Annotated in this window: 55 protein-coding genes and 4 tRNA genes (1 of these 59 cut by a window edge); 29 read left to right on the plus strand and 30 right to left on the minus strand. The window is 59.2% G+C overall.

Annotated features, from left to right (window positions below; translation table 11 throughout):
- Nucleotides 1–611, minus strand: a 611-nt coding sequence (locus PHS32_RS11920; RefSeq protein ID WP_301079195.1) for a PEP/pyruvate-binding domain-containing protein, incomplete at its 3' end; no start/stop codon positions are given.
- Between the two features lie 224 nt (nt 612–835).
- On the opposite strand from PHS32_RS11920, the gene PHS32_RS11925 reads away from it, so the two are divergent.
- Nucleotides 836–1,657 (plus strand): pyruvate, water dikinase regulatory protein, encoded by an 822-nt coding sequence (locus tag PHS32_RS11925; RefSeq protein ID WP_301079196.1) that lies wholly within the window; start codon nt 836–838, stop codon nt 1,655–1,657.
- Between the two features lie 10 nt (nt 1,658–1,667).
- Here the strand turns inward: PHS32_RS11925 and PHS32_RS11930 are convergent, their stop codons facing one another.
- Entirely contained in the window at nt 1,668–2,075 is a 408-nt protein-coding gene (locus PHS32_RS11930; protein ID WP_301079197.1) for a heme-binding protein, read from the minus strand.
- A gap of 183 nt (nt 2,076–2,258) precedes the next feature.
- Here PHS32_RS11930 and PHS32_RS11935 point away from each other — a divergent pair, with 183 nt between their 5' ends.
- A complete protein-coding gene (locus PHS32_RS11935) occupies nt 2,259–2,954 on the plus strand; it encodes a Bax inhibitor-1/YccA family protein (protein WP_301079198.1) in 696 nt (231 codons plus the stop codon).
- Between the two features lie 50 nt (nt 2,955–3,004).
- Here the strand turns inward: PHS32_RS11935 and rlmD are convergent, their stop codons facing one another.
- On the minus strand, nt 3,005–4,435 hold the full coding sequence (gene rlmD / locus PHS32_RS11940) for a 23S rRNA (uracil(1939)-C(5))-methyltransferase RlmD (RefSeq protein ID WP_301079199.1): 1,431 nt from the start codon (nt 4,433–4,435) through the stop codon (nt 3,005–3,007).
- A gap of 420 nt (nt 4,436–4,855) precedes the next feature.
- Between rlmD and PHS32_RS11945 the strand changes: the two genes are divergently transcribed.
- Entirely contained in the window at nt 4,856–7,456 is a 2,601-nt protein-coding gene (locus tag PHS32_RS11945) for an EAL domain-containing protein (protein ID WP_301079200.1), read from the plus strand.
- A 57-nt stretch (nt 7,457–7,513) separates the two neighbouring features.
- On the opposite strand, the gene PHS32_RS11950 is transcribed toward PHS32_RS11945, so the two are convergent.
- The 3 genes from PHS32_RS11950 to surE are packed head-to-tail and all read right to left on the minus strand — an operon-like array spanning nt 7,514 to nt 9,964.
- Nucleotides 7,514–8,401, minus strand: coding sequence for a peptidoglycan DD-metalloendopeptidase family protein (locus PHS32_RS11950; RefSeq protein WP_301079201.1), 888 nt, complete (start codon nt 8,399–8,401; stop codon nt 7,514–7,516).
- On the minus strand, nt 8,398–9,192 hold the full coding sequence (locus PHS32_RS11955) for a protein-L-isoaspartate(D-aspartate) O-methyltransferase (RefSeq protein WP_301079202.1): 795 nt from the start codon (nt 9,190–9,192) through the stop codon (nt 8,398–8,400). The genes PHS32_RS11950 and PHS32_RS11955 overlap by 4 nt, the downstream gene beginning before the upstream one ends.
- Nucleotides 9,193–9,199: 7 nt before the next feature.
- A complete protein-coding gene (surE, locus tag PHS32_RS11960; RefSeq protein ID WP_301079203.1) occupies nt 9,200–9,964 on the minus strand; it encodes a 5'/3'-nucleotidase SurE in 765 nt (254 codons plus the stop codon).
- Between the two features lie 121 nt (nt 9,965–10,085).
- On the opposite strand from surE, the gene PHS32_RS11965 reads away from it, so the two are divergent.
- Nucleotides 10,086–11,060, plus strand: coding sequence for an NADPH:quinone oxidoreductase family protein (locus PHS32_RS11965; protein WP_301079204.1), 975 nt, complete (start codon nt 10,086–10,088; stop codon nt 11,058–11,060).
- Between the two features lie 133 nt (nt 11,061–11,193).
- On the opposite strand, the gene PHS32_RS11970 is transcribed toward PHS32_RS11965, so the two are convergent.
- The 8 genes from PHS32_RS11970 to uvrC all read right to left on the minus strand — a co-directional run bounded on the left by PHS32_RS11970 (nt 11,194) and on the right by uvrC (nt 18,490).
- Nucleotides 11,194–11,269 (minus strand) — tRNA-His (locus PHS32_RS11970).
- A gap of 30 nt (nt 11,270–11,299) precedes the next feature.
- Complete coding sequence (locus tag PHS32_RS11975) at nt 11,300–13,237, minus strand: SurA N-terminal domain-containing protein (RefSeq protein WP_301079205.1); 1,938 nt, start codon at nt 13,235–13,237, stop codon at nt 11,300–11,302.
- Nucleotides 13,238–13,296: 59 nt separating this feature from the next.
- Nucleotides 13,297–13,372 (minus strand) — tRNA-Val (locus PHS32_RS11980).
- A gap of 15 nt (nt 13,373–13,387) precedes the next feature.
- On the minus strand, nt 13,388–13,660 hold the full coding sequence (locus PHS32_RS11985; RefSeq protein ID WP_301079206.1) for an HU family DNA-binding protein: 273 nt from the start codon (nt 13,658–13,660) through the stop codon (nt 13,388–13,390).
- A gap of 196 nt (nt 13,661–13,856) precedes the next feature.
- Nucleotides 13,857–14,942, minus strand: coding sequence for a tartrate dehydrogenase (locus PHS32_RS11990; RefSeq protein WP_301079207.1), 1,086 nt, complete (start codon nt 14,940–14,942; stop codon nt 13,857–13,859).
- A gap of 29 nt (nt 14,943–14,971) precedes the next feature.
- Complete coding sequence (locus PHS32_RS11995) at nt 14,972–15,847, minus strand: DMT family transporter (protein WP_301079268.1); 876 nt, start codon at nt 15,845–15,847, stop codon at nt 14,972–14,974.
- A 32-nt stretch (nt 15,848–15,879) separates the two neighbouring features.
- On the minus strand, nt 15,880–16,446 hold the full coding sequence (gene pgsA, locus PHS32_RS12000) for a CDP-diacylglycerol--glycerol-3-phosphate 3-phosphatidyltransferase (protein ID WP_301079208.1): 567 nt from the start codon (nt 16,444–16,446) through the stop codon (nt 15,880–15,882).
- Nucleotides 16,447–16,489: 43 nt separating this feature from the next.
- The gene (gene uvrC, locus PHS32_RS12005; protein WP_301079209.1) at nt 16,490–18,490 is read right to left on the minus strand and encodes an excinuclease ABC subunit UvrC; all 2,001 of its coding nucleotides are present in this window, start codon (nt 18,488–18,490) and stop codon (nt 16,490–16,492) included.
- Between the two features lie 27 nt (nt 18,491–18,517).
- On the opposite strand from uvrC, the gene earP reads away from it, so the two are divergent.
- The 7 genes from earP to PHS32_RS12040 all read left to right on the plus strand — a co-directional run bounded on the left by earP (nt 18,518) and on the right by PHS32_RS12040 (nt 23,998).
- Complete coding sequence (gene earP / locus PHS32_RS12010) at nt 18,518–19,612, plus strand: elongation factor P maturation arginine rhamnosyltransferase EarP (protein ID WP_301079210.1); 1,095 nt, start codon at nt 18,518–18,520, stop codon at nt 19,610–19,612.
- A gap of 88 nt (nt 19,613–19,700) precedes the next feature.
- On the plus strand, nt 19,701–20,255 hold the full coding sequence (efp, locus tag PHS32_RS12015) for an elongation factor P (protein ID WP_301079211.1): 555 nt from the start codon (nt 19,701–19,703) through the stop codon (nt 20,253–20,255).
- Between the two features lie 185 nt (nt 20,256–20,440).
- Nucleotides 20,441–21,970: a thymidine phosphorylase family protein gene (locus PHS32_RS12020; protein WP_301079269.1), complete on the plus strand. Its 1,530-nt coding sequence runs from the start codon at nt 20,441–20,443 to the stop codon at nt 21,968–21,970.
- Nucleotides 21,970–22,896 (plus strand): ribose-phosphate pyrophosphokinase, encoded by a 927-nt coding sequence (locus PHS32_RS12025; RefSeq protein ID WP_301079212.1) that lies wholly within the window; start codon nt 21,970–21,972, stop codon nt 22,894–22,896. Before PHS32_RS12020 ends, PHS32_RS12025 begins: the two co-directional genes overlap by 1 nt.
- Nucleotides 22,897–22,988: 92 nt before the next feature.
- Nucleotides 22,989–23,300, plus strand: coding sequence for a DUF883 family protein (locus tag PHS32_RS12030; RefSeq protein ID WP_301079214.1), 312 nt, complete (start codon nt 22,989–22,991; stop codon nt 23,298–23,300).
- Nucleotides 23,301–23,313: 13 nt separating this feature from the next.
- Nucleotides 23,314–23,715 carry a phage holin family protein gene (locus PHS32_RS12035; RefSeq protein ID WP_301079216.1) on the plus strand — a complete coding sequence of 134 codons (402 nt, stop codon included), beginning with the start codon at nt 23,314–23,316 and terminating at the stop codon, nt 23,713–23,715.
- The gene (locus PHS32_RS12040) at nt 23,702–23,998 is read left to right on the plus strand and encodes a YqjK-like family protein (RefSeq protein WP_301079217.1); all 297 of its coding nucleotides are present in this window, start codon (nt 23,702–23,704) and stop codon (nt 23,996–23,998) included. The genes PHS32_RS12035 and PHS32_RS12040 overlap by 14 nt, the downstream gene beginning before the upstream one ends.
- Before the next feature lies 1 nt (nt 23,999).
- Here the strand turns inward: PHS32_RS12040 and plsY are convergent, their stop codons facing one another.
- From plsY to PHS32_RS12060, 4 genes are all read right to left on the minus strand, one after another.
- Nucleotides 24,000–24,632, minus strand: coding sequence for a glycerol-3-phosphate 1-O-acyltransferase PlsY (plsY, locus tag PHS32_RS12045; RefSeq protein ID WP_301079218.1), 633 nt, complete (start codon nt 24,630–24,632; stop codon nt 24,000–24,002).
- Between the two features lie 88 nt (nt 24,633–24,720).
- Nucleotides 24,721–25,206 (minus strand): aminoacyl-tRNA deacylase, encoded by a 486-nt coding sequence (locus PHS32_RS12050; protein WP_301079219.1) that lies wholly within the window; start codon nt 25,204–25,206, stop codon nt 24,721–24,723.
- An 18-nt stretch (nt 25,207–25,224) separates the two neighbouring features.
- Nucleotides 25,225–26,289, minus strand: coding sequence for an aldo/keto reductase (locus tag PHS32_RS12055; RefSeq protein ID WP_301079220.1), 1,065 nt, complete (start codon nt 26,287–26,289; stop codon nt 25,225–25,227).
- Between the two features lie 64 nt (nt 26,290–26,353).
- Nucleotides 26,354–28,126: an AMP-binding protein gene (locus PHS32_RS12060; RefSeq protein WP_301079221.1), complete on the minus strand. Its 1,773-nt coding sequence runs from the start codon at nt 28,124–28,126 to the stop codon at nt 26,354–26,356.
- Nucleotides 28,127–28,151: 25 nt separating this feature from the next.
- Between PHS32_RS12060 and PHS32_RS12065 the strand changes: the two genes are divergently transcribed.
- The 6 genes from PHS32_RS12065 (at nt 28,152) to PHS32_RS12090 (ending at nt 37,190) form a co-directional block, all read left to right on the plus strand.
- Entirely contained in the window at nt 28,152–29,054 is a 903-nt protein-coding gene (locus tag PHS32_RS12065; protein WP_301079222.1) for an alpha/beta hydrolase, read from the plus strand.
- A 50-nt stretch (nt 29,055–29,104) separates the two neighbouring features.
- Nucleotides 29,105–30,209 (plus strand): peptide chain release factor 2 gene (gene prfB / locus PHS32_RS12070; protein WP_301079223.1). Its coding sequence is split into 2 segments (ribosomal slippage): nt 29,105–29,185 and nt 29,187–30,209, totalling 1,104 coding nucleotides; the frame shifts between segments, so codons are not numbered across the junction.
- 77 nt (nt 30,210–30,286) lie between these two features.
- The gene (gene pepN, locus PHS32_RS12075) at nt 30,287–33,001 is read left to right on the plus strand and encodes an aminopeptidase N (protein WP_301079224.1); all 2,715 of its coding nucleotides are present in this window, start codon (nt 30,287–30,289) and stop codon (nt 32,999–33,001) included.
- Between the two features lie 28 nt (nt 33,002–33,029).
- Nucleotides 33,030–33,105: transfer RNA gene (locus tag PHS32_RS12080), tRNA-Thr, on the plus strand.
- 554 nt (nt 33,106–33,659) lie between these two features.
- Nucleotides 33,660–34,709 (plus strand): Fic family protein, encoded by a 1,050-nt coding sequence (locus PHS32_RS12085; RefSeq protein ID WP_301079225.1) that lies wholly within the window; start codon nt 33,660–33,662, stop codon nt 34,707–34,709.
- Between the two features lie 54 nt (nt 34,710–34,763).
- Complete coding sequence (locus tag PHS32_RS12090) at nt 34,764–37,190, plus strand: DEAD/DEAH box helicase family protein (protein ID WP_301079226.1); 2,427 nt, start codon at nt 34,764–34,766, stop codon at nt 37,188–37,190.
- A 242-nt stretch (nt 37,191–37,432) separates the two neighbouring features.
- On the opposite strand, the gene PHS32_RS12095 is transcribed toward PHS32_RS12090, so the two are convergent.
- From PHS32_RS12095 to PHS32_RS12110, 4 genes are read right to left on the minus strand one after another with little or no spacing between them, the layout of a single operon-like run.
- Entirely contained in the window at nt 37,433–38,086 is a 654-nt protein-coding gene (locus PHS32_RS12095) for a DUF4145 domain-containing protein (RefSeq protein WP_301079227.1), read from the minus strand.
- A 25-nt stretch (nt 38,087–38,111) separates the two neighbouring features.
- Entirely contained in the window at nt 38,112–38,414 is a 303-nt protein-coding gene (locus tag PHS32_RS12100) for an addiction module antidote protein (protein WP_301079228.1), read from the minus strand.
- Nucleotides 38,411–38,734 (minus strand): type II toxin-antitoxin system RelE/ParE family toxin, encoded by a 324-nt coding sequence (locus PHS32_RS12105; protein WP_301079229.1) that lies wholly within the window; start codon nt 38,732–38,734, stop codon nt 38,411–38,413. The genes PHS32_RS12100 and PHS32_RS12105 overlap by 4 nt, the downstream gene beginning before the upstream one ends.
- 30 nt (nt 38,735–38,764) lie before the next feature.
- Nucleotides 38,765–39,016: a hypothetical protein gene (locus PHS32_RS12110; RefSeq protein WP_301079230.1), complete on the minus strand. Its 252-nt coding sequence runs from the start codon at nt 39,014–39,016 to the stop codon at nt 38,765–38,767.
- Nucleotides 39,017–39,244: 228 nt separating this feature from the next.
- Between PHS32_RS12110 and PHS32_RS12115 the strand changes: the two genes are divergently transcribed.
- The 7 genes from PHS32_RS12115 to PHS32_RS12140 all read left to right on the plus strand — a co-directional run bounded on the left by PHS32_RS12115 (nt 39,245) and on the right by PHS32_RS12140 (nt 43,865).
- Nucleotides 39,245–39,499, plus strand: coding sequence for a hypothetical protein (locus PHS32_RS12115; RefSeq protein WP_301079231.1), 255 nt, complete (start codon nt 39,245–39,247; stop codon nt 39,497–39,499).
- 264 nt (nt 39,500–39,763) lie between these two features.
- Complete coding sequence (locus PHS32_RS12120) at nt 39,764–41,002, plus strand: site-specific integrase (protein WP_301079232.1); 1,239 nt, start codon at nt 39,764–39,766, stop codon at nt 41,000–41,002.
- A 188-nt stretch (nt 41,003–41,190) separates the two neighbouring features.
- Nucleotides 41,191–41,421 (plus strand): AlpA family phage regulatory protein, encoded by a 231-nt coding sequence (locus tag PHS32_RS24240; RefSeq protein ID WP_366143477.1) that lies wholly within the window; start codon nt 41,191–41,193, stop codon nt 41,419–41,421.
- 40 nt (nt 41,422–41,461) lie between these two features.
- A complete protein-coding gene (locus PHS32_RS12125) occupies nt 41,462–41,638 on the plus strand; it encodes a hypothetical protein (protein ID WP_301079233.1) in 177 nt (58 codons plus the stop codon).
- Between the two features lie 13 nt (nt 41,639–41,651).
- The gene (locus tag PHS32_RS12130) at nt 41,652–41,924 is read left to right on the plus strand and encodes a hypothetical protein (RefSeq protein WP_301079234.1); all 273 of its coding nucleotides are present in this window, start codon (nt 41,652–41,654) and stop codon (nt 41,922–41,924) included.
- A complete protein-coding gene (locus tag PHS32_RS12135; protein ID WP_301079235.1) occupies nt 41,905–42,831 on the plus strand; it encodes a hypothetical protein in 927 nt (308 codons plus the stop codon). Before PHS32_RS12130 ends, PHS32_RS12135 begins: the two co-directional genes overlap by 20 nt.
- Nucleotides 42,832–43,589: 758 nt before the next feature.
- Nucleotides 43,590–43,865, plus strand: a complete 276-nt coding sequence (locus PHS32_RS12140; RefSeq protein WP_301079236.1) for a hypothetical protein — start codon at nt 43,590–43,592, stop codon at nt 43,863–43,865.
- 185 nt (nt 43,866–44,050) lie between these two features.
- Here the strand turns inward: PHS32_RS12140 and PHS32_RS12145 are convergent.
- The 6 genes from PHS32_RS12145 to cysS form a co-directional block, all read right to left on the minus strand.
- A tRNA-Ser gene (locus PHS32_RS12145) sits at nt 44,051–44,143 on the minus strand.
- 42 nt (nt 44,144–44,185) lie between these two features.
- A complete protein-coding gene (locus PHS32_RS12150; RefSeq protein ID WP_301079238.1) occupies nt 44,186–45,454 on the minus strand; it encodes an aspartate kinase in 1,269 nt (422 codons plus the stop codon).
- A gap of 25 nt (nt 45,455–45,479) precedes the next feature.
- Nucleotides 45,480–46,430, minus strand: coding sequence for a tRNA lysidine(34) synthetase TilS (gene tilS, locus PHS32_RS12155; protein ID WP_301079239.1), 951 nt, complete (start codon nt 46,428–46,430; stop codon nt 45,480–45,482).
- A 33-nt stretch (nt 46,431–46,463) separates the two neighbouring features.
- Nucleotides 46,464–47,441 (minus strand): acetyl-CoA carboxylase carboxyltransferase subunit alpha, encoded by a 978-nt coding sequence (locus tag PHS32_RS12160; RefSeq protein ID WP_301079240.1) that lies wholly within the window; start codon nt 47,439–47,441, stop codon nt 46,464–46,466.
- 143 nt (nt 47,442–47,584) lie between these two features.
- Nucleotides 47,585–48,235: a DNA-3-methyladenine glycosylase 2 family protein gene (locus PHS32_RS12165; RefSeq protein WP_301079241.1), complete on the minus strand. Its 651-nt coding sequence runs from the start codon at nt 48,233–48,235 to the stop codon at nt 47,585–47,587.
- Between the two features lie 46 nt (nt 48,236–48,281).
- Nucleotides 48,282–49,673: a cysteine--tRNA ligase gene (gene cysS, locus PHS32_RS12170; protein ID WP_301079242.1), complete on the minus strand. Its 1,392-nt coding sequence runs from the start codon at nt 49,671–49,673 to the stop codon at nt 48,282–48,284.
- Between the two features lie 182 nt (nt 49,674–49,855).
- On the opposite strand from cysS, the gene PHS32_RS12175 reads away from it, so the two are divergent.
- The 5 genes from PHS32_RS12175 to PHS32_RS12195 all read left to right on the plus strand — a co-directional run bounded on the left by PHS32_RS12175 (nt 49,856) and on the right by PHS32_RS12195 (nt 54,231).
- On the plus strand, nt 49,856–50,920 hold the full coding sequence (locus tag PHS32_RS12175; protein WP_301079243.1) for a tetratricopeptide repeat protein: 1,065 nt from the start codon (nt 49,856–49,858) through the stop codon (nt 50,918–50,920).
- A 93-nt stretch (nt 50,921–51,013) separates the two neighbouring features.
- Entirely contained in the window at nt 51,014–52,258 is a 1,245-nt protein-coding gene (locus tag PHS32_RS12180) for a L,D-transpeptidase family protein (RefSeq protein ID WP_301079244.1), read from the plus strand.
- A gap of 50 nt (nt 52,259–52,308) precedes the next feature.
- A complete protein-coding gene (locus PHS32_RS12185; protein WP_301079271.1) occupies nt 52,309–52,848 on the plus strand; it encodes a peptidylprolyl isomerase in 540 nt (179 codons plus the stop codon).
- Complete coding sequence (locus PHS32_RS12190) at nt 52,845–53,351, plus strand: peptidylprolyl isomerase (RefSeq protein ID WP_301079245.1); 507 nt, start codon at nt 52,845–52,847, stop codon at nt 53,349–53,351. The genes PHS32_RS12185 and PHS32_RS12190 overlap by 4 nt, the downstream gene beginning before the upstream one ends.
- A gap of 1 nt (nt 53,352) precedes the next feature.
- Nucleotides 53,353–54,231, plus strand: a complete 879-nt coding sequence (locus PHS32_RS12195) for a UDP-2,3-diacylglucosamine diphosphatase (RefSeq protein ID WP_301079246.1) — start codon at nt 53,353–53,355, stop codon at nt 54,229–54,231.
- Here PHS32_RS12195 and PHS32_RS12200 read toward each other — a convergent pair.
- Together PHS32_RS12200 and PHS32_RS12205 are read right to left on the minus strand one after the other, a co-directional pair.
- Nucleotides 54,228–55,835 (minus strand): HD family phosphohydrolase, encoded by a 1,608-nt coding sequence (locus PHS32_RS12200; protein ID WP_301079247.1) that lies wholly within the window; start codon nt 55,833–55,835, stop codon nt 54,228–54,230. The genes PHS32_RS12195 and PHS32_RS12200 overlap by 4 nt on opposite strands.
- Before the next feature lie 64 nt (nt 55,836–55,899).
- Nucleotides 55,900–56,110 carry the final stretch of a DUF349 domain-containing protein gene (locus PHS32_RS12205; RefSeq protein WP_301079249.1) on the minus strand. The gene runs 2,549 nt beyond the window's last position, so 211 of the gene's 2,760 nt are visible here — the last part of the coding sequence; its start codon lies off the right edge, out of view — the gene reads right to left on this strand; it ends in the stop codon at nt 55,900–55,902.

Genomic DNA, 56,110 nt, shown 5'->3' on the forward strand with positions numbered 1-56,110 from the left:
CCCGCCGCCCCGATGTCGGAGCGCACCATGCGCTGAACCCCGGCACTCAGCGCCTCATGCTCGTGGGCAAAACCCTTGTGCACGCGGTAACTGATGGCGCGGTCGTTGTACAGAGAGGCAAAAACCTCGCGGATCTTGTGCAACACCTCGTCGATGCCGATCACATTCAAAAACGTTTCCTGTTGCCCAGCAAACGAGACATCGGGCAAGTCTTCCGCGGTGGCCGAGGAACGCACCGCAAACGAGGCCTGCGGGCTACCGGCGCTCAGGGCGGCGAAGGACTGGCGAATGCCCTGCTCCAAATCCGGCGGGAAGGGCTGCGCCTCGACCAGGGCGCGGATTTCCGCGCCGGCCTGCGCCAGCGCCCTGACATCCTCCGTGTCCAGTGCATTCAAGCGGGCGTTGATCCTGTCAACCAGGTCACCAAACGCCAGAAATTCGCGGAAGGCATGCGCCGTCGTGGCAAATCCGGTGGGTACTTTGACGCCCGATGGCAAATTTGAAATCATTTCGCCGAGACTGGCGTTTTTACCGCCTACCGACTCGACGTCGGTCATTCTCAGGTTCTCAAACGGTACGACCAGGGCGGTCGGGTTGAAAAGTGCAGACATGGGGAAGCTCCAGAAGTTAAAAGCGGATCGACGTGCCAAGCCGGGCGTTCTGGTACGCCGGCAACGTCCATGCAGGCAAGCTGAATTTGTCGTTGTTGTATTCGGTCAGTGCAGTGCATGGGAAAATTCGGTAGTTGCCGTCATTGTAGGCGGCGAACTGACACCAGGCACGGTTCGCCGTGCCGGCCCACGCCAAAGCCAAAAAACCTTACGATTTACCCACCATGTCCAACCGCACTGTATTTTTTGTCTCCGACGGCACCGGCATCACCGCGGAAACCTTTGGTAGTGCCATCCTGGCCCAGTTTGAACTCAAGTCCCGGCACGTTCGCCTGCCTTTTGTCGACACCGTCGACAAGGCGCACCAGGCGGTCCGCCAAATCAACCACGCCGGCATCGTGGATGGCAGCAAGCCCATCGTTTTCACGACCCTGGTCAATGAAGAAGTGCTCAAAGTGATCACCGATGACTGTCGGGGCATGCTCTTGGACATGTTCGACACCTTCGTACGACCCCTGGAAACAGAACTCCAGCTCAAGTCCAGCCACCGCGTCGGCCGCTTCAGCGATGCCAGCAAAAGCAAGGAGTACCAGTCGCGCATTGAGGCCATCAACTTCTCGCTGGCACACGACGACGGGCAATCACACCGCGATTTGGCCGCCTCCGATGTCATTTTGGTCGGTGTCAGCCGCAGCGGCAAGACGCCAACCTCACTCTATCTGGCGATGCAGTACGGGCTCAAGGCCTCCAACTATCCGTTGATTCCGGAAGACTTTGAACGCCGCCATTTGCCTTCCGCACTAAAGCAACACCAGAACAAACTGTTTGGCCTGACGATCCAACCGGAACGTCTGAGCGAGATCCGCAACGAGCGCCGGCCCAACTCCAGGTACGCTTCACTGGAAAACTGCCGCATGGAGGTGAACGAAGCCGAAGCCATGATGCGCCGCTCGGGCATCCGCTGGCTGTCCACCACGACCAAGTCGATCGAGGAGATCGCAACCACCATCCTGCAGGAAATCAGGCCCGAGCGGCTGAACTATTGACCGGACCGGTTCACAGGCCAAGGGCGGCAATGGCGGCCCGGGCAATCTGCGCATCTTCGCTCGATTTGACGCCACTGACACCGACCGCGCCCAGGCACTGGCCATCTTTCATGATGGGAACACCGCCCTCCAGCAGGCCCTTGATTTCAGGCACGCTCAAGAACGAGGTACGCCCAGCGTTGATGATCTCTTCGTAGCCCTTGCTTTCGCGCCGACCCAGCGCCGCCGTGTGCGCCTTGGCCGGTGCAATGTGGGCCGAAATCGCGGCCGCACCATCGAGCCGCCGCAAGCAAAGCAGATGTCCGCCATCGTCGACGATGGCGACGCTCACGGCCCAGTTGTTTTTCAGGGCTTCAGCTTCGGCAGCGGCGGCCATTGCCTTGACATCGGAGAGTTCAAGGGTGAATTTTTGTTTCATGACTAACCTTTGTTGGGAGAAAAAACAAGCATACCCCTGGTCCGACGCCGCTTTGCCCGCATGGCGGGTGAAAGACCTCTTAAGAAAACAGGAAAGCGGCATCCATCATTTTTGTAAAGACACTTGATTCCCCTAGAATCCACCCTAACTGCAGCGGGCAGACATTTAAGGAGTTACTTGACTATGACTGACAACATTCAATCCATCGACCGTGGCTATGGCTACGTGGCGTCAGCCGAACAGCGCAACAAAGTGCTGCGCAACACCTACTGGCTGCTGGCCCTGAGCCTGGTGCCGACCGTGCTGGGGGCCTGGTTGGGCGTAGCCAGCGGCATCACCCGCTCATTGGGTGGCGGCCTCGGGCTGATTGTGTTTTTGGGCGGTGCTTTCGGCTTCATGTACGCCATCGAGAAAACCAAGAATTCGGCCGCCGGTGTGCCGGTACTGTTGGGCTTCACCTTCTTCATTGGCCTGATGCTGTCGCGCATGATTGCCATGGTACTGGGCTTCAAGAACGGCCCCGATCTGATCATGACCGCCTTCGGCGGCACCGCTGGCGTGTTTTTTGTCATGGCCAGCCTGTCGAGCGTGATCAAGCGCGACCTCTCCGGCATGGGCAAGTGGCTGTTTGTGGGGGCCGTTGCCGTCATGGTCGGCGGCATCATCAACGTGTTCGTCGGTTCCACCGCCGGCATGATGGCGATCTCGGTGGCGGTGATCGGTATTTTCAGCGCCTACATGCTGTATGACCTGAAGCAGATCGTGGACGGCGGTGAAACCAATTACATCAGCGCCACGCTGGCCTTGTACCTGGACATCATCAATGTGTTCCAGAGCCTGCTGGCGCTGCTGGGCATCTTTGGCGGCGAGCGCGACTGAAGCCAGTTTGCGGTTGCAAAAAAAAGACCCTGCGGGGTCTTTTTTTGTTTTCAAAGGTCCCGCTCAAACACCGCCATGCTCTCCACGTGGGCCGTATGCGGGAACATGTTCACCACGCCAGCGGCGCAGCAGCGATAACCCGCCCGCTGCACCAGCAAACCGGCATCGCGCGCCAGCGTGGAAGGGTTGCAACTGACATAGACAATCCGTTTCGGCGCTCTCCAGCCCTGCGCACCGGCGGTCGGCGGATGATTCACCGGATCCAGGGTTTGTTGATGCAAATCGGCCAGCGCCAGGACCAGGGCGAAAGCCCCTTCGCGTGGCGGATCGACCAGCCATTTGTCGGCCACACCTTCTTCAATCAACGCGGCCGGCGTCATCTCGAACAGGTTGCTGGCCACAAAACGAGTCGCGCCCAGCGCTGGTCTGGCAGGGGTCGAATTGGCGTTTTTCAGGTAATTCTGGCGCGCTCTGGCAACCAGCACCTGGCTGCCCTCAACGCCCAGCACCTCCCGTGCCTGCGTCGCAATGGGCAAGGTGAAGTTACCCAGGCCACAGAACCAGTCGATCACACGTTCGTCTTTTCCAGCCTCCAGCAAGCGCAACGCCCGTGACACCAGAACCCGGTTGATATGCGGGTTGACTTGGGTGAAGTCGGTCGGCTTGAATGGCATGTGAAGGTCGAACTCAGGCAGCGCGTAACTCAACTCCGGCCCCCCTTCGTCCAGCAAATGCACCGTCTCCGGCCCCTTCGGCTGCAGCCACCACTGGACCCCGACATGACGTTGGGCAAAGGCACGCAGCCGGGCTAGATCGGCGGCACTCAGGGGCTCCAGATGACGCAGCACCAGCGCGATCACCGAGTCACCACACGCCAGCTCGATCTGCGGACAGGTTTCAATCGCCTCCAGGGTCGAAATCAGGACCCGCAAAGGCATCAGCAAAGCACTCACCTGGGGCGGCAGCACGGCGCATTCCGGCATGTCTGCCACATAGCCGCTTTTGCGCTCATGGAATCCCACCAGCACGGCGCCCTTCTTGCGCACATGACGTACCGACAACCGTGCCCGATAGCGGTAACCCCAGGCCGGACCTTCGATCGGCCGCAAAATGGTATCGGCCTTGACCTTGCCCAAATGCCACAGGTTGTCCTCCAATACGCGCTGCTTGATCGCCACCTGCGCCGCCCCATGCAAGTGCTGCATCTTGCAACCGCCACAGGCGCCTTCATGCAAGCCAAAATGGGGGCAAGCGGGTTGGACCCGCTGCGAGGACTGGCGATGAACCGCCGTCACCACGCCCCGCTCCCAATTGTTTTTCTTGCGCTGCACCGTGGCGCTCACCCATTCGAACGGCAAGGCGCCCTCGATGAACACCACCTTGCCGTCGGCTCGGTGGGCAACGCCTTGCGCTTCCAGGTCCAGCGATTCAACCCATAGCCAGTCGGGCGGCATCGTCGTCGTATTAATTTCGTCACTCATGGCGTGATTGTCGGCGAGGTCGGGCTGGGCTCGCTTAGACTATGACGGCAGCCATAGCAAATTCCCCATGCCTCTGGTCGGTACTGAGCCCACCAGGTCCGGTGCAAGGGGATGAAATGTTTGCCGCGTCAGCGGCAGCACTCAGGGGGTCCCGTTGATCGCCAAGGCGATCAACGAAGGCCTGGACCAGGAAATCGGGAGCTCTCCTAAAGTTTTTCGGCAACTTACCGATAAACAGACGTGGGCATCTCAATTGCCTCTCAGTCCCGCAGTGTGCTGGTACTTGGCTGGACGTAACAGCACTATCGTTTAAAGGGGAGCCAATGGACGCCACAACAAGCAAGCTTATGCCCGCCATCAAGGTCGACCGGCGCGGCAGCGGCGTGCCCGACCGGGGCACACTCAATTCAGGCATCGCCGATGCTGGCGGGCATCGAGCGGCCGTTATCGGGCACCAAGCTGGAACTGGAAGCCGGCACCCCTCTTCGCCGCGACATCAATAGCGTACCCGGACACATGCAGCAGCAACAGACGCACCCCTATCAACGCGCCGCCGGCTGGACCTTGCTGGCACTGGCCCCGGCTCTGCTGTGGTGGGTTTCGCACCCGGTCTGGCGGATCGTGCTGGAACCGGCGACCTTTGCGTTTTGGCACAGCGTGGTGGAGTTGTTCGCCGTGCTGGTGGCGATGCTGGTCTTTGTCACCGGCTACCGGGCCCTGTTTTCGGTACGCAAGGGAGCCGTGGTGCTGCTGGGCGTGGCGTTTTTCGGCGTCGGCCTGCTCGACTTTCTGCACACACTGAGCTATGTCGGCATGCCCGACGCCCTGACCCCCAACAGCCCCTCCAAATCGATTTATTTCTGGCTTGCGGCGCGCCTGCTGGCAGCCAGCGCCTTGCTGGTGTACGTCTTGCTGCCCGCTGTGACCAGCCTCAACCCGTTGAGAAAACGACTCGCCCTGGCGCTGATGCTGGCGGGCGTCGCCGTTCTTGGCCTGATCGGACTGCGCTGGCCGGAGCGCATACCGGTGCTGTTTGTCCAGGGGCAGGGCCTGACGCCCTTGAAGATAGGGCTGGAGTGGCTGGTCGTCGCCGGCAATGTGGCGACCCTTGGGATATTGTGGCGTCGCCGCGCGGAGTTGGTGCACGAATGCGTCATGGCCCTGGGCTTTGCGGTGACCCTGTCGGCCGTCTCGGAACTGTTTTTCACGCTGCTGGGGGCGACCGACCAGGATGAGGCCAATGTCATTGGGCATCTGTACAAGGTGGCCGCCTATCTGTATTTGTTCCATGCCACCTTCAACGAAGCCATGCATCGCCCGCTGGAGCGCCTTGAAGCGCAACATCTGCGCGAAAAGCTGGTACTCAATGCGGCGCCCGATGGCGTTTTGTGGATTGACCACGGCGGGCGCATTTTGATGGCCAACCCGGCCATGGAAACGCTCACCGGCTATGCGGTGAACGAGTTGGAGGGGCAAAACGTAGACATCTTTTTGCCCGAGCACTTGCGCGCGCGCCACGCACAGTCGATGCGCAGTTACTTCGTGACGCCACGTCCCCGTGCCATGGGCTTGATGGATTTGAAATTGATGCGCAGCGACGGGCAGATGCTGCCGGTGGACATTTCTTTGGGACACTGGGAGGACGAGGGTTGCGGCCATGCCATTGCCTACATCCGCGATTTGACCGAGCGCAAAAAATTTGAAGAATCGCTGAAACACCAGGCCACCCACGATGAACTCACCGGCCTGCCCAATCGCTGGTTGTTTCGCCTGCAACTGAACCAGGCCCTGGCGCGTGCCGGGCGCACCAAATTACACGTCGCAGTCCTGTTTATTGATCTGGACCATTTCAAAACCGTCAACGACAGTTTTGGGCATGCCACGGGTGACGCCTTGCTGGTGCAGGTGGGCAACCGTATCCGCAGCATCCTGCGCGAAAACGACACGCTGGCCCGCTTGGGCGGAGACGAATTTGCCATTCTGCTGACCGATCTCAATGAGTCGGATGAAGTGGTCAGTGTGACCACCAAACTGTTGCTGTCGCTGCAGGCCTCGTACCGCCTGAAAGATCAGGATGTCTATTCGGGTGGCAGCATCGGTCTGGCTTTTTACCCGGACGATGCACAGGACAGCGAGACTCTGCTGCGCTATGCCGACATGGCGATGTACCAGGCCAAGCAGGCCGGACGCGGCGCCTATGCCTTCTACTCCGGAGAAATGGACCGGCGCGTGCACGAGGACATGCAACTGCATACCCGCCTGAAGGAAGCCATTGCCGATGGCAGTTTACAGTTGCACTACCAGCCCCAGGTGGACGTCGAAACAGGCGCCATTGTCAGCGCCGAAGCCTTGCTGCGCTGGCACGATCCGGTATTGGGCGATGTATCGCCGGCACGTTTTATTCCGGTCGCCGAGGCCACCGGCCTGATCCTGCCTTTGTCGGATTGGGTGCTGGAGACGGCGTGCCGGCAAATTGCCGCCTGGACCCAAGCCGGTACGCCTTTGCGTGTCGCCATCAATGTGTCGGTGCAACAATTTCGCCAGCGCGATCTGCCGGAGAAAGTACGCGCGGCACTCAAGCGCACCGGCGCGCAAGCGCACTGGCTGGACATTGAAATCACCGAGTCGGTGGCCATGACGCAGCCCGAGCAGGCGCGCGAACAACTCAATGCCTTGTTGTGGGGGCTGGGCTGCCGCGTCGCCCTGGACGACTTTGGCACCGGCTATTCCTCACTCGCCTATCTCAAGGCCTTGCCGGTGAGCAAGCTCAAAATTGACAAGCGCTTCATGGACGGAATTCCCCACGATGCCGGTGATGTCGCCATTTCCCGGGCCATCATCGCCTTGGCCCACAGCCTGGAGATGACGCTGGTGGCTGAGGGTGTGGAAACGGATGCCCAACTGGCTTTCTTGCGCCAATACGGTTGCGAGGTTTACCAGGGTTGGCTGTATGCCAAAGCGATGCCGGCGCAAGATCTGACCGAACTGCTGCGAACCTCGGCCGCCGATCTTTCCTGCTAGCCCGACAGATTGCCCGCCATCAGCCTTCTGAAAGCGGCATTTCAGAACCGGTTCGGATCACCTAGCCGGCAGGTATTTGGCCGGATCGACTGGTTTGCCCTGGCGGCGCACTTCAAAATGCAACTTCACACGGTCGGCGTCACTGCTACCCATTTCGGCAATCTTCTGGCCCTTGCGCACCGACTGATCTTCCTTGATCAGCAGGGTCTGATTGTGAGCATAGGCTGTCAGGTAGGTGTTGTTGTGTTTCAGGATGATCAGGTTACCGTAGCCGCGCAAACCGGCGCCGACATAAACAACCCGACCATCGGCCGCCGCCAGTACCGGGTCACCCGCAGCCCCACCGATATCAAGCCCTTTGTTTTTCACCTCGTCGAAGCCGGCCAGCACGGCACCCGAGGTAGGCCAGATCCAGGCGATTTCGTCTTCACCGGCGACCGCCGCCGGTGGCGCGGCAGCAGCGCCGGGAACCACGGCCGCCACGGCCGGCTTGCTGGCCGCGCTGGCTGGCGCCGCAGCGCTCGGGACTGGCGTGACGTTGGACTGGGCAACCGGCTTGGCAACCACGCCATTACCGATGGGGGGCTCGACCCGCAACACCTGGCCCACTTCGATACGGTTGGGATTCTCAACCCCACTCCAGCGGGCGATGTCCTTGGCCCCTTGCCCGTGATCCAAAGCAATCCGAATCAATGTGTCGCCCGGTTTGACGGTGTAATACCCGGGCTTGCCCAGGTTCTCCGATCCAGGCAAAGGCTTGACGACCGCCGCCGGCGCCGGCTCGATCGCCACTGGCGCCGGCTTACCCGGCACGGCAGCGCGATCTTCAACCGGTGCCCGATTGAGCACCTTGGTGCCGCATCCCGCCAGCAATGCGCCAACCAGCAGCAGCACCGAAACCGAGCCCAAACGGGCACTCAAACCAAACATAGGAGATCCCTTCATGCGAGCCCCGATTTTAAAGGGACAAAGTGGACGGCCTCAAGCACGGTTCGCTGCAAACCCTGCACCGTTTTGTCGATGACCAGCAGGGCCTGTTGTCCGGCCGCCGCGCGACCATGGGCGACCGGCGCCACCAGCCGCCCGCCGACCGCCAGTTGATCGGTCCAGGCCGGCGGCACGGACTCACTGGCCGCCGCCACGATGATGGCGGCGTAAGGGGCACCCTTGGCGTAGCCCAGCGTGCCATCGCCAAACAGGAGATGCAGGTTGGCCAGCCGCAACTGTCGCAAATTGTCGCGCGCTTTTTCATGCAAACCACGCAGGCGTTCGATGCTGTAGACCTCGTCCGCCAGCAGGCTCAACACCGCGGCCTGATAACCGCAGCCGGTGCCGATCTCCAGCACCCGCCCCAAGCGGCCGGCAGCACCGTGGCGCAACAGCTCGGCCATGCGCGCCACGACACCCGGTTTGGAGATGGTCTGACCCAGGCCGATCGGCAGACTGGTGTCCTCATAGGCCTGATTGACCAAGGCACTGTCGACAAACCGGTGCCGCTCGATCGAGCCCATGGCAGACAGCACCAGCGGGTCGGTGATGCCCTGGCCGGCAAGTTTGCGCACCATGTTCATGCGCACCGCACCGGAGTCCAGTCCGACCCCTTGCGGTGGCGCGCCAGCGGCCGGCTTGCCATCCTTGCTCAAAGCCGCGCCGCTGTGCCCCGACCCGGGCCGCCTGGCCTGGGCCTGGCCACTTGAAAAATCCAGACGGACCGGAAAAGACGGGCGCTTGTTCATGCAACAGTCAAACCGGGCCGGCCAGTCTGGCAGCGCTCTGGGCCCAATAGCTCAAGCTGTCATGGTCGGTCAGGTCCACCTTCAAAGGCGTCATCGAAATGTGGCCCTGGGTGGTTGCATGAAAATCGGTGCCGTCAGCATCATCCTTGCTGGCCCCCGCCGCACCAATCCAGTACATGGTGTCGCCCCGTGGATTGGTCTGGGTGATCACCGCTTCGGCGGCATGGCGGCGACCCAGCCGACACAGCTTCACATGGCCCAGTTGATTGAAAGGCAAGTTGGGAATATTCACATTGAGCAGCCACGGACTGCTGCCAATCAGGTTCAGCTGGGACATCTGCAACACCAGATCACGCGCCTTGCGGGCGGCCGACTCCAGATGCGACCAGTTTTTCTCCACTTGCGAGAATGCGATCGCCGGTATGCCAAACAGATAGCCTTCCATGGCGGCTCCCACGGTGCCCGAGTAGATCGTGTCGTCCCCCATATTGGCACCGTTGTTGATGCCGGAAAGCACCAGGTCGGGGCGGTACCCCAGCAATCCGGTCAGCGCAACATGCACGCAATCAGCCGGCGTGCCGTTGATGAAACGAAACCCATTGCTGGCGCGGTTGACGTAGAGCGGGGTATGCAATGTCAGGGCGTTCGATTTGGCGCTGTTGTTCTGCTCCGGTGCAATCACCTCGACATCGGCCACGCTTTTCAGGGCTTCGTAGAGGGCCACCAGGCCCGCGGCCTGATAGCCGTCGTCATTGGAAATAAGAATCTTCATGGGCAAAAAAAGTTGACGTTCATTGTAGGCGGCTGTCCACTGGTACGCTGGCGTCACGCGTGGGACATTTTTGACAACCAGTTAGCCCTATCATTCGCGCAATTTGATTGGAGATTTCCCCATGCATGCTTGGCTTTGTGAAAACCCGGTGGGCGTTGACGCCCTGACCTGGAAAGAAATCCCGACACCGCAACCCGGGGCGGGCCAGGTCCTGCTTGAGATCAAGGCGGCCAGCCTGAATTTCCCCGACCTGCTGATCGTGCAGAACAAGTACCAGATGAAACCCGCCCTGCCCTTTGTGCCGGGCTCCGAGTACGCTGGCATCGTGCAAGCGGTGGGCGATGGCGTGACGCATTTGAAAGTGGGCCAACACGTGGCCTGTCTGTCGGGTACCGGCGGCTTTGGCACGCACACCCTGGCGCCGGCGGCACTGTGCTTGCCGCTGCCAGAGGGTTTCCCTTTTGTCGACGCAGCCGCCTTCATCATGATTTATGCCACCTCGTACCACGCGCTGGTGGACCGGGCCCAACTCAAAGCCGGGGAAACCGTGCTGGTACTGGGCGCAGCGGGAGGCGTCGGTACTTCAGCGATACAGATTGCCAAAGCGTTAGGCGCCAAGGTCATTGCCGCGGCCTCGAGCGCCGAAAAATGCGCCCTGTGCAAATCGATAGGCGCCGATGCAACGATCAATTACGGCACCGAAAATCTGCGCGAGGCGGTCAAGACGCTGACCGACGGTAAAGGCCCCGACGTCATTTACGACCCGGTTGGTGGCGACTACACGGAACCCGCTTTCCGCTCCATCGCCAGACGCGGGCGCTACCTGGTGATTGGTTTTGCCGCCGGACCGATACCGGCATTGCCGCTCAACCTGCCGCTGCTCAAGGGCGCCTCCATCGTCGGCGTATTCTGGGGCGACTTCGCCAAGCACGAACCCAGAGCCGCCGCGGCCATGCTGCAGGAACTGGTCAAAATGTACGCTCAGGGGAAGATCAAACCGGTGATCGACCGCACCATGCCAATGGCTGATCTGAAAGCCGCTTTTTCCCACATGGGGTCCAGAGGCGTGATGGGCAAACTGGTGCTGGTGAACTGAACCGGCTGGTTTTATCCGGTACAAAAGAAAAAATGCCCACAGCCAGTGGGCGTATTAAAAGGCCGTCCATTCCAGATCTATCAAAAAAAATTCCAATGCTACGAATCTAGTAGCGTTGGAACCTTGTATTTACTGGGGTGGCTGATGGGGCTCGAACCCACGACAACAGGAATCACAATCCTGGACTCTACCAACTGAGCTACAGCCACCGTGTCGTCGATTATACCTGTTGCCTCTCTTCACCTGGCAGCGATGGGCGCTGCATCGCCTGCCGTGCGCGACGGTCGTGCCGTCATGATGGCAGCCTTGAAGCGTTCCTTGAGAAGGCCGTAATAAGCCTGACTTTCCGCCCCGGTCCACCACTGGGCATACTGAGCCCGGTCTTGCCGGGCGGCGGCTTCGGCCGGCGGCGTGCGCGGCACGATCTTGTTGACCTTGACCACGGCGTAGCCCTGGCCACCCAAATTGACCCCGACAAAAACCGGCAAAGCCGAAGCATCCACGCGCAGCACCGCATTCAGAACCTGCGGAGCAACGTTTTGCGCCTGATCACGCGACACCAGCACCGCCGCGGGCATCTGCGCCGAAGCCGGTGCCGCCTTCCAGGCCGCCAGCTTTTCCACGCCTTCCTTGTTCGCCAATTCGGCGGCACGAGTGGCAACAACGCGCTCACGCACAACGGCCCGAACATCGACAAAGGGTAACGTTCTGGCCGCCACGTATTGCGTGATGCGCCCTGCCGCCAGCTGGTTGGGGGCCGTTTCAATGGCTTCCGTATTGCGCTTCTTCTCGACCGCGTCGGGCCCGAAAATTGCCGCCAGGAATTTTGCATTGGCCAGAATGCCGGTGGTGCCGGCAGCCGGTTTACGCGTCATATTGGCAACCGTCTTGATTTCAAGTTTGAGCTTGTCGGCGACCGGCTTGAGGCTGTCGGATTGTTCATAAACACCGTTCGTAAAAGCCTCGGCCGTTTCGGCAAACTTGCGCTGCGCCTGCTGCGTCTTCAGGTCGGCCTCAATGCCGGCACGCAACTCTTCAAAGCTGCGTTGCTTGGGGGTTTTGACATCGGTGAGCTTGATGATGTGGTAGCCGAAATCAGATTCCACCACCTCGCTGATATCGCCTTTTTTCAGGGCGAAAACGGCCGTTTCAAACGGTTTGACCATGGCACCACGGGCAAAAAAGTCAAGATCGCCGCCCTTTGCCGCCGACCCGGTATCCTGCGAGTTCTTCTTCGCCACATCGGCAAAACTGTCGGGCGCTTTGCGCACCTCTTGCAGCAACTCCTGGGCGCGTGCCTTGGCTTTCTGGCGCTCGGCGGCCGGCGCATCCTTGGCGGCGTTGATCAGGATGTGGCTGGCACGTCGCTCCTCGGCGCCACTCAGACGGGCCGCATTCTGGTCGTAATAGGACTTGAGGTCAGCCTCGCTGATGGAAATGCTTTTCTTGACCGATTCCAGGTCCAGCACCACATATTCAATGCTGGCCTGCTCGGGCGCCTGAAACAGCGCCTGGTTGGCCTTATAAAAAGCCTCCAGCTCGCCTTCGTTGGGGTTGACCTTGGCGGCAAAGTCGGTGCTCAGGAAGTTGGCGATCTGGATTTCGCGCTTCTCAAAAAATGCGTTCAACGACACATCGGCAACGGCGGCCGCGGAAAAACCAGTGCCGGTCAAACCGGCTTCCACCTGCCGAACCGACAGGTCGTGGCGCACCCGGGCTTCAAACCCTTCCGGCGTCAGACCCTGACTGGCGGCCAGTTGGCGATAGCGGTCCATGTCGAGTTTGCCGTCCGGCAGGCGCAAGGATGCAATGGTCGGATCCTCCTGCAGGTCGCGCGCCAGCCGGGCATCGCTGGTGGTCAGTTTGAACTTGTCGGCGGCCTGGGCCAGCACGCGCTCGCGCACCAGTCGCTCCAGCGTGGCGTAACGGGCCTCCGGCGAATCCAGCAGTTTGGCATCCAGGTTGGGCATCGAGGTGCGCAGGCGGTCCGCTTCCGCTTTGTGCGCCGCATCCCATTCGCCCAGGGTGATGTCATAGCCACCGACACGGGCCACCGCCTCACCTTTTTCACGCATCCGGTTGTAGCCGTCGATGCCAAACAATACAAACGACGGGATGATCAGCAAAAACATCACGAACATCATGATCTTCGTGTGCTTGCGGACAAAATCAAACATGCGTAAATTCTCCAGTAGAAAACAAAAAAAGGCGAACATTTTGTTCGCCTTTGCCAGAGTGGTGGGTGCTGACGGGCTCGAACCGCCGACCTACGCCTTGTAAGGGCGCCGCTCTACCAACTGAGCTAAGCACCCCACCTTAACCGGCTGTCAATTCAATGCATCTTTCAAGGCCTTGCCGGGACGAAACTTGGGAACCTTGGCGGCCTTGATTTTAATCGCAGCGCCGGTGCGCGGATTTCGGCCGACGCGGGCCACACGTTTACCGACCGCAAAGGTGCCAAAACCCACCAGCGAAACAGAGCCGCCTTTCTTCAAAGTCGTCTTGACCGCGCCAATGACCGACTCAAGTGCCCGGTTAGCCGCCGCCTTGGAAATGTCTGCATGTACTGCGATGTGCTCAATCAATTCGGTTTTATTCACAAAGAACCCCTAATCTGGAAACAGAGTTAATTAAATTGTCTCTTTAAAAATCTGGCAACCACCCTGCTTAAGGTCATTCAAGCCACGGACACTGACGGTGTCAATTCAAGTGAAGGCTTTGCAACAGGGCGGACGCAAATTCTAGTCGGTTTTCACCGTGGAGCCGACAAAATTCCGGCACAAAACCCCGGATACATCAAAGCGCGCCGGCAATCGCCAGGCCGACGTCTCTGGTGCCGGCGACGCCGCCCAGGTCAGGCGTGCGCGGCGCACCACTTTGAGGCTGCAACACCTTTTCGATGGCCGCCAGAACGCCATCATGCGCCTGTCTGTAACCCAGGAAATCCAGCATCATGGCACCGCACCAGATCTGGCCGATGGGATTGGCAATGCCTTTGCCGGCGATGTCCGGAGCCGAACCGTGGACCGGCTCGAACAGCGACGGGAATTCCCGCTCCGGATTCAGGTTGGCGCTCGGTGCAATGCCAATCGTGCCGGTACAGGCCGGCCCGAGGTCGCTCAGGATATCGCCAAAGAGATTGCTGGCCACCACCACATCAAAGAAGTCTGGCCGCTGCACAAAGTGGGCAGTCAGGATGTCGATGTGAAATTTATCGACTGTTACATCGGGATACTTCTTCGCCATTTCGGCCACGCGCTCGTCCCAATACGGCATCGTGATGGCGATGCCATTGGATTTGGTGGCGCTGGTCAAATGTTTTTTCGAACGCGATTGCGCCAGCTCGAAGGCAAACTTCAATACCCGATCAATGCCAACACGCGACATCACGGTTTCCTGCATCACGATTTCACGCTCGGTGCCGGGGTACATACGCCCACCAATGCTGGAGTATTCACCCTCCGTGTTTTCACGCACGATGAACATGTCGATTTCACCCGGCTCACGCCGACTGCCATCGCGCCGCACCACCGGCGCGATGATGCCCGGCATCAGGCGTGCCGGCCGCAGGTTCACATACTGGTCGAACTCGCGGCGAAACAGCAGCAGCGAACCCCACAACGAAACGTGATCGAGGATTTTTGCCGGCCAACCGACCGCGCCGAAGTAAATGGCGTCGTGCGCGCCAATCTGGTCCTTCCAGTCATCGGGCAGCATTTGCCCGTGCTTCTCGAAATAATCCCAGCTGGAAAAATCAAAATGGTCGAACTGCAGGTCGATCCCGTACTTGCTGGCCGCCGCTTCCATGACACGGATGCCTTCGGGCATCACTTCCTTGCCGATACCGTCACCGGCGATGACTGCAATTCTCTTTTTACTCATGGCGAGTCCTCTTGAATCAATGAAAAATATCAGTCTCCGCGCCGCGGCGGTGACTGCGCTGGCCGGCCGGCCGGCCGAACCACCAGCGCCACACCCAACACAGTGATCGCGGTACCGGTGATGGTGAGCGCGTTAACCGGCTCGCCAAACAGCAACCAGGCAATCAACGCGGTCACTGGCGGCACAAGGTACATCAGGCTGCTGACCGAGGCGGCGGCGCCACGTTGAATCAGCAAATACAGCAAGGAACTGCCACCCAAGGTCAGCGCCAGCACCGACCAGGCCATGGCGCCCGCCAGTTCGGCATTCCAGTGCATCGTTTCAGTCTCCAGCAAGGCCAGCGGCAGTGTCACCAGGAAAGCGGCGCCCAGTTGTACCAGATTGGCCGTGCGCACATCACACGGTGCGACGAACCGCTTTTGATACAGGGTGCCCAGGGTGATGCTGAACAAGGCGCCCACCGCCAACGACATGTTGAGCCAGTTGGCCTCGCCCCCTTGCCCGAATTTGCGCGACACCACCAGTACCAAGCCGACAAATCCCAATGCCAGTCCAGTCCATTGCCGGGCCGTAATTCGGCCGCCCCTGGCCGACAGCCACAGTGCCGTCAACACCGGCTGCAAGCCCACGATCAAGGCCGACAAGCCGGAACCCATGCCGGCCTTCACGGCAGCCCAGACACCGCCCAAATAGCCCGCATGCATGAAAACGCCGGTCAGTGCCAGATGCGCCCACTGGGTGCGCGTGCCGGGCCACTTGACCCGCGCCAACACGATCCAGGGCAGAAAACAGCCGATCGAAAGCAGGTAGCGCACGAGCAGAAACTTCAGCGGCGGCGCATGCGGCATGCCGTAGCGGGCAACAATGAAACCGGTGCTCCAGATCAGCACGAACAAGGCCGGCATGGCCTTGATCAAGGCCCGATCATCGTGCGCAATCACTTGGCCCGCGCCCGGATTTCAGGCAAGGCCTTGCGCAAGTAATAGACCATGGACCAGACCGTCATCACGGCGGCCATCCAGATCAGCCAGACACCCCACTGGTGGGTATCGATGAGGCCCAGCAACTTGCCGTCAAACAGCAGGAACGGGATCGCCACCATTTGCACCACGGTCTTGAGCTTGCCTATCATGTGCACCGCCACGCTCTTGGCGGCACCAATCTGGGCCATCCATTCACGCAAAGCGGAAATTGCAATTTCGCGGCCAATGATGATGAGCGCGACAAAGACGTCGGCCCGTCCCAGGTGGACCAGCACCAGCACGCTGGCACAGACCAGGATCTTGTCGGCCACCGGATCCAGAAAGGCACCAAAGGAAGATACCTGGTTGAGTTTTCGCGCCAGATACCCATCCAGCCAATCGGTCGCCGCCGACACCACGAACATGGTTGTCGCGATCAGGTTGCGGCTGGCCGGCTCAATGGGCAGGTAAAAGACCCCGACGATCAAGGGGATCGCCGCGATGCGAGCCCAGGTCATGATGGTCGGCGTGGTAAAAAACATGTCGTGATTGTGGCACGGCTTGGGGCTGTTTGGCCGGCATGGATCAGTGCAGTGCGCGGTATATTTCCTCGGCCAAGTCATGCGATATGCCCGCTACCGTGGCAATGTCATCGACCCCCGCCAGGGCGACGCCGCGGACGCCGCCGAAGCGCTGCAACAACCTGGCACGGCGCTTGGGGCCGATACCCGGTATTTCCTCCAGCTTGCCGCCATCGACGCGCACTTTGGCCCTTTTTGCACGCATGCCGGTGATGGCAAAACGGTGCGCCTCGTCGCGAATCTGGGCCACCAGCATCAGGGCGGCGGAATCCTTGCCCAGATAGACCTTGTCGCGGCCGTCGGCAAAGACCAGTTCTTCCAATCCCACTTTACGGCCCTCGCCCTTCTCGACGCCGACAATCAGGGACAGGGGCAAGCCCAACTGCTCGAACACCTCGCGCGCCATCGCCACCTGGCCCTTGCCGCCGTCCACCAGCACCAGATCCGGCAGCCTGCCGGTTCCGCTGGGTGTTTGCCCCGTCATTCGGGCTTCACGCAAGGTCTCGGCCAATTTGCCATAACGCCGCAACAACACCTGGCGCATGGCGGCGTAATCGTCGCCCGGCGTGATGTCGTCGATGGAGAAACGACGGTACTCGGCGTTTTGCATCTTGTTCTTTTGAAACACCACGCAGGACGCCTGGGTCGCCTCGCCGGCGCTGTGGGAAATGTCAAAACATTCGATACGCAGTTGCTCCAGCGTGTCCAGGGTCAAATCCAGCGCATCGGCCAGCGCCCGGGTACGGGCCTGCTGCGAACCCTCTTCGGAAAGCAGCCGCGCGAGCTGCAATACAGCATTGGTTTGCGCCATTTCCAGCCACAGACGGCGCTGCTCGCGCGGCTGGTGCACGGCGCTGACCTTGATACCGGACTGGATCGACAAAGCCTCGATCAGGTTCTTGTTGACCGGCTCGCTCAGCACCAACGAAGGAGGAACCGGAACCTGCAGGTAGTGTTGAGCGATGAAGGCCTCCAGCACCTGGGCTTCAACCGACGGGATCACCGACGCCGCCGGCCCGGCTTCACCTTCCTCGCCATACACTGCCACCGCATCTTCCACATGCACCGGAAAATAAGGCCGGTCGCCCAGGTGCCGTCCGCCGCGCACCATCGCCAGGTTGACGCAGGCGCGACCGCCCTGCACTTTCACCGCCAGAATATCCACATCCCGATCCGACACGTTGTCGACCGCTTGCTGGTGCAACACATTGGAGAGCGCCGCGATCTGGTTGCGCAACTCGGCCGCCAGTTCGAACTCCAACGCTTGCGCGTGGGCCAGCATGCGGGACTCCAGCACCTGCATCACCTGTTGCGCATCGCCACGCAGGCAACGCTCGGCATTGACCACATCCTGCGCATAGTCGGCCTCCGAAATGTGCCCCACGCACGGTGCCGAACAACGCTTGATCTGGTACAGCAAGCAGGGGCGCGTGCGGTTGTTGAACACCGGGTCTTCGCAGGTGCGCAGACGAAACACCTTCTGCATCAGCAAAATGGCCTCCTTCACGGCCCAGGCACTCGGGTACGGTCCGAAATAATGATGCTTCTTTTCAACCGCACCCCGGTAATAGGACACTCTCGCAAAGCTGGAGCCCGGATTCTCCGATGAACTGGTGCCAGTGATCTTCAGGTACGGGTAACTCTTGTCATCCCGGAACAGAATGTTGTACCTGGGGTTGAGCGTCTTGATGAGGTTGTTTTCCAGCAGCAGTGCCTCAGCCTCCGAGCGCACCACCGTGGTCTCCAGGCGCACGATTTTGCTCACCATATGGCCGATACGGCTGCCGCCATGATTCTTCTGGAAATAACTGGCCACCCGTTTTTTCAGGTTGATGGCCTTGCCCACATACAGCACCGCACCGTCGGCGTCGAAATAGCGGTAGACGCCCGGCAACGCGGGCAGACTGGCGACATCGCTCAATAACTGCTCAGGGTGCCTGGACGACAGAGAAGGATCTGCCGGGTCACAAGGCTCGGGGGGGTTGGAATCGGGCAAAACTGGCATAGGTGCGTATTGTGGACAATCCCGGGAGTGAAAACAGGAAACCTTTGGGAGATCTTCTGCCGCGTCATCGACAACTACGGTGACATCGGCGTCTGCTGGCGTCTGGCCGTCGGCTTGGCCGGACACGGGCAGCGCGTGCGTCTGTGGGTGGATGATGCCAGTGCACTGGACTGGATGGCGCCCGAAGGCGCCCCCGGCGTCGAGGTGAAGCCCTGGGCACAGTCTCTGCAAATTGCGGATTTACACATTGGCGACATTCTGGTGGAGACCTTTGGCTGCGAAATTGCACCCGAATTTGTCGCCGCCTACAAGAACAGGATGGCGTCCACCGGCCAGAAGCCCCTGTGGCTCAATCTGGAATATTTGACCGCCGAGGGTTTTGCGGAACGCAGCCACGGCCTGCCTTCGCCCGTGATGGCGGGGCTTGGTGCCGGCCTGACGAAACATTTCTTCTACCCCGGGTTTAGCGCCGCGACGGGCGGACTGCTGCGGGAGCACGACCTGCTTGAGCGTCAGTCCCGCTTTGACCGCCCGGACTGGCTGCGGCAGCGGGGCATCGAGTTTCGCGGTGAACGTCTGGTTTCACTGTTTTGCTACGAACCGCCGGCATTGGGCGAGTTGCTGGACCGACTCTCCAGCGACCCCTGCCCGACCCGCCTGCTGGTCACGGCCGGACGGGCAACGGCCGCCGTCAAGGCCTGCGTCGACCAGAGAAACCACTCTCTGCCGCCATGGAACGCCCGCGGGAATCTGTCATTTTCATACTTGCCGGCACTGCGCCAGCGCGACTTTGACTGCCTGCTGTGGGCTTGCGACCTGAATTTCGTGCGCGGTGAAGACTCGCTGGTGCGCGCCCTGTGGGCCGATAAACCTTTTGTCTGGCAAATTTACCCGCAACGGGACGATGCCCATCACCACAAGCTCGAAGCGTTTCTGAACCGGCTCAAGGCACCGCCCTCGCTGCGGGTTTTTCATCGGGTCTGGAATGGTGTAAGTCAGGCCGTCTTGCCGGCGCTGGACTTGACCCAGTGGCAGCAAACCGTCACCGCGGCGCGGAAATTGCAGCTGGAGCAGGATGATCTTGTGACAAGAATCATCCGCTTTGCATCAAAAAACCGTTAAAATCCAAGACTTTGCGAAATTTGACCGGATTCGCGTCCAGTCCATACCGCCCTCGCCGCCAGATAAGCGGCCAACCTACACAATCTCTATGAAAATCGCTCAAGAAATTCGCGCCGGCAATGTCATCATGCACGGCAAGGACCCCATGGTTGTCCTGAAAACCGAATACAGCCGGGGTGGCCGCAACTCGGCCACCGTCCGCATGAAGCTCAAAAGCCTGATCGCCAACTTCGGAACCGAAGTCGTGTTCAAGGCCGACGACAAGATCGACCAGGTCATTCTGGACAAAAAAGAATGTACCTACTCTTACTTTGCCGACCCGATGTACGTCTGCATGGACAGCGAATACAACCAGTACGAAGTCGAAGCCGAAAACATGGGCGACTCCTTGAATTACCTGGAAGACGGCATGGCCGTTGAAGTGGTGTTCTACGACGGCAAGGCAATCTCGGTTGAACTGCCCACCAGCGTGGTACGCGAAATCACCTGGACCGAGCCGGCGGTCAAGGGAGATACCTCGGGCAAAGTGCTCAAGCCTGCGAAGATCGCCACCGGCTTTGAAGTTGGTGTGCCGATTTTTGTGGCGCAGGGCGACAAGGTTGAAATCGATACCCGCACCGGCGAATACAGAAAACGCGTCTGAGCGCAGCTCACACCAATCAAAAGGCTTCCTTGGAAGCCTTTTTTATTGGACTTTTCGCACCGCTGATTGAGCCATGGCGGTGGCCCGCGATCGCAAAACCGGTGTAGGCTACGGTTATGAGAAAAGACACCGTCAAGCCGCCCCGGAGCGTCCCGACACGGGACCCTGATTCCACCCCCTCCACACTGGTACTGCGCCGGGTGTTGATTGACACCTATCACGAGAATGTCGCCTACCTGCACCGTGACTGCGCAGTCTACCGGGCCGAGGGTTTCAGGGCCTTGTCCAAAGTCGAAATCCGTGCCAACGGACGCAGTATTCTGGCCTCCCTGAACGTGGTCGACGACAGCAACATCGTCGCCTGCGACCAACTCGGTTTGTCCAAGGCGGCATTGACCCAGCTCGGTGCCAAAAATGGCGACACGGCCGTGATTTCGCAGGCGGAGGCGCCGGAATCGATTGGCGCGCTGCACCGCAAGCTCGCCGGCGAACGTCTGAACCTCGATGATTTCCACGCCATCGTGCGCGATATCGCCGCGCACCGCTACTCGAAGATCGAATTGGCCGCCTTCGTGGTGGCCACCAACCGCGACGAACTGGACCGTGAAGAGGTGTATTTCCTGACCGAGGCGATGGCTGCCAGCGGTCGAAAATTCGACTGGCATGAGCATCTGGTGATTGACAAACACTGTATCGGTGGCATCCCCGGCAACCGGACATCGATGCTGGTGGTGCCCATCGTGGCGGCACACGGCCTGCTGTGCCCGAAAACATCCTCACGCGCCATCACCTCGCCGGCCGGTACCGCCGACACCATGGAAGTGCTGGCCAATGTGGAACTGCCGTTCGAGCAACTGACCAAGATCGTGCGCGAGCACCGCGGCTGCCTGGCCTGGGGCGGCACCGCCGATCTGTCGCCGGCGGACGATGTGCTGATTGCCGTGGAACGCCCCCTGGCGCTGGACTCGCCCGGGCAGATGGTGGCCTCCATCCTGTCCAAGAAAATTGCCGCCGGATCAACCCATCTGGTGCTCGACATCCCGATCGGGCCGACCGCCAAGGTTCGCTCCATGCCGGACGCACAGCGTTTGCGCCGCCTGTTTGAATATGTTGCCAAGCGGATGAATCTTTCCCTGGACGTGGTCATTACCGACGGCCGCCAACCGGTTGGCAATGGCGTTGGCCCGGTGCTCGAAGCGCGCGATGTGATGCGCGTACTGCAGAACGACTCCAGAGCCCCGGTTGATTTGCGACAGAAGGCGTTGCGGCTGGCGGGCCGCCTGATCGAGTGCAGTCCGGACGTGCGGGGCGGTGACGGTTTTGCCATCGCGCGGGATATCCTGGATTCAGGCCGTGCGCTGGCCAAAATGAACGATATCATCGCCGCGCAAGGCCAGAAACCTTTTGATCACAACGACCCTCAGCTCGGCGCGCTGACCCTCGATGTGCAAGCCAATCAGTCGGGTGTCGTGACCGGCATCGACAACCTGCAAATCGCGCACGTGGCCCGTTTGGCCGGCGCCCCCAAGGTCAGCGGGGCGGGCCTCGACTTGTTTCGCAAACTGGGCGACTGCGTGACGGCGGGAGACACCTTGTACCGCGTGCATGCCGGATTTCGCAGCGACCTCGAGTTTGCGCGCCAGGCGTGCACCAAGCATACCGGGTACACGATAGGCCAGGCCGAAGATGTGCCCCACGCGTTCGTGGAATTCTGATGCGATCAACGCCTGCGCTGAACCCGCTGCTGCTTTACTTCGAAGACGAGCAGGAGAGCGCCGCACGCATTGCGCAAGCCGGCGGTCTGAACCTCTGCAAAATCGAACGCCATCGTTTTCCGGACGGCGAACTCAAACTGCGCCTGCCCCCTGCACTGCCGGCGCAGGTGATCATCCTGCGCACGCTCAACCAGCCGGATGAAAAATTGGTCGAGTTGCTGCTGGCAGCACAGACCGCACGCGACCTAGGTGCCCGCCACCTGACCTTGCTGGCGCCCTACCTCGCCTACATGCGCCAGGATATGGCGTTCCGGCCGGGTGAAGCCGTCAGCCAGCCTATCGTCGGACGCTTTCTGGCCCGCTTGTTCGACGCCTTGATCACGGTCGATCCGCATTTGCACCGGGTCGCCACGCTGCAGGAGGCGGTGCCGGTCGCCAACGCCATTGTGCTCAGCGGAGCACCGCTGTTGTCCGATCTGGTCGCCGCGCAACGCCGGCAACCGCTGCTGGTAGGTCCCGACCAGGAGTCCGCGCAGTGGATCGCGTTGGCAGCCTCACGCCATGGTTTTGAGCATGCCGTGTGCCACAAGATTCGGCACGGTGACCACGCGGTGGAAGTGGCACTACCGGATCTGCCGGTGGCAGGCCGTGAGGTGGTTTTGCTGGACGATGTGGTCAGCACCGGTCATACCCTCGCCCGTGCCGCGCAACTAATGCTGACCGCGGGGGCAATTTCAGTCGACGTGGCCGTGACCCACGCGCTCTTTGCGGGCCAGGCCTGGCAACTGCTGCAGGATGCAGGCGTCGGCAAAATCTGGAGCACCGACTGCATCCAGCACCCCAGCAACGCGGTCAGCATGGCGGCCACCATCGCGCAGGCTTTGTCTGGCCTGCGGGCAGTTGCCAGCGCGCAATCGGCGGGCTGAAATCAATTCCGCCTTTGTTGATTTTTATCACGCTGCCGGACACAATCAAAATTACCATCAATCAGTTGATTGTTACAAATTGGAGTATTGCCATGACGGACATGAGTACGGTTCACACAGAAAAATTGATGAGCGATCTGCGGGTGGTTATTGCCGATGCCGAAGAGCTGCTGCGCATGACGGCCGACCAGGCCGGCGAAGGGGTCGCCGATGTACGCAGCCGGGTACAGGCCAGAATGAACCAGGCCAGGGCCGATCTGCTGCACGTGCAGGAAGCCGCAGTTGCCAAAGCCAGGGCGGCGGGTCACGCCACCGATGAGTTCGTCCACGAAAACCCATGGAAATCGATCGGCATCGCTGCCGGCGTCGGGCTGGTGCTGGGTTTACTGGTCAGCCGACGCTAGCGCAGCGCGCGTCATGAGTGACCCCGTTTCGGCGACCGGTCTTTTCGCCTCCCTGCGCCGCCTGCTTGGCACGGTGCTTGAAGTGGCGCAGGTGCGGCTGGAACTCTTCAGCACCGATGTCGAGCTTGAAAAGCGACGCCTTTTTGACGGACTGCTGTGGGCCGTGATCGCCTTGCTGGTGTTAGGCGTTGGCCTGGTCCTGCTGTGCGGCTTCATCATCCTGCTGTTTTGGGACGGTTATCGCCTGCCGGCGCTGGGACTGATGACGCTGCTGTTTCTGGCCGGTGGCTGCTTGCTGTTGCGCGAGGCACGGCAACGTCTGCGCAGCCCAAACGGCATGTTCAACGCCAGCGTGACCGAACTGGCGCGGGACCGGAGCGGACTCCAGGCCTCAAAGCAACATGAACCGCGATGAGTTGATTCTGCGCCAGCAGCAGTTGCTGGTGCGCAGCGCGGAGTTGCGTCTGGGTCTGGCCGATCAGGCCCAGGTTTTCAAACGACCGTTGGCCGTGGTCGACACGGCCAACCAGGGTCTGCGCTGGCTCTACGGCAACCCCCAGTGGTCACTGGCCGCTTTGGCGATACTGGTCGTGCTGCGGCCGCGACGCACCCTGGTGTGGGGTCGGCGTTTGTGGTCGGCCTGGCGTATGTTGAAACGCGCGCAAGACTGGGTTGCAGCCGGGTCCCTGCGCGACTGATTCAAGTCCTGGCTTTTTTACCCAGCCGCGACTCCTTGCCCTTGATCAGGCGGCCAATGTTCTCGGCGTGGCGATAAATCAGCAGCAGCGACATGATGAACAACGAGAACATGACACCTTTGTTCAGGTACCAGGCCACGCCGTCGCCAAAAATGTAGTAAACCGGTGCAAACACCGCCGCCGTGAGCGAGGCCAGCGACGAGTAGCGGAAGAAGTACGCCATGATCAGCCAGGTGGCGCCGGCCGCCAGACCCAGTACCCAACTGATTCCCAGCAGCACGCCAGCAGCGGTGGCGACGCCCTTGCCGCCCACAAAGTTGAAAAACACCGGGTAGAGATGGCCGACAAACGCCGCCAGTCCGACCAGCGCCATGGTTCCCTCCTCCAGTCCGTACGGTTTGCCGTACCACTTGACCAGCATCACGGGTAGCCAGCCCTTGGCGGCGTCGAGCAAAAGAGTGATCACTGCCGCCCCCTTGTTGCCGGAGCGCAGCACGTTGGTGGCACCCGGGTTCTTGCTGCCAAAGGTGCGCGGATCATTCAAACCCATGACGCGGCTGACGATGACGGCAAACGAGAGCGAGCCGATCAGGTAGCCCAAAAGGACCGCCACCAAAGGGAAAAAAGACTGCATTGATTGCAAAGAAGTTCTCCTGCTGCACCCACTGGCCGGGGTATGAAGTGCCTATTCTGCCAGCCCGCGTCGGTTGATCGGCAACAAATCAGTCAAGCAGCGCACACTGCACCGGCTTGGCCGCCAGCAAGGAGACACAGACCTGCGGCGCTATGCCCACCAGATAGCCTCGGCGGCCACCGTTGATGAGGATTTTGGGCAATTCGAGAATCGAGGCTTCGATATAGACCGGCATGCTCCGGCGCGTGCCGAACGGCGAAGTACCGCCGACCAGATAACCGCTGTGCCGGTTGGCCACTTCCGGCTGGCAGGGCGCCACCGACTTGGCTCCAATCTGGCGCGCCAGATTCTTGGTTGAAACCTTGCGATTGCCGTGCATCAGCACGACCAGGGGCTTGGCGTCCTGATCCTGCATGATGAGCGTCTTGACCACCATGAACGGGTCAAACCCCAGCGTCTCGGCGCTGTGCAGGGCGCCACCGTGCTCCAGGTACTCGTAGGGGTGTTCACTGAACGCCACCTTGTGCGCCCTGAGCAACTGGGTGGCCGGAGTTTCACTGACGTGTTTTGCCATGGCAACGCCTGCTTCGCCTTACAAGGTGGGGTCGCGTACCTGCCAGCGGATGGCGTCTATCTCTTGCAGCAGTTCGGGCGAGAGCGTAGTGCCCCAGGCGTCCAGATCCTCGTCCAGTTGCGCCACCGAGGTCACTCCGATGATGGTGCTGGCAACCTGCCATTTGGTGTAGCAAAAAGCCAGCGCAAGCTGGGTCGGCGTCAGACCATGTTGGCGCGCCAGCGCGTTGTAGCGGCGCGCCGCGGCCAGCGCATCGGGGCGGCCCCAGCGCTGCTTGCGGGTCGACTCAAAGCGGGTGATGCGCGCATTCGCCGGTGCTTGCGGTCCGGTCAATCCTGAGGCATCGTATTTGCCGGTCAGCAGGCCGAAGGCCAGCGGCGAATAAGCCAGCAGCGAGACACCGAGACGATACATGCTTTCGTCCAACCCATTCTCCACCGTGCGGTTCAACAGGCTGTAGCCGTTTTGCACCGTGGCGACGCGTGGCAAGCCATGTTGCTCGGCCAGCCGCACGAATTCGTGCACGCCGTAGGGCGTTTCGTTGGACAAGCCCACCGCGCGCACCTTGCCGGCTTGCACCAGAGTTTGCAGGGCCTCCAGTTGCACTTGAATGGAGGTGCCGGGCCCGTCTTTCGCCGGATCGAAATACAGCAGGCCAAAAGCCGGCACGTGACGCACCGGCCAATGAATCTGGTACAGGTCGATGACGTCGGTCTGCAAACGCCTGAGGCTGCCTTCGCAGGCGGCAATGATGTCGGCGGCGGTCAAGTCGGTGCTGCCGCCGCGAATCCAGGGCATGCCGCGGGCCGGACCGGCCACCTTGGAGGCGATGACCAGCTTCTGGCGCGCCGCCGGGTTTTTCGCCAACCAGTGGCCGATGATGATTTCGGTGGCGTTGAAGGTTTCGGCACGCGGCGGCACAGCGTACATTTCGGCGGTATCTATGAAGTTGACGCCGCGCTCCAGCGAGCGATCCAAAACGGCGTGCGCCGTGGCTTCATCCACTTGTTCGCCAAAAGTCATGGTGCCCAGGCAGATCGGGGTAACGCGCAGATCGCTCTGACCGAGCGCTATCGTTTTCATGGTCATCAGAAGTTTAGGGATTTTTGAAAAGCCAAGAGTTTACGATCTCTCTTATTTTCGCGCCTCAGTTTGCCGGCAATCTGGCCCGCTCCTGTTCCAGCAAGCGCAGCACGCGGCGCTGTACCTTGCCGGTGGTCGTCATGGGCAGGGCATCGATAAACTCGATTTCCTTGGGGTATTCGTAAGGCGCCAGCCTTTCCTTCACATGGGCTTGCAAGCGGGCCACCAGGTCGCGGTCGAATTCAGCTCTGTCGGCATTCCCGGTCGGGCGGGATGCTACAAAATCAGGAGCAAGAACGACATAGGCCTTGACCACGGCACCGCGCTCGCGGTCGGGCTTGGGCACCACGGCGGCGTTGGCAACGGCCGGATGCTTGACCAGACAGTTCTCGATTTCGCCAGGCCCGATGCGGTAACCGGCAGCCTTGAACACATCGTCGGCGCGGCCCTGGTACCACAGGTAGCCCTCGGCATCGCGCGTCGCCAGATCGCCGGTGCGACACCAGTCGCCGGTGAATTTGTCGCGCGTGGCGGCCTCGTTGTTCCAGTAGCCCAGGAAGAAGATCGGATCAGGCTGACCCTGCACGTCAAAACGGTTCAAGGCCACGTCGCCCGCCACGCCAACCGGGCATTCGCACCCCGCGTCGTCGATTACCGCCACCCGGTGCCCCGGATAGCCCTTGCCCATGCTGCCGGGTTTCGCCGGCCATAGCGCGGCGCAATTGCCAACGATGTAGTTGATTTCGGTCTGGCCAAACATTTCGTTGACGGTGACACCCAGTTGCGACTGGCAATAGTCAAAGACGGCATCGCCCACCGCCTCGCCGGCGCTCATGATGGCTTGCAACTTCAGTTTGAATTGCTGGCGCACCGTGGCATCGGCGCTCCCCGGGTAGGCCTTCATCATGGCCTTCAGTGCGGTGGGAAACAAAAAGGTGTGCGTGACGCCAAACTGGCGCATCAGTTGCAGCGCCATTTCCGGGCTGAAACGGCCATTGAAGGCGACGATAGGGCGACCAAAGTAAAGCGTCGGCAGCAAGGCATCCATCAGACCACCGGTCCAGGCCCAATCGGCCGGCGACCAGAACACGGCGTCGGTCGCCGCGTTGCCCTTGCCATCAAACCCAAACCAGTTCTGACTACAGACAAAACCGGTGAGGTTGCCGATCAAGGCCCGGTGCGGGATCAAGGCGCCCTTGGGGTTGCCGGTGGTACCGCTGGTGTAGATCAAAACCGCAGGGTCATCGGCGGCCGTGGCGACCGGCGTAAATTCCGGCGCCACGCTGGAGAGAGCATCGAAGTAGTTCAAGTCCGCCTGCGCGCCAGCGCCGCCCACGCCCAGCACACTGCGCAGCGACGGGCAGTTTTCACGGACGCTGGCCACGCTGGCGATGGAGCTTTCGTCGCAGATCGCCAGCACGGCGGCGCCGTCCTGCAGACGATATTCGATCGCCTCGGGTCCAAACAGCATCGACAGCGGCATCGCCACGGCACCCATCTGCAACACCGCCATGTAGGCCACGGCGGTCTCAAAGCGCTGCGGCATCACGATGGCCACCCGGTCACCCGGCTGCACCCCGAGCCCGGTCAGAACCCGGGACAGGCGATTGGCCTGTTGCTGTAGCTCGGAAAACGTGTGGGAAGTGCTTTCTCCCTGCGTCTGCATCGCGTAAATGGCGACTCTTTTTGCGGCGTCGGGCAACGCCGCCCAGCGCGCACAGCAAACCTGGGCGATGTTGAATTTCTCCGGCACCTGCCATCGAAAACCGTTGTGTATTTGAGAATAGGGATCCGGCACCGACCGCTGCCGTTTGTCGCTGTTTTGACTGACGCTCACGATATGTCTCCGTATGATGCTGCAAATGTACCAAGTTAAACGAATTTCCCGTAGCGAGTTTGTCCCGATACGCAAGCTGCAATACCACGTCCGGGTGTGGGGCGAACCGGCACCCGGCACGACACCGCTGGTGATGGTGCATGGCTGGATGGATGTGGCCGCAAGTTACCAGTTCGTGGTGGACGCGCTCAGCCACAGCCATTACGTCATCGCCCCCGACTGGCGTGGCTATGGCCACACCGGCTCGGGTGGTGCCGACAATTTCTGGTTCCCCGACTACCTGGCCGACCTGGACTTCCTGCTGGACCACTATGCACCCCAGGGCCAGGTGAATCTGGTCGGCCACAGCATGGGCGGCAACATCGTGATGCTGTACGCCGGCGTGCGCCCCGAGCGCATCCGCCGCCTGATCAACCTGGAGGGTTTTGGCATGCCCGCCACCACGCCTGACCAGGCGCCCGGCCGCTACGCCAAGTGGCTGGACGAGCTCAAGAGCCTGCACCGCGGCGAAATGGATCTGAAGGCCTACGACACGGTGGCCGGCGTGGCGCGCCGCCTGATGAAGACCAACCCGCGCCTGGGTGCCGACAAGGCCAATTGGCTGGCACAGCATTGGGCGCAGGAAGACCCTCTGGGCAACTGGCGTATCTTGGGCGACCCGGCACACAAAATCACCAATGCCCAACTCTACCGGGTGGACGAGGTGCTGGAACTTTACGGGCGCATCAGCGTGCCGGTGCTGAGCGTGGAGGCTTCGGACAACAGTCTGGATCTGTGGTGGAAAGGCAAGTTCACGCTGGCCCAGTACCACGAGCGTCTGCAAGCCGTGCCGCAGGTGGAAACCGCCCGCATAGCGGACGCCGGCCACATGATGCACCACGACCAGCCGGAACTTCTGGCGGCACTGATAGAGCGTTTTATCGATTGAGTGCGAAAATAGCGGGTTATTGGAAACCCACACCGTCAGGATCACGCATCATGGAAGCAGAACGCATCAATCTCATCGGCACCCAACTCTCCGATTTGAGCGGCCGCACCCTCGCCTTACGGGGGTATCTTTGACTACGATGCCAAAGCCGAACGCCTGAGAACGGTCAACGCCTCCCTGGAAGACCCAACCGTCTGGAACGACCCCAAACGCGCCCAGGAGCTGGGCCGCGAAAAGAAAGCGCTGGACGGCGTGGTGCTGACACTCGACAAGCTGACGCGCGAGCTGGCCGATAACACCGAATTGTTTGAAATGAGCAAGGAGGAAGGCGACGAGGCCGGCCTGCTGACCATTGAGCAAGAGACCGCCACGCTGGCCGCCACCATCGAGGAACTGGAGTTCCGCCGCATGTTCAACAACCCGGCCGACCCGATGAACGCTTTTGTCGACATTCAGGCCGGCGCCGGCGGCACCGAGGCCTGCGACTGGGCCAGCATGCTGCTGCGCCAGTACCTGCGCTACGCGGAGCGCAAGGGTTTCACGGTCACGATCGAGGACGAGACGGCGGGCGATACCGCCGGCATCAAGGGCGCCACCATCAAGGTCGAAGGCGAATACGCTTTTGGCCTGCTGCGCACCGAGACCGGCGTGCACCGCCTGGTGCGCAAGTCGCCGTTCGATTCCTCGGGCGGCCGCCACACCTCGTTCGCCTCGGTCTTTGTCTACCCGGAGGTGGACGACTCGATCGAGATCGACATCAATCCGGCAGAGGTGCGTGTCGACACTTTCCGCGCCAGCGGTGCCGGTGGTCAGCACATCAACAAGACCGATTCGGCGGTGCGCCTGACGCACCTGCCGACCGGCATCGTGGTGCAATGCCAGGACGGCCGCAGCCAGCACGGCAACCGTGAAGTGGCCTGGAAGCGCCTGCGCTCACGCCTGTACGACTTCGAGATGCGCAAACGCCAGGCCGAGCAGCAAAAACTGGAAGACTCCAAGACCGATGTCGGCTGGGGGCACCAGATTCGTTCCTACGTGCTGGACAACAGCCGGATCAAGGATTTGCGCACCAATTACGAGACCTCGGCCACCCAGAAGGTGCTTGATGGCGACCTCGACCAGTTTATTCAAGCCTCGCTGAAGCAAGGTGTTTGATGGGGCTGTTCGGGCCCCGCCAGCAGGCCAGTGTGACTACCTTAACTTGATGAATTTGAAATTTTTGGAGAATCCGCATGTTGCAACTTCGTGAGGCCGACGGCCCGGCCATCGTGGTCCGCCGCGCCGACTACAGCGCCCCCGCCTACTGGATTGACAGCGTCAACCTGACGTTTGACCTGGACCCGGCGAAGACCCGCGTATTGAACAAGATGACGCTGCGGCGCAACCCCGACGTTGCACCGCAACCCCTGAAACTCGACGGTGAAGAACTCAACCTGGCACGGGTACTGGTGAACGGCCAGGGCGCTTCGTTCAAGATCGACGACGGCCAGCTGGTACTCGACAACCTGCCGGCCGAAGGCACTTTCGAACTGGAAATTTTCACCACCTGCGCACCCGGCAAGAACACCAAGCTAATGGGTCTGTACGTCAGCAACGAGTCTTTCTTTACCCAGTGCGAAGCCGAGGGTTTCCGGCGCATTACCTATTTTCTGGACCGCCCGGATGTGATGGCCAGCTACAGCGTGACGCTGCGCGCCGACAAGCAGAAATACCCGGTGCTGCTGTCCAACGGCAACCTCGTCGCGCAGGGTCCGCTGGAAGGCGCCGGCAATGAGGGGCGCCACTTTGCCACTTGGGTCGACCCGCATAAAAAACCGTCCTACCTGTTTGCGCTGGTGGCCGGCCAACTGGTATGCCGGGAGCAACGCATCACCTCGCGCGCCGGCAAAGACCATTTGCTGCAAGTCTATGTGCGCCCCGGCGACCTGGACAAGACCGAACACGCGATGAACTCGCTGATGGCTTCGGTCATCTGGGATGAAGCCCGCTTCGGCCTGCCGCTCGATCTGGAACGCTTCATGATAGTCGCGACCAGCGATTTCAACATGGGCGCCATGGAAAACAAGGGCCTCAACATTTTCAACACCAAGTTTGTGCTGGCAAACCAGGCCACCGCCACCGATGCCGACTATTCGAACATCGAGCGGGTGGTGGGTCACGAGTACTTTCACAACTGGACCGGCAACCGCATCACCTGCCGCGACTGGTTCCAGTTGAGTCTGAAAGAAGGCTTGACGGTGTTTCGCGATCAGGAGTTTTCGCAGGATTTGTGCAGCGAGCCGTCGGGGCGCGCCGTCAAACGCATAGCCGACGTGCGCGTGCTGCGCACCAGCCAGTTCCCGGAAGATGCCGGCCCGATGGCGCACCCGGTACGCCCTGACAGCTACATCGAGATTAACAACTTCTACACCGTCACCATTTACGAAAAAGGGGCGGAAGTGGTGCGCATGATGCAAACCCTGGTTGGACGCGACGGTTTTGCCAAGGGCATAACCCTGTACTTTGCGCGCCACGATGGCCAGGCGGTGACCTGCGACGACTTCGCCCAGGCGATTGCCGACGCCAACCCGGACTCGGCGTTGGCGCGGCTGTTGCCCGAGTTCAAGCACTGGTACAGCCAGGCCGGCACCCCCCGTCTGGCCGCCAGCGGCCACTACGACGCCGCCGCACGCAGCTACACACTGAACTTTAGCCAGAACTGCGCCGCCACCCCTGGCCAGGCGAGCAAAGAGCCTTTTGTGATTCCGGTGGGCCTGGGGCTGGTGGGCGGCAGCGGCGCAGCCCTGCCCTTGCAGTTGCAGGACGGTAGCGAGCCGGTCGGCGACAGTCATTTGTTTGTCATGAGTGCTCAGAGCGAATCCATCACCTTTGTCAACCTGGATGAAGAGCCGGTGCCCTCCATCCTGCGCGGTTTTAGCGCTCCGGTGCTGCTCGATTTTGACTACACCGATAGCCAGCTGCTGACCCTGTTGGCGAATGACCCGGACCCGTTCAACCGCTGGGAGGCCGGCCAGAGGCTGGCCATGCGACGCGCCACCAAAGCCATCGTCGAAAGTTCCCCGGCCGACGGCGCCAAGGTGCTGGATGACGCCTATCTGGAGGCCATGCGCAGCGTGCTGCGCCATCCCACGCTGGACGCCGCGTTCAAGGAATTGGTGCTCACCCTGCCCTCCGAGACCTACATCGCCGAACAGTTGGAGGTGGTGGACCCGCAGCGCATTCATGAGGTGCGAGAAGCCATGCGCTTGCAGTTGGCCACCGCCCTGGCCGACGACTGGCAGTGGGCATTTGAGAGCCACCGCGAGAACGGCGGCTACCGGCCCGACGCCCTGTCGGCCGGCCGGCGTGCCCTGGCCGGCATGGCACTGGCGCAACTGAGCCTTGCCGCCCGTGACGACGGCAGCAGCGTCTGGCCGGGTAAAACCTACCAGCGCTTCAAGGATGCCGACAACATGACCGACCGCGCCTACGCCCTGTCGGCGCTGCTGGGCAGCGGCCACCAACTCGCCACGGCGGCATTGGCGCAGTTTTACAGCCAGTTCAAAAACGAAGAGCTGGTGCTGGACAAATGGTTTGCACTACAGGCCGGCGCCTGCGATCGCGGTGGCAACGTGCTGCCGCTGGTGCGCCAACTGATGAGCCACCCGGACTTCAACATCCGTAATCCCAACCGCGCGCGCAGCCTGATCTTCAGTTACTGCAGCGCCAACCCCGGCGCCTTCCACCGCGCCGACGCGGCCGGTTACGTGTTCTGGAGCGAACGGGTGATGGAACTCGACAGCATCAATCCGCAAGTGGCGGCCAGATTGGCACGTGCCCTAGATCGCTGGAAGAAGCTGGCCGAACCCTACCGCAGCGCAGCCCGCGAAGCCATCGCACGGGTGGCCGCCAAGGCCGACCTGAGCAATGACGTGCGCGAGGTCGTCAGCCGCGCTCTGGCCGACTGACGCACCGGCTATAATTCGACGCTTTCCAGCCGGTGTAGCTCAGTCGGTAGAGCAGCTCATTCGTAATGAGAAGGTCGGGTGTTCGATTCATCTCTCCGGCACCAATAGACATAAGGGTTTGCTGCTAGTAAATTGGTAGCAAACCCTTTCTGTTTTAGCCATATACCTGCGTCATACCGCCATCAGTACCGGGTTTTGTACCGTGTAGCGCCGGCGCCGGCCGGCCTGATCATAGTGGCTGCTCGGCCGGCGCAAACCACCGATGCCGCCGCCGAGAGTGCTGGGGTGGGTGGCGCAGCGAAATGAATACGAAGGAGCCGAAGGCGGGGGACGTTCGCGGAGCCACCCACTGCGGCGCCCTCGGGCCACAGACGCTTGAGCCTCAGTTCTTGACTTGAGACAGCCATCTGCATCAGGCCGGCTCGGCTAATCTGTTTCGCCTCTGGTCCTGTGCAGGGCATACGGCATTGCACTTATTGATATTTTGCGACCTTTTCGTAAATTGGCATCAAGCAAGCCGAAGTTACCTGCCCTGCGCTTGAACGGATCCATGCCAAGAGGCTGGCAACCAATAAAACACCCATTGGCACCCATTTTTCTCCCATTGGGATTGAGAGGGTGCTTTTAAATAGGTGTAATTGGGTGTATTATTGGTTTCATGTTTCGCACTGACACCCTCCAAATCACACCAGAGATCCTGCGCTTGATCGCTCGGATCGACGAGTTCAAAGGCGCTTGGCGTGCGCTTGGGACGCTTGCACCCGACCGCCTTTCTGCTTTGCGCAGGGTGGCCACCATTGAAAGCATTGGCTCGTCCACCCGTATCGAGGGCAGCAAACTGACGGATCGGGAGGTGGAAAAGCTGCTCTCAACCCTAGCCATCCAGTCTTTTGAGACCCGCGACGAGCAGGAGGTGGCTGGCTACGCCGAGTTGATGGACTTGGTGTTCATCTCCTGGAGGGACATCCCGTTCAATGAGAATCATGTCAAGCAACTGCACCAGATCCTGTTACGCCACAGTGAGAAAGACGCACGACACCGGGGTCAGTACAAAACCAGTTCCAACAGCGTTGCCGCATTTGACGAAAACGGTGCGCAGATTGGCATCGTGTTCGAGACGGCAAGTCCATTCGACACGCCCCGCCTGATGGCCGAATTGGTGGCTTGGGTCAATGATGAGCGCGACAAAGCGCTGCTACACCCATTGCTGATCATTGCCATTTTCGTGGTCGTGTTCCTGGAGATTCATCCATTCCAGGATGGCAATGGCCGACTCAGCCGGGTTTTGACGACATTGCTGTTAATCCAGGCGGGCTATGCCTATGTGCCATACAGCTCACTGGAAAGCGTGATCGAGCTCAACAAAGAAGCCTACTACTTGGCCTTGCGGCAGACCCAGGGCTCTATCCGAACGGATGCGCCCAATTGGCAACCGTGGCTGGTTTTTTTTCTGCGCTCGCTGGCTGAGCAGGTCAGGCGCCTGGAAAAGAAAGTCGAACGCGAAAAAATCGTGTTGGCTGCCTTGCCCGATTTGTCATTGCAGATCGTTGAATTTGCGCGGGAACACGGCCGTGTCACGATTGGCGATGCGATCAAATTGACAGGCGTTAGTCGAAACACGCTGAAGCAACACTTTCGCAACCTGGTTGAGCATGGCCATTTAAATCAGCAGGGCGGTGGGCGTGGTGTTTGGTACGAACTCAAGTGACCGGGGGATGCATGTTCATTTTTGCCGACCAAGGCTCTGGATTTCTGGACGTGAATGGTTGAGTTCGACGTGGAAAAACGGGATCATCCACCTGATTCTCTTGAGTCGCTTCAAGCAGAAAACGCCCGCCTGATCGCTCTACTGGAATCACACGGTATCGCGTGGCGGCAACCGCTGCCGACCGTTTTTGTGGCGCGAGAACCGGAATCGTCCAGGATTTCCACCGCTGAAAAGGTGGCTCTGTTTCGGCGACTTTTTCGCGGGAGAACGGATGTCTATCCCATCCGTTGGGAAGGCAAAACTTCGGGCAAGTCAGGTTACGCCCCGGCCTGCGCCAACGAGTGGCGCGCTGGGGTATGCGAGAAGCCGCGCATCAGATGCGGCGACTGCAGTAAACGCCTGCTGATTCCACTGACCGATGCCGTGATATATGACCATCTGGCTGGCGAACACACGGTTGGTGTCTATCCGCTATTGGCAGATGATGCCTGCCATTTTCTCGCGGTGGATTTTGATGAGGCCGATTGGCGAAAAGACGCCGGTGCTTTCATGCAGTCCTGCCAGGAGTTGGGTGTCCCGGCGGCGTTGGAAATATCGCGGTCCGGTAAAGGCGCACATGCCTGGGTATTTTTCTCTGCTCGTGTTGCTGCGCGCGATGCACGCCGCTTGGGCACCGCCATCATTAGCCACACCTGCTCGCGCACCCGACAACTGGAACTCAGTTCCTACGACCGGTTGTTTCCCAATCAAGACACCATGCCCAAGGGCGGCTTTGGCAATTTGATCGCATTGCCGCTGCAAAAGGCCCCCCGTGAAAGCGGATTCAGCGTGTTCGTTGACACCAACCTGCAACCCTATCCTGACCAGTGGGGGTATCTGGCATCGATCCAACCGATGGCACCTCATGACATCGATCCGACCGTATTGCGGGCCACCGGTGGCGTTCATCCATTGGACGTGACCTTCATCGATGAAGAAGATCTCAAAGTGCCGTGGAAGCGAACTGTGGTCGCGACCAACAAGCTGCCAGGCCCTATGCCAAAAGTGCTGACGGTGACGGCGTCCAACATGGTCTATTTCGAGAAAGCCGAGTTGCCGCAGCCGCTGGCCAACCGGCTGATCCGTCTGGCTTCCTTTCAGAATCCGGAGTTCTACAAGGCGCAAGCCATGCGCTTGTCGACCTGGGATAAGGCTCGCGTGATTGGCTGCGCCGAGAATTTCCCGAACCACATTGCCTTACCGCGCGGATGTCTGGAGCCTACCCTGGAATTGCTGCGTGCCAATGGCATCCGTGCTGGCCTGTGCGACGAACGACAAGCCGGTGAAGTGCTGGACGTCACTTTTGTCGGCGTCCTGCGACCTGATCAGGAGACCGCCGTGGTCGCAATGCTCAAACATGACGCCGGTGTCTTTTGTGCTCCGACGGCGTTTGGCAAAACGGTGACCGCTGCGGCGATGATTGCAAGTCGCGGTGTCAACACCCTGGTTCTGGTGCATCGCACCGAGTTGCTCAAACAGTGGCAGGAGCGCCTGCAGTCCTTCCTCAATGTTGGCAAGGGCGTGATCGGCACCGTTGGCGGCGGCAAAGCAAAACCGACGGGCAAGATTGATATCGCGGTAATGCAGTCACTGTCCCGCCAGGGAGACGTCAATCCACTGGTCGAAAACTACGGGCAGGTTATCGTTGATGAGTGTCATCACATTGGCGCTGCTTCTTTCGATGCCATCCTTAAGCGTACCAAGGCAAAGTTCGTGCTTGGCCTCACCGCCACACCGATCCGTCGTGATGGTCAGCAGCCGATCATCTTCATGCAGTGTGGGCCAATCCGGTATACGGCTACCAAGGCGGACAGCGCGCCGCACGACCTGGAAGTGATTCCATGCTCGCGCTTTGCGCGCATCGACTTGGCAACGGATGCTGGAATACAGGATGTGTTCCGGCATCTTGCCAACGATCACGCCCGCACATTGGCCATCGCGCTTGAGGTCAAGGCAGCCTTTGAGTCTGGGCGCAAAGTGCTGGTGCTGACCGAGCGTACAGAGCATCTCGATGCGATTGCGTCAGCCCTGAATGGGAATGTACTGACGCCCTTCGTTCTGCACGGGCGGATGTCAAAAAAGCAGCGAGCAGCCCTGATCGCTGAACTTGACGCCCTGCCACCTGAGGCTCCCCGCATCCTGCTCGCTACCGGAAAACTTGTCGGCGAGGGATTTGACCACCCTCCCCTCGACACCTTGGTGTTGGCGATGCCAATCTCGTGGAAAGGAACTTTGCAGCAATACGCGGGCCGACTGCATCGTGAACATGCGACCAAGACTGATGTCCGAATCCTGGATTTTGTGGATACCGGCCACCCTGCACTTCTGCGCATGTGGGACAAGAGACAGCGTGGTTACAAGGTAATGGGCTATCGAATATCGCTCGACGAAGCAGGCGATATTTCAACGCCAGCACTCAACTTTCCGACCCTGTCCGCATGATTGCCCGGGAGTTGAAAAAGTGACAAGATCACGTGTCAGCAATACGGCACCAATCCAAATGAAAAGGGACAGACTGTCATGGTCTGTCCCTTTTTCATCGGGGCTATCACGTAGCCCGTGTGAATTATTGCCTCAACTCGGCTCTACTTGCCAGCCCAATTCCAAAACGTTTTGGTGAACGACGGGCCACGAAGACCGTTGATGGCGCCGCTGCGCTTGTGGCCCGTCCGTTCGACCTGGAGTTAGCCACCGCTGAACTTACTGAGCAAGAACTGCTCAACAAAGCCAATGACGCTGCTTACATCCGGCTCGGAAAGCTTCACCCATTCGGCGTGCATTGCTGCATTTCTAATCCGAGGCATGGCATCCAAAAGTGACTTCTGAGCCCCTGACACTAAGCCGGAGGTTTTTAGCGCATTCACCACCTCTTGCATCGTCTTGTCCGCGATCAGCAGGTTGTTTGCGATGGCGAAGCGTTTGAGCGCGTCCTCCAGGGCGGCACAAGCAAGAACTGCGGCTACATCCTTGTGCCCCTCAGATAGCGATTTCCGAGCAAGCGCGACGAAGTCTCCAAAAACCTCTCCAGAAACACGAAGATCCACGTCGAAAACATAGCCGCCTAAGAAGTCTTCGCTCGCGCTTCGGAAAACTGCGCCCAGGGCGCCGACGTCGTGGTCACTTCCCTGACAAGCGGTGTACAGCGAAACGAAATTCGTGTAGTGCGGAGAAGCATCTCCAAAGGCTGCACGAATGAGGCTTTGTGCACTGGTGGCCCACTGCCTCCATTGCCCGTGTTTGGAATAGCTCCGTCCCATGCCGCCGCTTTCAGTGAACGTGATTTCGCCAAAGCTTTTTGCAAGCTCAGCAAATCGACGTGCAAAAGTCTCGGTGATCATGGGGCGGCTAGCTGGGGCGAAACTGTCATGCCGCGTGGGCGGGCGCCACGCTCAGGCGCAGCCCCACCGCGTGCAACACCTTGTGAACCGTGGTCAGTGTCGGGTTACCCTCGGCACTCAATGCCTTGAATAGCATCTTATCGCCCACGGCGGCACGGCGTGCTACTTCTGCCATGCCGTGAGCCTTGGCAACGTGTCGCAGTGCCACCAGCAACGCAGCGGGGTCGTCCAATTCCATGACAGCCTCGATATAGGCGGCTGCTTCCACTGGGTCTTTCAGCATGGGCAGCAGAGTTTCTTCATAGCTCGCATCCCGCGGTGCATTCATGTTCTACCCCTTTGTTTCCAGTCGTTCAAATAATCAACAGCCTGCTTTATGGCGCGTTTCTGGTCGGCCTTGTCACTGCCACATAGCAGCAACACTACCACCGGGCCTTGCCTGCTCAGGTACACCCTGTAGCCCGGTCCTACGTCAACCTTCAATTCCTGCACGCCATCACGCACAGGCTTGCAGTCGCCAAAATTTCCAGCCACCACACGCGCCAGCCTTGCAATGATGCTTTTCTGACCAGCTTTGTCCTGCATGGCATACAGCCACTCCCGAAACGGTATTCTTCCGTTTACGTCGATATAGTTGACGAGATCCATAATGGTATCTTAAATCGTACTACCCTGCACCTACTTTTCGTCGGGGATGGTGCGGGGTTGCTGTAGCGCGCCCTCCAGCGCCTGCTTGTACTGCTGCTGAAGTTGCTGGGGCTGCTCGCGTACCGTCGCCGCCGGGGTACTGGCCGAACCTTGCGGATCGGTGGCCATGGGGACTTGCAGCGCAGGCAGCATTTGCTGCGTAGAGGTCAGTTGTTTTTTCACCAGAACACCCACGATGGCCAAGCACAGGAGAAGTCCCAGCAGGCCAAAGATTCCCTTCATGGTGCAATTCCTTTTACTGTCATGCCGACGCCACCGGCAAAGATATGGGAGCGCATCAACTCGCGCGCAAGCAACTGGCCATTGCCGGCGAACTGGCATGACGGGTACATGGACATGACTCCAGTATCCAACAGAAAACATGTCACGCCAAATACACCGTCAACGAAGCGCATACTGTTGCGACAAAATAGCAACTTAACCATCCAAGCCACTTAGACAGGACACGCCATGAAAACGGAAGACTTGATTCTTGCGGCCCAGGTGCGCGAACTGGCGGCGGAACTGCGCCAACAACACGCCTACAACACCAAGAAAGAAATGGAAGCCAGACTGCCACCGGAGCAGCATGAGTCGCTGGAGGACTTCATGGAAAAATACCGGGCAGCGCACTCCATCATGAAGTTCGTGCCAGAAGCCATGCACAAGCTGGAGAAGGTGTCCGAGGTGATTCAGACCTACCTCAAGACACACCCAGGAACGTGACCTGGTGCCTGCGACACAAAAAATAAAACCCGCGAACCTGACGGGTCGCGGGTTTCAAGGCTATCACTGGCGGAAACGGAGTCCCCCTCCGCCTAACTTTAATCGATTTCAACTACCCTCAACCATCCTCTCATTTTCCACATTCCCCAATGAAAGATAAGAAATACCGTCACTAACCTTAATCATGCGTTATCATCCTACCGCGCATGGTTTGTTGGGTTAGATGTTGGGTTTATTTACGCTGTGCGTTTTCTGGAGCGCACCATGCCAAAAATTGCACGTGAACTTTCCGCAATGGAGATCAACCGCTTAAAAGCACCGGGGCTTGTTTCGGTTGGTGGCGTACCGGGGCTGAGTTTTCAGATCACCCCGACGGGGGCGAGATCATGGATATTGCGCGTCAAGATTGGCACTAAACGCCGCGATATGGGGTTGGGACCATTCCCAGGCGTAACCCTTGCTCAAGCCCGCGAAAAGGCCCGCCAAGCTCGCGAAACGATTGATCAGGGCCATGACCCCATCCTCAACCGCGAACGCGCCCGGAGCGAACTCCGTGCCGCACAGGCAAGCGCCATCACATTCGAGGACGCGGCTGATAAGTTCATCCAGAACAAGAAGGCCGAATGGAGCAACGAAAAGCACGCCTCACAATGGGTAGCCACCCTCGAAACCTACGCATTCCCAGTCAGTGGGAAGCTGCACGTGCAAGACGTGCATGACGCGCATATCCTCAAGATTCTCGAACCCATCTGGGCAACGAAGACCGAGACTGCCACCCGCGTTCGTGGCCGTATTGAAAACGTTCTGGACTGGGCGGCGGCGAAGAAATATCGCAAGGGAGAAAACCCTGCACGTTGGCGCGGGCATCTCGACAAACTACTGCCGGCACCCAAGAAAATAACCAAAGTCGAACACCATCCGGCGGTGCCTGTTGACGACATCGCCAGCGTATATTCATCCCTGAAAGCCCGAAAGGGAGTTGCAGCCCGTGCTCTCGAATTCACACTTTTGACTGCGGCACGGTCGGGCGAAGTTCGCGGCGCGACATGGGCAGAATTTGATTTTGACAAGAGCCTGTGGGTCATCCCCGCAGAGCGCATGAAAGCGCGTGTCGAGCATAGAGTGCCTTTGACCGAATCGGCGGCAGACATCCTGCGTGCCCTTCCACGTCCTGATGGCAGTGAGTTTGTATTTGCAGCACCACGTGGAGGTCAACTTTCCGACATGTCACTAACCGCCGTCATGCGCCGAATGGAGTTGACTGAAGTACCGCACGGGCTGCGGAGCACGTTTCGGGATTGGGCTGCGGAAAGAACCAACTTTCCACGCGACCTTGCCGAAAAGGCTCTGGCGCATACCCTCGAAAGCAAAGTCGAAAGTTCCTACCAACGCGGCGACATGCTGGAAAAGCGGCGCGTCATGATGGCAGCATGGGCTAAGTTTCTTGCCACGCCCGTGACCAAAGCATGCAACATCACGACACTGACGAGGCACGCGGCATAACGATATTTCCCACAATACGAAAGCTTGGAATTTCGAAAATCCAAATAGAAATATATTTTTCCTCTTAAGTCATTGAATTTAAATGATATTTTCAAGTCAACTACCGATTGAAACGAAGAATACGACGCCGCCTTACTACAATTTTCAGAGTGGTAATCAAGCCACGCTAACTAATTGAAAGTGACTTCATGAGCAATCAGAGATGCACAGAGCAACTACAGACAGCACTCGTACTGCGTAAACGGCAAGCGGCAAGACTAATAGGAGTCAGCATCGCCACACTGGACAGATTGCGGGCCGCCGGTTCGTTCGTTCGTCCTATTCAACTTGGCGAACAGGCTATTGGTTTTTTGCGAAGCGACATAGAAAATTGGCTGGCATCGCGTCCACTTTGTAGCCACTTCGCGGAATCAATTTGAACGCCCGGAACGACCACCCCAACGAACAAAAGGAAAATCTATGACCCCCTGCCAAAACGAATGTTTCCGCGCCCAAAAAGTCGCGCAAGTTGAAAGCCTATTGGCGCAATGTCCGCAAGACGAAACCCCGCGCTATGAAAAACTGGGCGCCTTACTTGCCAAATTGGCGATGACCCCCTGCACGCAATTTTGCGATAACCAAAACGCGACCCATTGAAAGAAAGAGCACCATGCAAGTAATCGCTCACGAGGGTTCGCAAGAACTGGCTGACATTCTGGATCAATCGGTCATTTTGGACATCGCCGACCACGGCGGCTTGAGAATGTACACCGTCGAGTGCAACGGTCAAGACGTGCTGATGTTTGCGGATGGGTCAAATAACGCCTTCACCGTCTATCCAGACTCAAGTTTTGATGCCGAATTCGGGGGCTCGATTCACGACCAAGCACGGGCCATTATTCAGGAAGCTGCAAGCGACGGCGATGACAAAATCTCTGCCTGACGCTTTACCGTGGCACGAGGGGGCATATGTTGAAGCCGCAGACAAGCCCTCCGTTCACGGGCCATTGCTGGCAGACGATACCGAGATTGTGTTTGATGACACAACCACCCGACGGAGCACCCCGGACACTGGTCTAAAAGATGTGCATTCAATCCCCCGTCTGTCAGCCCAAAAGAAAACCAGTGGCGACTCAAGTCGCTTCAAGAAAACCATGCTGGCGCTGCCAGACACCGACACACCAACCCTGATTTTGCGGATTGCCACGACAACGGACGCGCTAACCCTTTGGGCTCTGCACGCGACACTAGACAAACGAGAAATTGCACCCTGTCTGCGCTGGCCTCAAAACGACAGCACGCCGCAAATGAAATTCATTACGTGGGTCGCCGACTTGCTTTGGTTTTGCAGGCGCAACCCAGACCACCACCCAAAATCCAAAGGCTACCAAAGGCTTTTGGCAGAAAAGCCCGCCGCGCACGCATGGCACGAAAGAGCCTACTGGATGTTCGCGCGCCTCTATGGTCGCCGGTCGCTGGCGCACATCACCGCCGTGTCGCTGGCGCTGACTGACACGCAGCGGCAAGCCCTTATGACGCTGCCAACATCTTTGATGGTGACAGACCGACTAGAGCTTTCCCCAGACAGATATGAAGCGAAACGGGAACGCCTTTGCAGTTACGCAGTGGCACACCCAGACAAGTCCGGCACACACCGGCCGGAAGCGGTCGCAAACCGAAGGGTAAGGCTATGGCGTGTTCATGTACTGGCGGGGCGTAGCAAAACGGACACCGCCAAACACTGGCAATTACTGACGGGCCAAACAATCACAAGGCAAGCCGTCGCTAAGCAATTAGACACCACCGAGACAATTTTATGGAACCCAAAAAACGGGGCCAAAAATGAGTGATTGCCGGAGCACGCCCCCCGCTGCCCTACCTTCGGTAGGGCTATAACAGTGCAACCCCATTGCAGCCTTATTCCACGCGGGTTGAAGGGGTTGCGCCAAGTCCTCTGAGAAGGGGGTGCGCGTGATTCGCTGCGTGCAGCCCTTCGCGTCATCAAAAACGACCGCAAACTGAACGACCGCAAACTGATCTAGTGGTCAACGAACTCCCGGACCGATGAAGCCTGGACCGCGTTTCAGTTGGAGGCTGGATTCTGAGACCGGATAGAAGATTTTTTGGCGAGCACGGACCTTGATACCCCCACGCAGATCAACCACCCCCCGAAGCCCCTCATGTAGTTTTTTTCCTATTTTTCGACGTTGCGCTTATAGGTGGAGTGTCGCGCTGCTATAAGCAAACCCGCGAAGTCGCGGGAATGGTGCCTTTAAAAACACCATGCTTTTTCCATGAAAAAGACGAGTATTTTGAACAAAAGAAATTTCTTTACCAAGGGCTACCGTCAATGAACTGCGGGCGACAATTCGTATGTAACTGCCCTTGAGCGTTTCGAGAAGAGGAGACAGAAGAAGAATTCCCCGACAAACCGATGGGATTTACCGCCGAGCTTGAGTAAAATTTAGCAAATCATCTTCAATTGATTATAAAACGATGTACTACATGTTACTATAATTGTTAACGCAAGCATTTTAGTATTTTGGAGCACAGTTATATGACCGAGTCAGCGAAACCAACCAGTAGGTACCGCAATTTCGGAATCGCCATGCCACATGACCGTGTCCCGGTGTTCGAGGCTCGTCTGCAAGCGCTCGGCATGAAAACACTTGGTGACTTGGCAACGGCATTCTGCCTTGCTGACGGCATGGTCGAGGCGCTAACACCAGTGATTGCTTCCTACAATACAAAGCTGGCCGGACGAAAGAGTGCAGCGGATAAACGCAAGGAAGCTGTCGAGTTGCTGAAAAGTCTTGACTCTAGCGCCCTGGATGAGCTGCTGGCGAAGTACAAGGCGCAGACCGAAGTCAGGACGCCGGAGTAAGCCCGCATGGCAACCATGTCCCCCAACTGGTCAGAGATCACGATGCGCTGGTTGCGCACCAACTACCCTACCCCGACGCCCCAGTTACTTGAATTTCAACCATCTTTTTTATGTTGGGTAGGATGTAGGTTTTTAACTCAATAAAAACAAAATACCCTTGCAAATCAATGACTTACAAGGGTATTTGGCGGAAACGGAGGGATTCGAACCCTCGATGAGGCTCTACACCCCATACTCCCTTAGCAGGGGAGCACCTTCGGCCACTCGGTCACGTTTCCTGAATTTTCAAGCCGCGATTATCTCACGTCTTGCCGCAAATTTCAGAGCGCAGGAAGGTCCAGTTCAAAAGCCTTGTGCAACGCACGCACTGCCAATTCCATGTATTTTTCGTCAATCACCACCGAAGTCTTAATCTCGGAGGTGGAAATCATCTGGATGTTGATGCCTTCCTCGCTCAACACGCGAAACATTTTGCTGGCCACGCCGACATGGCTGCGCATGCCGATGCCGACGATCGACACTTTGCAAATCTTGGTGTCGCCCACCACCTCTTGCACGCCCAGACCGGGCAGCACTTTTTCTTTCAGCAAATCGACGGTCTTGGCGTAATCGCCGCGGTTCACGGTAAAACTGAAGTCAGTCTTGCCGTCCTTGCTGATGTTCTGGATGATGACGTCGACTTCGATGTTGGCATCGGCCACGGCACCCAGAATCTGGTACGCGATACCGGGTTTGTCAGGCACGCCCAACACCGAGATTTTGGCTTCTTCGCGGCTAAACGCAATGCCGGAAACAATGGCTTGCTCCATGTGTTCATCTTCCTCAAAAGTAATCAGGGTGCCGGAGGCGGCTTCCTCGTTGATGTCAATGTCCCAGGGTGTAAAGCTGCTCAAAACGCGCAGCTTGACCTTGTACTTGCCGGCAAATTCGACCGAGCGAATTTGCAGCACCTTGGAGCCCATGGAGGCCATCTCCAACATTTCCTCAAAGCTCACGGTGCGCAGGCGACGGGCCTCCGGCACGACCCGCGGATCGGTCGTGTAGACGCCATCGACATCGGTGTAGATCAGGCATTCATCGGCCTTCATCGCGGCCGCCACGGCAACCGCGGAAGTGTCCGAGCCGCCACGACCCAAGGTAGTGATATTGCCCTGTTCATCGAGCCCCTGAAAGCCGGTCACGATGACCACCCGGCCAGCCTCCAGATCGGCACGCACGCGGGCGTCGTCAATCGATTCGATGCGGGCCTTGGTATAAGCGCTGTCGGTGCGAATCGGAACCTGCCAGCCGGCGTAGCTGACCGAGGCCAGGCCTTCGGCCTGCAAGGCAATCGCCAGCAGGGCGCTCGATGCCTGCTCGCCGGTGGCGGCCAGCATGTCGAGTTCGCGTCCATAGGCCGCGTCGGTCTTGGCCGGAGCGAGTTCCTTGGCCAGTGCCAGCAAACGGTTGGTTTCGCCGCTCATGGCGGAGGGCACCACCACCATCTGGTGGCCGGCGCGCGCCCATTTGGCGACGCGTTTGGCAACATTGCGGATGCGTTCGGTTGAACCCATCGACGTGCCGCCGTATTTGTGAACAATCAATGCCATGGGGGAAATATATTTATTGCAAAACCTAGGGATTGTACCAATGCAGCAGGGCACCCCTGCGCTCGGCAAAACCCGTCCCGACCTTGATGCGAATCCCGTGCCCGCGTGTCTTGCAGACGGCAATCTGGTCCAGCAGTTCCGCCAGTTGCGCGGCGCTGGGCACCGCGTTGTAACTGGTGGCTAGCCAATGGCGCAACACGTTGGCCTGTCGCGCTCGACTCAAGCGCTGGATTTGGGCAATGACCGGGGGTGAGCCAATCAACGTCAGGTCTTGCAGCGCAACTTCCAGCAGCACCGCCTGCGCCTGCGCGGCATGCGCGGCACTGCGCGCAAAGGTATCCCGAAATTGCGGGAACGTTGCCTCCAGTGCCGGCATCAGGCGTGCCCGGATCCGGTTGCGGGTAAATTGTTGGTTGGCGTTGCTGGGGTCTTCGATGTAGCCCGCGCCGCGACTGCGGAGCCAGACCCGGATGTCGGTTGAGCGTACCTGCAGCAACGGGCGGTGATAGTGGATGCCGGCACGCACCCAGCTCGCCGGCATGGCACTCAGGCCGGGCAAACCGGCGCCGCGGCTCAGGGCCAGCAACAGCGTTTCAACCTGGTCGTCGGCATGCTGGGCAATGGCGATGCTGCGGATGGTCCCATGTGACGATTGGCCATGCGCCATGGCCTCCAAGGCCTGGTAGCGGGCACGACGTGCCGCATCCTCCGGGCTTTGTCCAGGCGCATGGCGGCCATCAACCCTTTTTACCGTCAGGGGCACGCCAAGTTTCGCGCAAACAGCTTGGCAATGCTGCTCGAAGTCGTCCGCCGCCGCCTGCAAACCATGGTGCACGTGAAGGGCCAGCACCTGCCCCGGCCATTTCTCGGCACAAGCCAGCAGCAAGGCAGTGGAGTCAGGCCCGCCGCTGAACGCCACCGCCAGCGGCAACTCGGGCGAAAAGGCAGCAATCGCGTCAGCCAGTGTCGTCGTCACGTACCACCTGCCGGCACCTTGATGCGCCCCACCCTACTTGGCCGTCGCCTTGGTATCGGTGAACCGGCCGTAACTTTGCAGGCGGTCATAGCGGCGGTCGAGCAACTCCTTGACCGGCAGATCAGCGATCTGACGCAAGGCATCGTTGAGGGCGCGTTTCAGGAAGGCCGCCATCTGTTTGTGATCGCGGTGCGCGCCGCCGACCGGTTCGTTGACGATCTTGTCGATCAAACCCAGCGCCTTCAGGCGGTGTGCCGTGATGCCCAGTGCGTCGGCTGCTTCCTGCGCCTTCTCGGACGTCTTCCACAAAATGGAGGCGCAGCCTTCCGGACTGATGACCGAATAGATCGAATACTGCAGCATCAGCACCTGATCGCCAATCGAAATCGCCAGGGCGCCGCCCGAGCCACCCTCACCGATGATGGTGGTGATGATGGGAACTTCGAGCTGCGCCATCTCGAAAATATTGCGCCCTATGGCTTCGGACTGGCCGCGCTCCTCGGCGTCGATACCGGGGTAAGCCCCCGGTGTGTCGACAAATGTGAACACCGGCAGCTTGAACTTCTCTGCCGTTTTCATGAGCCGCAAGGCCTTGCGATAACCTTCCGGCTTGCTCATGCCGAAGTTACGCAGGCCGCGCTCCCGGGTGTCGCGCCCTTTTTGCTGGCCCAGCACCATGCAGGGGGTGCCATTGAAACGCGCCAGGCCGCCCACAATGCTGAGGTCATCGGCAAAATGGCGATCGCCATGCAGTTCCACAAAGTGGGTAAAGATCTCTGAAACGTAATCCAGCGTGTAGGGACGCTCGGCGTGCCGTGCAATCTTTGTGATTTGCCACGGCGTCAGGTCACTGTAAATGTCTTTGGTGAGCTGCTGGCTCTTCTTCGCCAGTTGGTCGATTTCGGAAGAAATGTCAACGGCCGACTCGGTCTGCACATAGCGCAGCTCTTCAATCTTGTTTTCCAGTTCGGCAATCGGGTGCTCGAAGTCGAGGAAGGTTTTCTTGGCCACAAAAACTCCTATACGGTTGAGGACAGGGCGAGTTCGCTTCGCGTAACCGCAGTCTGCCCCACAAGGTTAACTAGCAACATCCCGGTATCAGTTGGGGACAGAGCTCGCTCGCTTCGCGTGGCTGTGATCTGTCCCACAAGGTCTTAATACTCCACCGGCAGCGGATCCAGCGAGCGCCAAATATACCAAGTTGCAACACTGCAAAAAGGTGCCCAGGCGGCGGCAACTTCACGGGCGTCGCTGCGACTCACCACGTCCCCCGAAAAATAACTCTTGCTGATGCCCTTGATCAGGCCCACGTCATCGAGCGGCAACACGTTGGGGCGCATCAGGTGGAAAATCAAAAACATCTCGGCCGTCCAGCGACCAATGCCCCGGATGCCTGTCAACTCGGTAATGATAGCCTCATCATCCATCGTCTCCCAGGCCGTCACGCGCGAGCCGCGATGGTCAAAGTGCAGTGCCAGATCCACCAGGTATTCAACCTTGCGCGCACTCAAGCCGGCGGCGCGCATATCGTCCACCTTGAGCTTGAGCACATTGTCGGCGGCGAACTTTTTCGGCAACTGTACAAAGCGGTCCCACACGGTCTGGGCCGCCTTGACCGAAATCTGCTGGCCCACAATACTGCGCGCCAGCGTGACAAAGGCATCGCCGCGGGTTTGCAGGCAGATATCCCCAAACTGGGGAATCAGCCGCTTCATCACCCGGTCCTTCTTCATCAGGTGCTTGCGGGCCTCATCCCAATAGGGCGGCCGTGCCGGCACCGTGGACGTTGTTTTTGCAGTTGTCATCGGTCTGAATGGCGCAGGCAATAGCTCAAGGGACCGGTAATAAAAGTCATTGTCCAACCTCCCATTTGGTGCCGCCGGGTGAATCCTTCAGGACAATGCCCTGGGCCAGGAGCTGCTGGCGAATCCGGTCGGCTTCGGCAAAATTCTTCGCGGCCTTGGCACTCGCGCGCTGCGCAATCATGGCCACGATGGTCGCCTCATCCATGTTGGTGCCAGCCTGCAAAAACAGCTTGGGATCGCCTTGCAGCAGACCCAGGCAAGCACCCAGGGCCTTGAGCAGGCCGGCCAATTCGGCAGACCGGGTTTTGTTGACTTCGCTGGCCAACTCAAATAGCACCGCCACCGCCTCGGGTGTGCCAAAGTCTTCATCCATGGCTGCCTTGAAACGCGCGGCAAATGGCTGTGCCCAGTCGATGCTCACGGGTACCGGCGCCACCAGGTCCAGTGCCGTGTAAATGCGTTTGAGCGAGTTGCGCGCATCGTCCAGATGCACGTCGCTGTAATTCAGGGCACTTCGATAATGCGTGCGAACCAGGAAAAACCGAACCGTCTCGGGGTCGTACTTGGCCAGCACCTCGCGGATAGTGAAGAAGTTGCCCAGACTCTTGGACATCTTTTCGTTGTCCAGTTGAACCATGCCGTTGTGCATCCAAAGCTTGGCCAAGGGTTTCCCGGTAGCGCCTTCGCTTTGCGCAATTTCATTTTCGTGGTGAGGAAATTGCAGGTCGACGCCACCCCCATGGATATCGAAACTCTCGCCTAAAGTCTGGCAACTCATGGCCGAACATTCAATGTGCCAACCCGGACGGCCCAAGCCATAGTCGTGGCCCAAGGCGGCACTGTTCCATTTGGCATCCTCCGGCTCGCTTTCCTTGGCGGATTTCCAAAGCACAAAGTCCAGTGGATCGTCCTTGCCGTCCAGCACAGCCACCCGCTCCCCGGCACGCAAATCATCCAGTGATTTGCCTGACAACTTGCCGTAGCCGGGAAACTTGCGCACCGCAAAATTCACATCGCCAGAGGTCGACTTGTAAGCCAGCCCTTTGGCTTCGAGTTGCCCGATCAAGTCCAGCATCTGCGGCACATAGTCGGTGGCACGCGGCTCCAGGGTGGGCGACTCGATGCCCAATTTGCCAACATCGCGGTGCATCACCTCGATCATTTCGTCGGTCAGGGCGCGAATGGCGATGCCGCGCTCCAGCGCTCGCTTGATGATCTTGTCATCAATATCGGTGATGTTGCGCACATAGGTTACCCGCAGACCACTCGCCTTGAGCCAGCGCTGCACCACATCAAAAGTCATCGCCATGCGGGCGTGTCCAATATGGCACAAGTCGTAAATCGTCATGCCGCAGACGTACATCCGGACGTGGCCAGGCTCCAGGGGCGACAAAGGCTCAAGCACACGCGTTAACGTGTTGTAAATGCGTAAACTCATGGGTGTTTCAAACGACAAACTCTGCGAATTCAACCCTGGGCTGCCTCGACAAAGACTGTAAATGTGTGGTTAATTAGGGGGGCACCGAAATACACCCCGTGGGCTACAATTGCGGCCAGTATAAAGCCCTGCCGGCCAAGCTGCTGCGGTGGACCTTCACCCTGTAGGAATCATAAGACTCCATGAAGCACAAGCACTCTACAATTTTCCTTACCCTTCGTCTGCTGGCGCTGGTGGCTGCCTGCGTTCTGGTGCCAGCCTACGCGGACGAATATGGCGATGTCAGTCAGTTGCTGCGAGCCGGCAAGCTGGGGGAAGCCCTGATCAAGGCCGATGCTTACCTGGGCGGCAAGCCGAACGACCCGCAAATGCGGTTTCTGAAAGGCGTCATTCAACGCAGTTCGGGCAAACAGTCGGAAGCCATTGCCACTTTCACCAAGCTCACCGAAGACTACCCAGAGCTACCGGAACCTTACAACAACCTGGCAGTGCTCTACGCCAGCCAGGGCCAATTCGACAAGGCACGGGCAGCGCTGGAAATGGCTATCCGCACCAACCCCAGCTACGCCACCGCGCATGAAAACCTTGGCGACGTTTACGCTAGGCTGGCCAGTCAGGCTTATAACAAGGCGCTGCAACTCGATGGCGCCAATGCCGCAGTGCCACCCAAGCTGGCCCTTATTCGTGAATTATTCGGCCCCGCCAACAAAGGACAGCGTCCTGGCGTGACGGTGGCCGCGGCGGCAGCACCGAGTTCTGCGCCAGCGATTAGCAAACCGGTAGTGCCTGGACCTGCGCCCGCGCCCGCCCCCGCCGCTGTGCCAGCGTCAGCGCCGGTACCGGTGGTTGCGGCCAGCAAGCCCGCTGCGGTAGCCAGCAAGGCAACTGTCAACGAGGGTACGAGCGAGGAAATCAAGGGCGTGGAAGAGGCGGTGCTGGCCTGGGCCAAGGCTTGGTCTGCCAAAGACATGTCCGCCTACTTGGGCGCCTATGGCAAGGAATTTACCCCTCCAGCCAAACAATCACGCAGTGCCTGGGAGGAGGATCGTCGCAAGCGCATCGTCGGCAAATCCAGCATCAACGTGAAACTCGACAAACTGAGCGTGACCGTCAGCGGTACCAAGGCGGTGGCCAAATTCCGGCAACACTACCGCGCCGGCGCCCTTTCGGTGTCTAGCCGCAAAACGCTCAATCTCCTCAAGACTGGCGATCGCTGGCTGATCATCAAGGAATCTTCGGGCAATTGATGGTCGTTTGCGAGCTGCAGCGGGCATCGCTGACAGTACTGGTTTCATTCGTCGTCTGATGACTTTATGAGACGGTATCTTCTTATTCTTTTCATGGCACCTGTTGTCGCGCTGTCGACACCGGCGCACGCGGGCACGCACAAAAAAAACGAGTCCAGAACGGCCACCCCTTCGCACAGTGGCGCCAAGAGCAAGGCCAGGAAAGCAGCCAAGGAAACCCAGGTTGACCCGGGCTTGGCCGAAGCCCGACTGATCGAGGTCTACCGACTGGTGGCCAAGTCGCAGGTCCGTGAAGCCCTGGAACAAGCGGAGCGCCTGATTCGGGACTACCCCAACTTTCAGTTGGCCCAGCTGGTTTATGGTGATCTGCTGTCCGCTCGCATCCGTCCGGTCCGAACCCTGGGCGATGTACCGGAGCCGATTGCGAAAACCGCAGCCACCGTGCTGGAAGAATTGCGCGACGAATCGCAGATGCGATTGAAAGCGCTGCGTGAGCGCCCGCCGCCAGACTCCATTCCCTCTCAATTTCTGGCTTTATCCGCGCGCAACAAGCACGCCATCGCCATCGACGCCTCCCGTTCGCGTTTGTACCTGTTTGAAAATCAGGCCAGCGGTTTGGCGCTGATCGCCGACTACTACATCTCGATCGGAAAATCCGGTCTGGAAAAAAATGCCGAAGGCGATTTGCGCACGCCACTGGGGGTGTACTTCATCACCGGCAACCTGAACCCCAATTCGCTGAAGGATTTTTACGGCTCCGGCGCCCTGCCCATCAACTACCCCAACGAGCTTGACAGCAAGCGGGGTAAAACAGGCAGCGGCATCTGGCTGCACGGCACACCGCACAACCAGTTTTCACGTCCGCCGCAAGCAACCGATGGTTGCGTTGTGCTGGCCAACCCGGACCTGGCCCAGATCATCCGAACCGTCCAGATCCGCACTACGCCAGTCGTCATCGCCCAGAATCTGCACTGGGTAAAGCCAAACCTGGTGCGCGCCAACAGCAAGCCCTTCGAGGCCGCATTGACGGCATGGCAAAACGCCAAGTCCAGGGGCGATATGGACCAGTTGCTGAGCTTCTATAGTCCGGATTTCACCAGCAATGGAAAGACCTTGACCGAGTGGACACCGGCCTTGCGCAGCCAGGTCGAGAAGGTGCGCGGGCGCGCCATCCAACTCAAGGACTTGTCCCTGCTGCGCTGGACCGATGCCGCTGATACCATGGTCGTCACGTTTGGCGAGGTTGCCGACGGTAGCCGCAGCGGCCCCACCAAACGTCAGTATTGGGAGCGACATGGCAACCAGTGGAAAATTTTCTTTGAAGGAGTGATCGGATGAAGTTCGTAAATTTACCAGCCACAATCGGTAGCTGGATTGCAGCTATCGCCATGCTTTCATTGGCGACCATGGCTTGCGCGCAAGAGGCGCCGCGCGTCAAGTTCGCCACCAGCGCGGGCGATTTTGTGATTGAGGTCTACCCAGACAAGGCGCCCAAGACGGTTGAGAATTTTTTGCAGTACGTCAAAGACAAGCACTATGACGGCACCATCTTCCACCGCGTGATCGATAATTTCATGGTGCAAGGTGGCGGTTTTGATGCCAAATTCAAGCAAAAACCGACCCGCGCCCCGATCCCGTTGGAAGCCAGCAACGGCCTCAAAAACGACACCGGCACGATCGCAATGGCCCGCACCAGCAACCCGAACTCCGCAACCTCCCAATTTTTCATCAACGTCAAGGACAATGCGATGCTCAATGCACCGGCGCCCGACGGCTATGGCTACGCCGTTTTCGGCAAGGTCGTGAGCGGTGCCGAGGTGATTCAAAAGATCAAGACCAGTGCCACTGGCGCGGCTGGTCCGTTCGCCAGCGATGTACCCAAAACAACCATTCTCATCAACTCCGCAACCCTTGAAAAGAAATCATGAGCAAGCCCCAAGTCGAACTCCACATTGCCAACTATGGCGTCATCACTCTTGAACTGGATCAGGAAAAGGCGCCCAAAACCGTCGCCAATTTCCTGAACTACGTCGGCAAGGGACACTACAACAACACCATTTTTCACCGCATCATTCCGGGCTTCATGGTGCAAGGCGGGGGCATGGAACCCGGCATGAAGGAAAAGCGGGCTGACAAACCGATCGACAACGAGGCCAATAATGGCCTGAAGAACTTGAACTACACCGTGGCCATGGCCCGCACCGGAGACCCGCACTCGGCCACCGCGCAGTTTTTCATCAACGTGGCAGACAACTCTTTCCTCAACCACACGGCGATTTCTGCCCAAGGCTGGGGTTACGCGGTTTTTGGCAAAGTCATATCCGGTACCGACGTGGTCGACAAGATCAAGTCTGTCAAGACCGCTCGCAAGGGCTATCACGATGACGTGCCGGTTGAAGATGTGATTATCGAAAAGGCCCAGGCACTTTGATATGAATGGCACGGTGCCCCCGGTCACAGCGCACAGCATCGCGTGGTCTGGGGGCCTATTGCAAGCGCCAGTGCAGTGGCGCTATGTTGATTTCATCTCCGATCTTCACCTGCAAGACGGCGACAGCGCCACCTTCCGTGTCTGGCAGGATTACATGCGCAATACTCGGGCCGATGCCGTATTCATCCTGGGTGATCTGTTTGAACTCTGGGTCGGGGACGACATGCTCGGTGGCGGCGGACCCAACGGCATCACCGTGGCGCCCGAACCAGCGGCCGGCCTGGCCGCCCGTTGTGCCCAGGTTCTTGAAACCGCTGCTCGCCGTCTGACCATTTTTTTCATGCACGGGAACCGCGACTTTCTGCTGGGGCCGGCGTATGCCAAGGCCAGTGGCATGACCCTGATTGACGATCCATGCGTGCTGGAGTTTGCCGGACAGCGCTGGTTGCTCTCGCATGGCGACGCCTTGTGTCTGGCAGACACCGACTACATGCAGTTTCGGACCCATGTGCGCAGCGCACGATGGCGGCAGGAATTTCTCGCCAGACCACTGTCTGAACGTCTGGAAATGGGACGCGCGCTGCGGCAACAAAGTGAAGCCCGCAAAAGTAAGGGTTTGGCAAGCGGCATGGCGCTCGTCGACCTCGATACTGAACTTGTGTGCGACTGGTTGCGCACAGCCCGGGCCGGCACCTTGATTCATGGCCACACGCACAAGCCAGCTGAGCACGACCTGGAAAATGGTCTGCGCCGAATCGTGCTAAGCGACTGGGATGCCAGCGCTACACCGGCGCGCGCCTCAGTCTTGCGCCTGAGCGCGGTCTCCCAAAATCAGGTGGCTGGCGCTAGCGTCGAACGTATCGCTGCGGCTCTGGCCTAAAGCTTCACTTCGTCGATTTGCGAGGGGTCCAGAAACTGCTCCGCATAGCGCTTGTAGACATCTTTTTGCCAAAAAATATCGAACAGGTCGGGGTCGATATGACCGATGTTCTTGAGTTTGTGCATGATACCCATGGCCTGCGACAGCTTCATGCCGGGCTTATAGGGCCGGTCGGTTGCCGTCAGTGCTTCAAAGATATCGGCAATGCCCATGACGCGCGCTTGCACCGACATTTGATCGCGCGTCAAGCCTCGGGGATAACCTTTGCCGTCCATGCGCTCGTGGTGACCACAGGCGTATTCCGGCACATTTTTCAGGTGCGTAGGCCAGGGTAGCTGCTCCAGCATCTTGATCGTGGTCACTATGTGCTGATTGATGGTATCGCGCTCAGCGAGCGTCAGGGTACCGGCCCGTATGCACAGGTTTTCCAACTCATCGGCGCTAAGAAATTCGGTCTCAACGCCCTTCACATCGCGCCAGACATGCTGACGGCTTATCTGGCGCACGCGCTCTATGGCAGCCTCATTCATGGCTTCGCCGCCAATGTTCGTGACCCGAAGAAAATCCCGATCCGCATCAAGTGCCTCAATCGTTTCCCGGACAGCGGCCATCGCTGCGGCCTCTCCCTGTGGGTCCACACAAGGGCGCAGTGCCAGTTGCTGACGCAGGGCATTTAGCTCAGCGTCACGCTTGAGAACCTCAAAGCGGGTGTCAATCAAATGCACGCGATCAAACAGTGTTTCCAGCTTGGTGGACTTGTCCACCACATGAACCGGCGTCGCAATCTTGCCGCAATCGTGCAACAGCCCGGCAATCTTCAACTCGTAACGGTCGCGCTCATCCATGGCAAACGACGCCAGCGGACCTTCCATTGTTTCGGCGGCCGCTTCAGCCAGCAGCATGGTCAGCACCGGGACACGCTGACAGTGACCGCCGGTGTAAGGCGATTTTTCGTCAATCGCCAAGTTGATGACGTGGATGAAGGATTCGAACAACTCTTCAAGCTGCGTCATCAGCAGGCGATTGCTCAGGGCAATGGCAGCTTGGGAAGCCAGAGATTCCGCCAGACTCTGGTCAGCGGATGAAAAAGGAACCACCTCCAGAGTGCCAGGCGCCTGTGCATTGATGAGTTGCAACACGCCGATCACTTGGTCCTCGTGATTTTTCATCGGCACCGCCAGGAATGACTGCGAACGATAGCCGGTACGCTGATCAAACAGGCGGGTACCGGAAAAGTCGAAATCGGGTTCCGTGTAGGCATCGACAATGTTGACCGTCTCAACGTGAATTGCCGCGTAAGCCGCCACCAGCGAATCGTTGGGTGCGCCGGTCTCGTCCCGCAAGGGCAGATCCGGAAAACTGATGGCACTGCCCGAAGTGCCGCCCATGGCCATGTGCAAGGAGTCGGTCCGCAACATCTCGAATCGAAGACTTTGCCCATCCTCCTTCATGCGATACAAGGTGCCACCGTCGGCATTGGTAATGGTTTTGGCGGCCAACAGGATGCGCTCCAGCAAACGCGTGATATCGCGCTCCTTGGAAAGCGAGGCACCGATGTCATTGAGCTGCTCAACGCGCTTGAGCAATTCGTCCGCAGAATCCATCTGTGTGCTCCCTTACGAATAGGTGTGCAGAACAAGTTGGCGCATGGGGTAACGCTGTGCCGAACTAATTGGGTTTCAGTAAGATTTTCAGTACATTCTGCAATCGACGCGCCTGACCCGCCTCAAAACCGCTGGCCAGCACAGTTGCCGCGTCCTGTCCCCAGGTTTGGGCTGGTGGCGGATCATAGCGCTTGGTCAACAACTGCAGTTGCAAGGCACGTCGAGCGTTCAGGTACTCGGCTGGCGTCGGCAACTCGCAAGCCATCTCCAGACGC

This window comes from Rhodoferax sp. (assembly GCF_028714215.1).
Lineage (GTDB): Bacteria > Pseudomonadota > Gammaproteobacteria > Burkholderiales > Burkholderiaceae_C > Rhodoferax.

Bases quoted from the DNA above. Each gene is read 5' to 3' on its own strand.
- PHS32_RS11925 (WP_301079196.1), top strand. From the start codon at position 836: ATGTCCAACCGCACTGTATTTTTTGTCTCCGACGGCACCGGCATCACC.
- PHS32_RS11930 (WP_301079197.1), bottom strand. From the start codon at position 2,075: ATGAAACAAAAATTCACCCTTGAACTCTCCGATGTCAAGGCAATGGCC.
- PHS32_RS11935 (WP_301079198.1), top strand. From the start codon at position 2,259: ATGACTGACAACATTCAATCCATCGACCGTGGCTATGGCTACGTGGCG.
- rlmD (WP_301079199.1), bottom strand. From the start codon at position 4,435: ATGAGTGACGAAATTAATACGACGACGATGCCGCCCGACTGGCTATGG.
- PHS32_RS11945 (WP_301079200.1), top strand. From the start codon at position 4,856: ATGCTGGCGGGCATCGAGCGGCCGTTATCGGGCACCAAGCTGGAACTG.
- PHS32_RS11950 (WP_301079201.1), bottom strand. From the start codon at position 8,401: ATGAAGGGATCTCCTATGTTTGGTTTGAGTGCCCGTTTGGGCTCGGTT.
- PHS32_RS11955 (WP_301079202.1), bottom strand. From the start codon at position 9,192: ATGAACAAGCGCCCGTCTTTTCCGGTCCGTCTGGATTTTTCAAGTGGC.
- surE (WP_301079203.1), bottom strand. From the start codon at position 9,964: ATGAAGATTCTTATTTCCAATGACGACGGCTATCAGGCCGCGGGCCTG.
- PHS32_RS11965 (WP_301079204.1), top strand. From the start codon at position 10,086: ATGCATGCTTGGCTTTGTGAAAACCCGGTGGGCGTTGACGCCCTGACC.
- PHS32_RS11975 (WP_301079205.1), bottom strand. From the start codon at position 13,237: ATGTTTGATTTTGTCCGCAAGCACACGAAGATCATGATGTTCGTGATG.
- PHS32_RS11990 (WP_301079207.1), bottom strand. From the start codon at position 14,942: ATGAGTAAAAAGAGAATTGCAGTCATCGCCGGTGACGGTATCGGCAAG.
- PHS32_RS11995 (WP_301079268.1), bottom strand. From the start codon at position 15,847: ATGCCGGCCTTGTTCGTGCTGATCTGGAGCACCGGTTTCATTGTTGCC.
- pgsA (WP_301079208.1), bottom strand. From the start codon at position 16,446: ATGTTTTTTACCACGCCGACCATCATGACCTGGGCTCGCATCGCGGCG.
- uvrC (WP_301079209.1), bottom strand. From the start codon at position 18,490: ATGCCAGTTTTGCCCGATTCCAACCCCCCCGAGCCTTGTGACCCGGCA.
- efp (WP_301079211.1), top strand. From the start codon at position 19,701: ATGAAAATCGCTCAAGAAATTCGCGCCGGCAATGTCATCATGCACGGC.
- PHS32_RS12025 (WP_301079212.1), top strand. From the start codon at position 21,970: ATGCGATCAACGCCTGCGCTGAACCCGCTGCTGCTTTACTTCGAAGAC.
- PHS32_RS12030 (WP_301079214.1), top strand. From the start codon at position 22,989: ATGACGGACATGAGTACGGTTCACACAGAAAAATTGATGAGCGATCTG.
- PHS32_RS12035 (WP_301079216.1), top strand. From the start codon at position 23,314: ATGAGTGACCCCGTTTCGGCGACCGGTCTTTTCGCCTCCCTGCGCCGC.
- PHS32_RS12040 (WP_301079217.1), top strand. From the start codon at position 23,702: ATGAACCGCGATGAGTTGATTCTGCGCCAGCAGCAGTTGCTGGTGCGC.
- plsY (WP_301079218.1), bottom strand. From the start codon at position 24,632: ATGCAGTCTTTTTTCCCTTTGGTGGCGGTCCTTTTGGGCTACCTGATC.
- PHS32_RS12050 (WP_301079219.1), bottom strand. From the start codon at position 25,206: ATGGCAAAACACGTCAGTGAAACTCCGGCCACCCAGTTGCTCAGGGCG.
- PHS32_RS12055 (WP_301079220.1), bottom strand. From the start codon at position 26,289: ATGAAAACGATAGCGCTCGGTCAGAGCGATCTGCGCGTTACCCCGATC.
- PHS32_RS12065 (WP_301079222.1), top strand. From the start codon at position 28,152: ATGTACCAAGTTAAACGAATTTCCCGTAGCGAGTTTGTCCCGATACGC.
- pepN (WP_301079224.1), top strand. From the start codon at position 30,287: ATGTTGCAACTTCGTGAGGCCGACGGCCCGGCCATCGTGGTCCGCCGC.
- PHS32_RS12085 (WP_301079225.1), top strand. From the start codon at position 33,660: ATGTTTCGCACTGACACCCTCCAAATCACACCAGAGATCCTGCGCTTG.
- PHS32_RS12090 (WP_301079226.1), top strand. From the start codon at position 34,764: ATGGTTGAGTTCGACGTGGAAAAACGGGATCATCCACCTGATTCTCTT.
- PHS32_RS12095 (WP_301079227.1), bottom strand. From the start codon at position 38,086: ATGATCACCGAGACTTTTGCACGTCGATTTGCTGAGCTTGCAAAAAGC.
- PHS32_RS12100 (WP_301079228.1), bottom strand. From the start codon at position 38,414: ATGAATGCACCGCGGGATGCGAGCTATGAAGAAACTCTGCTGCCCATG.
- PHS32_RS12105 (WP_301079229.1), bottom strand. From the start codon at position 38,734: ATGGATCTCGTCAACTATATCGACGTAAACGGAAGAATACCGTTTCGG.
- PHS32_RS12110 (WP_301079230.1), bottom strand. From the start codon at position 39,016: ATGAAGGGAATCTTTGGCCTGCTGGGACTTCTCCTGTGCTTGGCCATC.
- PHS32_RS12115 (WP_301079231.1), top strand. From the start codon at position 39,245: ATGAAAACGGAAGACTTGATTCTTGCGGCCCAGGTGCGCGAACTGGCG.
- PHS32_RS12120 (WP_301079232.1), top strand. From the start codon at position 39,764: ATGCCAAAAATTGCACGTGAACTTTCCGCAATGGAGATCAACCGCTTA.
- PHS32_RS24240 (WP_366143477.1), top strand. From the start codon at position 41,191: ATGAGCAATCAGAGATGCACAGAGCAACTACAGACAGCACTCGTACTG.
- PHS32_RS12125 (WP_301079233.1), top strand. From the start codon at position 41,462: ATGACCCCCTGCCAAAACGAATGTTTCCGCGCCCAAAAAGTCGCGCAA.
- PHS32_RS12130 (WP_301079234.1), top strand. From the start codon at position 41,652: ATGCAAGTAATCGCTCACGAGGGTTCGCAAGAACTGGCTGACATTCTG.
- PHS32_RS12135 (WP_301079235.1), top strand. From the start codon at position 41,905: ATGACAAAATCTCTGCCTGACGCTTTACCGTGGCACGAGGGGGCATAT.
- PHS32_RS12140 (WP_301079236.1), top strand. From the start codon at position 43,590: ATGCCACATGACCGTGTCCCGGTGTTCGAGGCTCGTCTGCAAGCGCTC.
- PHS32_RS12150 (WP_301079238.1), bottom strand. From the start codon at position 45,454: ATGGCATTGATTGTTCACAAATACGGCGGCACGTCGATGGGTTCAACC.
- PHS32_RS12165 (WP_301079241.1), bottom strand. From the start codon at position 48,235: ATGACAACTGCAAAAACAACGTCCACGGTGCCGGCACGGCCGCCCTAT.
- cysS (WP_301079242.1), bottom strand. From the start codon at position 49,673: ATGAGTTTACGCATTTACAACACGTTAACGCGTGTGCTTGAGCCTTTG.
- PHS32_RS12175 (WP_301079243.1), top strand. From the start codon at position 49,856: ATGAAGCACAAGCACTCTACAATTTTCCTTACCCTTCGTCTGCTGGCG.
- PHS32_RS12180 (WP_301079244.1), top strand. From the start codon at position 51,014: ATGGCACCTGTTGTCGCGCTGTCGACACCGGCGCACGCGGGCACGCAC.
- PHS32_RS12185 (WP_301079271.1), top strand. From the start codon at position 52,309: ATGCTTTCATTGGCGACCATGGCTTGCGCGCAAGAGGCGCCGCGCGTC.
- PHS32_RS12190 (WP_301079245.1), top strand. From the start codon at position 52,845: ATGAGCAAGCCCCAAGTCGAACTCCACATTGCCAACTATGGCGTCATC.
- PHS32_RS12195 (WP_301079246.1), top strand. From the start codon at position 53,353: ATGAATGGCACGGTGCCCCCGGTCACAGCGCACAGCATCGCGTGGTCT.
- PHS32_RS12200 (WP_301079247.1), bottom strand. From the start codon at position 55,835: ATGGATTCTGCGGACGAATTGCTCAAGCGCGTTGAGCAGCTCAATGAC.